This is a genomic window from Kitasatospora sp. NPDC032757 (genome assembly GCF_055579305.1).
The window spans coordinates 1-46,509 of record NZ_JBVINN010000059.1 but is presented as its reverse complement, the minus strand read 5'-3'; the positions used below and the strand labels follow the sequence as shown (position 1 = coordinate 46,509).

At 72.2% G+C, this 46,509-nt stretch carries 41 protein-coding genes and 4 pseudogenes; 17 read left to right on the top strand and 28 right to left on the bottom strand.

The genetic code is table 11. The features are described from left to right. Positions 1-122 (bottom strand): annotated as a pseudogene (locus tag ACZ5WK_RS37525) (ABC transporter); the annotation flags it as partial. 159 nt (positions 123-281) lie between these two features. Continuing rightward, positions 282-1,517, bottom strand: coding sequence for a glycosyltransferase (locus ACZ5WK_RS37520; protein ID WP_465554592.1), 1,236 nt, complete (start codon positions 1,515-1,517; stop codon positions 282-284). A gap of 504 nt (positions 1,518-2,021) precedes the next feature. Between ACZ5WK_RS37520 and ACZ5WK_RS37515 the strand changes: the two genes are divergently transcribed. Further along, positions 2,022-2,225 (top strand): cold-shock protein, encoded by a 204-nt coding sequence (locus ACZ5WK_RS37515; RefSeq protein ID WP_396320380.1) that lies wholly within the window; start codon positions 2,022-2,024, stop codon positions 2,223-2,225. Between the two features lie 144 nt (positions 2,226-2,369). Here the strand turns inward: ACZ5WK_RS37515 and ACZ5WK_RS37510 are convergent, their stop codons facing one another. Next, positions 2,370-3,254 carry an MBL fold metallo-hydrolase gene (locus ACZ5WK_RS37510; protein ID WP_465554589.1) on the bottom strand — a complete coding sequence of 295 codons (885 nt, stop codon included), beginning with the start codon at positions 3,252-3,254 and terminating at the stop codon, positions 2,370-2,372. A gap of 131 nt (positions 3,255-3,385) precedes the next feature. On the opposite strand from ACZ5WK_RS37510, the gene ACZ5WK_RS37505 reads away from it, so the two are divergent. Together ACZ5WK_RS37505 and ACZ5WK_RS37500 are read left to right on the top strand one after the other, a co-directional pair. Next, positions 3,386-3,814 (top strand): MarR family winged helix-turn-helix transcriptional regulator, encoded by a 429-nt coding sequence (locus ACZ5WK_RS37505; protein WP_465554587.1) that lies wholly within the window; start codon positions 3,386-3,388, stop codon positions 3,812-3,814. 117 nt (positions 3,815-3,931) lie between these two features. Further along, positions 3,932-4,501: a DinB family protein gene (locus tag ACZ5WK_RS37500; RefSeq protein ID WP_465554585.1), complete on the top strand. Its 570-nt coding sequence runs from the start codon at positions 3,932-3,934 to the stop codon at positions 4,499-4,501. Between the two features lie 85 nt (positions 4,502-4,586). Here the strand turns inward: ACZ5WK_RS37500 and ACZ5WK_RS37495 are convergent, their stop codons facing one another. Next, positions 4,587-5,684, bottom strand: coding sequence for an AI-2E family transporter (locus ACZ5WK_RS37495; protein WP_465554583.1), 1,098 nt, complete (start codon positions 5,682-5,684; stop codon positions 4,587-4,589). Positions 5,685-6,019: 335 nt separating this feature from the next. Then, on the bottom strand, positions 6,020-6,280 hold the full coding sequence (locus tag ACZ5WK_RS37490) for a hypothetical protein (protein ID WP_465554581.1): 261 nt from the start codon (positions 6,278-6,280) through the stop codon (positions 6,020-6,022). 193 nt (positions 6,281-6,473) lie between these two features. Here ACZ5WK_RS37490 and ACZ5WK_RS37485 point away from each other — a divergent pair, with 193 nt between their 5' ends. Then, positions 6,474-8,162: a hypothetical protein gene (locus ACZ5WK_RS37485; RefSeq protein ID WP_465554579.1), complete on the top strand. Its 1,689-nt coding sequence runs from the start codon at positions 6,474-6,476 to the stop codon at positions 8,160-8,162. A gap of 112 nt (positions 8,163-8,274) precedes the next feature. On the opposite strand, the gene ACZ5WK_RS37480 is transcribed toward ACZ5WK_RS37485, so the two are convergent. The 8 genes and pseudogenes from ACZ5WK_RS37480 to ACZ5WK_RS37445 form a co-directional block, all read right to left on the bottom strand. Next, positions 8,275-9,285, bottom strand: coding sequence for a YhjD/YihY/BrkB family envelope integrity protein (locus ACZ5WK_RS37480; protein ID WP_465554577.1), 1,011 nt, complete (start codon positions 9,283-9,285; stop codon positions 8,275-8,277). Positions 9,286-9,330: 45 nt separating this feature from the next. Beyond that, a complete protein-coding gene (locus ACZ5WK_RS37475) occupies positions 9,331-10,146 on the bottom strand; it encodes a maleylpyruvate isomerase family mycothiol-dependent enzyme (RefSeq protein WP_465554575.1) in 816 nt (271 codons plus the stop codon). 55 nt (positions 10,147-10,201) lie between these two features. Further along, complete coding sequence (locus tag ACZ5WK_RS37470) at positions 10,202-10,771, bottom strand: cysteine hydrolase family protein (RefSeq protein WP_465554573.1); 570 nt, start codon at positions 10,769-10,771, stop codon at positions 10,202-10,204. A 335-nt stretch (positions 10,772-11,106) separates the two neighbouring features. After that, positions 11,107-11,289: a 4-oxalocrotonate tautomerase DmpI gene (dmpI, locus tag ACZ5WK_RS37465; protein ID WP_396320389.1), complete on the bottom strand. Its 183-nt coding sequence runs from the start codon at positions 11,287-11,289 to the stop codon at positions 11,107-11,109. Between the two features lie 111 nt (positions 11,290-11,400). Further along, positions 11,401-12,297, bottom strand: coding sequence for a LysR family transcriptional regulator (locus tag ACZ5WK_RS37460; RefSeq protein WP_465554571.1), 897 nt, complete (start codon positions 12,295-12,297; stop codon positions 11,401-11,403). Between the two features lie 269 nt (positions 12,298-12,566). Then, on the bottom strand, positions 12,567-12,917 hold the full coding sequence (locus ACZ5WK_RS37455; RefSeq protein WP_465554569.1) for a 5-carboxymethyl-2-hydroxymuconate Delta-isomerase: 351 nt from the start codon (positions 12,915-12,917) through the stop codon (positions 12,567-12,569). A gap of 217 nt (positions 12,918-13,134) precedes the next feature. Next, positions 13,135-13,477: pseudogene (locus tag ACZ5WK_RS37450) on the bottom strand (respiratory nitrate reductase subunit gamma); the annotation flags it as partial. 94 nt (positions 13,478-13,571) lie between these two features. Next, positions 13,572-13,877 (bottom strand): annotated as a pseudogene (locus tag ACZ5WK_RS37445) (nitrate reductase molybdenum cofactor assembly chaperone); the annotation flags it as partial. Between the two features lie 118 nt (positions 13,878-13,995). On the opposite strand from ACZ5WK_RS37445, the gene ACZ5WK_RS37440 reads away from it, so the two are divergent. Continuing rightward, complete coding sequence (locus ACZ5WK_RS37440; protein ID WP_465554568.1) at positions 13,996-15,357, top strand: M14 family metallopeptidase; 1,362 nt, start codon at positions 13,996-13,998, stop codon at positions 15,355-15,357. Between the two features lie 387 nt (positions 15,358-15,744). Continuing rightward, on the top strand, positions 15,745-16,341 hold the full coding sequence (locus tag ACZ5WK_RS37435; protein WP_465554567.1) for a class I SAM-dependent methyltransferase: 597 nt from the start codon (positions 15,745-15,747) through the stop codon (positions 16,339-16,341). A 383-nt stretch (positions 16,342-16,724) separates the two neighbouring features. On the opposite strand, the gene ACZ5WK_RS37430 is transcribed toward ACZ5WK_RS37435, so the two are convergent. Beyond that, entirely contained in the window at positions 16,725-17,723 is a 999-nt protein-coding gene (locus tag ACZ5WK_RS37430) for an RNA-guided endonuclease InsQ/TnpB family protein (RefSeq protein WP_465554565.1), read from the bottom strand. Positions 17,724-17,931: 208 nt separating this feature from the next. Between ACZ5WK_RS37430 and ACZ5WK_RS37425 the strand changes: the two genes are divergently transcribed. Both ACZ5WK_RS37425 and pntB read left to right on the top strand, forming a co-directional pair. Further along, positions 17,932-19,500: a Re/Si-specific NAD(P)(+) transhydrogenase subunit alpha gene (locus ACZ5WK_RS37425; protein ID WP_465554596.1), complete on the top strand. Its 1,569-nt coding sequence runs from the start codon at positions 17,932-17,934 to the stop codon at positions 19,498-19,500. A gap of 5 nt (positions 19,501-19,505) precedes the next feature. Then, positions 19,506-20,981, top strand: coding sequence for a Re/Si-specific NAD(P)(+) transhydrogenase subunit beta (pntB, locus tag ACZ5WK_RS37420; protein ID WP_396320395.1), 1,476 nt, complete (start codon positions 19,506-19,508; stop codon positions 20,979-20,981). A gap of 237 nt (positions 20,982-21,218) precedes the next feature. On the opposite strand, the gene ACZ5WK_RS37415 is transcribed toward pntB, so the two are convergent. After that, positions 21,219-22,259 (bottom strand): NAD(P)-dependent alcohol dehydrogenase, encoded by a 1,041-nt coding sequence (locus tag ACZ5WK_RS37415; protein ID WP_465554563.1) that lies wholly within the window; start codon positions 22,257-22,259, stop codon positions 21,219-21,221. Between the two features lie 236 nt (positions 22,260-22,495). Continuing rightward, on the bottom strand, positions 22,496-22,888 hold the full coding sequence (locus tag ACZ5WK_RS37410) for a hypothetical protein (RefSeq protein ID WP_465554561.1): 393 nt from the start codon (positions 22,886-22,888) through the stop codon (positions 22,496-22,498). Between the two features lie 302 nt (positions 22,889-23,190). Between ACZ5WK_RS37410 and ACZ5WK_RS37405 the strand changes: the two genes are divergently transcribed. Beyond that, positions 23,191-24,414: an MFS transporter gene (locus tag ACZ5WK_RS37405; RefSeq protein WP_465554559.1), complete on the top strand. Its 1,224-nt coding sequence runs from the start codon at positions 23,191-23,193 to the stop codon at positions 24,412-24,414. A 95-nt stretch (positions 24,415-24,509) separates the two neighbouring features. Continuing rightward, positions 24,510-25,082 carry a MepB family protein gene (locus ACZ5WK_RS37400; protein ID WP_465554557.1) on the top strand — a complete coding sequence of 191 codons (573 nt, stop codon included), beginning with the start codon at positions 24,510-24,512 and terminating at the stop codon, positions 25,080-25,082. A 333-nt stretch (positions 25,083-25,415) separates the two neighbouring features. On the opposite strand, the gene ACZ5WK_RS37395 is transcribed toward ACZ5WK_RS37400, so the two are convergent. The 3 genes from ACZ5WK_RS37395 to ACZ5WK_RS37385 all read right to left on the bottom strand — a co-directional run bounded on the left by ACZ5WK_RS37395 (position 25,416) and on the right by ACZ5WK_RS37385 (position 27,815). After that, positions 25,416-26,807 (bottom strand): amidase, encoded by a 1,392-nt coding sequence (locus ACZ5WK_RS37395; protein ID WP_465554555.1) that lies wholly within the window; start codon positions 26,805-26,807, stop codon positions 25,416-25,418. Further along, the gene (locus ACZ5WK_RS37390) at positions 26,794-27,003 is read right to left on the bottom strand and encodes a hypothetical protein (protein ID WP_465554594.1); all 210 of its coding nucleotides are present in this window, start codon (positions 27,001-27,003) and stop codon (positions 26,794-26,796) included. Before ACZ5WK_RS37390 ends, ACZ5WK_RS37395 begins: the two co-directional genes overlap by 14 nt. A gap of 365 nt (positions 27,004-27,368) precedes the next feature. Continuing rightward, the gene (locus ACZ5WK_RS37385; protein WP_465554553.1) at positions 27,369-27,815 is read right to left on the bottom strand and encodes an anthrone oxygenase family protein; all 447 of its coding nucleotides are present in this window, start codon (positions 27,813-27,815) and stop codon (positions 27,369-27,371) included. 91 nt (positions 27,816-27,906) lie between these two features. Here ACZ5WK_RS37385 and ACZ5WK_RS37380 point away from each other — a divergent pair, with 91 nt between their 5' ends. Beyond that, positions 27,907-28,485, top strand: coding sequence for a TetR/AcrR family transcriptional regulator (locus ACZ5WK_RS37380; protein WP_465554551.1), 579 nt, complete (start codon positions 27,907-27,909; stop codon positions 28,483-28,485). A 347-nt stretch (positions 28,486-28,832) separates the two neighbouring features. Here ACZ5WK_RS37380 and ACZ5WK_RS37375 read toward each other — a convergent pair whose 3' ends face one another. Next, positions 28,833-29,468 (bottom strand): TetR family transcriptional regulator, encoded by a 636-nt coding sequence (locus ACZ5WK_RS37375; RefSeq protein WP_465554549.1) that lies wholly within the window; start codon positions 29,466-29,468, stop codon positions 28,833-28,835. A 100-nt stretch (positions 29,469-29,568) separates the two neighbouring features. Here ACZ5WK_RS37375 and ACZ5WK_RS37370 point away from each other — a divergent pair, with 100 nt between their 5' ends. Continuing rightward, on the top strand, positions 29,569-31,059 hold the full coding sequence (locus tag ACZ5WK_RS37370) for an FAD-dependent monooxygenase (protein ID WP_465554547.1): 1,491 nt from the start codon (positions 29,569-29,571) through the stop codon (positions 31,057-31,059). Between the two features lie 81 nt (positions 31,060-31,140). On the opposite strand, the pseudogene ACZ5WK_RS37365 reads toward ACZ5WK_RS37370, so the two are convergent. Beyond that, positions 31,141-31,275 (bottom strand): annotated as a pseudogene (locus ACZ5WK_RS37365) (IS5/IS1182 family transposase); the annotation flags it as partial. Between the two features lie 248 nt (positions 31,276-31,523). Here ACZ5WK_RS37365 and ACZ5WK_RS37360 point away from each other — a divergent pair. Together ACZ5WK_RS37360 and ACZ5WK_RS37355 are read left to right on the top strand one after the other, a co-directional pair. Beyond that, a complete protein-coding gene (locus ACZ5WK_RS37360) occupies positions 31,524-32,030 on the top strand; it encodes a hypothetical protein (RefSeq protein WP_465554545.1) in 507 nt (168 codons plus the stop codon). 156 nt (positions 32,031-32,186) lie between these two features. Continuing rightward, complete coding sequence (locus ACZ5WK_RS37355; RefSeq protein WP_465554543.1) at positions 32,187-33,020, top strand: ZIP family metal transporter; 834 nt, start codon at positions 32,187-32,189, stop codon at positions 33,018-33,020. 58 nt (positions 33,021-33,078) lie between these two features. On the opposite strand, the gene bfr is transcribed toward ACZ5WK_RS37355, so the two are convergent. The 3 genes from bfr to ACZ5WK_RS37340 form a co-directional block, all read right to left on the bottom strand. Then, a complete protein-coding gene (gene bfr, locus ACZ5WK_RS37350; protein ID WP_465554541.1) occupies positions 33,079-33,558 on the bottom strand; it encodes a bacterioferritin in 480 nt (159 codons plus the stop codon). A 300-nt stretch (positions 33,559-33,858) separates the two neighbouring features. Next, positions 33,859-37,719, bottom strand: coding sequence for an amino acid adenylation domain-containing protein (locus ACZ5WK_RS37345; protein WP_465554539.1), 3,861 nt, complete (start codon positions 37,717-37,719; stop codon positions 33,859-33,861). A gap of 25 nt (positions 37,720-37,744) precedes the next feature. Continuing rightward, entirely contained in the window at positions 37,745-38,650 is a 906-nt protein-coding gene (locus ACZ5WK_RS37340; RefSeq protein WP_465554537.1) for an EamA family transporter, read from the bottom strand. Between the two features lie 475 nt (positions 38,651-39,125). Here ACZ5WK_RS37340 and ACZ5WK_RS37335 point away from each other — a divergent pair, with 475 nt between their 5' ends. Next, on the top strand, positions 39,126-39,302 hold the full coding sequence (locus tag ACZ5WK_RS37335) for a hypothetical protein (protein WP_465554535.1): 177 nt from the start codon (positions 39,126-39,128) through the stop codon (positions 39,300-39,302). A gap of 72 nt (positions 39,303-39,374) precedes the next feature. Here ACZ5WK_RS37335 and ACZ5WK_RS37330 read toward each other — a convergent pair whose 3' ends face one another. From ACZ5WK_RS37330 to ACZ5WK_RS37315, 4 genes are all read right to left on the bottom strand, one after another. Next, positions 39,375-40,748 carry an MFS transporter gene (locus ACZ5WK_RS37330; protein WP_465554533.1) on the bottom strand — a complete coding sequence of 458 codons (1,374 nt, stop codon included), beginning with the start codon at positions 40,746-40,748 and terminating at the stop codon, positions 39,375-39,377. A 505-nt stretch (positions 40,749-41,253) separates the two neighbouring features. Then, positions 41,254-41,619: a hypothetical protein gene (locus tag ACZ5WK_RS37325; RefSeq protein WP_465554531.1), complete on the bottom strand. Its 366-nt coding sequence runs from the start codon at positions 41,617-41,619 to the stop codon at positions 41,254-41,256. A gap of 90 nt (positions 41,620-41,709) precedes the next feature. Then, positions 41,710-42,528: a class I SAM-dependent methyltransferase gene (locus ACZ5WK_RS37320; protein WP_465554529.1), complete on the bottom strand. Its 819-nt coding sequence runs from the start codon at positions 42,526-42,528 to the stop codon at positions 41,710-41,712. Between the two features lie 324 nt (positions 42,529-42,852). Continuing rightward, positions 42,853-44,175: a metallopeptidase domain-containing protein gene (locus ACZ5WK_RS37315; protein WP_465554527.1), complete on the bottom strand. Its 1,323-nt coding sequence runs from the start codon at positions 44,173-44,175 to the stop codon at positions 42,853-42,855. Positions 44,176-44,568: 393 nt separating this feature from the next. On the opposite strand from ACZ5WK_RS37315, the gene ACZ5WK_RS37310 reads away from it, so the two are divergent. Then, positions 44,569-44,988 (top strand): YciI family protein, encoded by a 420-nt coding sequence (locus ACZ5WK_RS37310; protein ID WP_465554525.1) that lies wholly within the window; start codon positions 44,569-44,571, stop codon positions 44,986-44,988. Continuing rightward, positions 44,961-46,292, top strand: a complete 1,332-nt coding sequence (locus ACZ5WK_RS37305) for an RNA polymerase sigma factor (protein ID WP_465554523.1) — start codon at positions 44,961-44,963, stop codon at positions 46,290-46,292. The genes ACZ5WK_RS37310 and ACZ5WK_RS37305 overlap by 28 nt, the downstream gene beginning before the upstream one ends. The last annotated feature ends 217 nt before the right edge of the window (positions 46,293-46,509 follow it).

Below are 46,509 nucleotides of genomic sequence, written 5' to 3'. Positions count from 1 at the left end.
AGGGAGAAGACGGTGCCCTCGGGGACGGCGAGGTCGATGCCGTCGAGGACGGTCTTGTCGCCGTAGGACTTGCGCAGCCCGTACGCGGCGATGGCGAGTGCGTGCGATGTCGTTGCGGTCATGCCGCAGAGGTTGCGCCTGCCCGCATTCAGCGCGGTTTCACGACGGTTTCAGCGCCCTGGAACCGGGTGGGCGACGCGATGCCTCCGCACTCCTCCCCCCGTGGTCCCGGAAAGCCGGTGCTGTCGCCCGCCGGCCCCCGAGCCGCCGATCCGGTCGGTTCACCCGGACACGGGTGGCCGCTCCCGGCCGACCGCGTCGAGCAGCATCTTCGCGGCCACCGTGGCCCCGTCCGTGCGGATCGTGCCGGCCACCGCCCTTGCACGTGCGCGGGTCTGCGGGGACAGGGCCGTGCCGAGCGCGGCCGACAGGGAGTCGAAGGTCGGGGTCGGACCGCCGTGTGCCACACCGATGCCCAGCTCGGCCACCCGGGCGGCCCAGTGCGGCTGGTCCACGATCTGCGGCACCACGAGCTGGGGTGCGCCGGCCCGGGCGGCCGTCGTCGTGGTGCCGGCGCCGCCGTGGTGCACGACGGCGGCCACCCGGCCGAACAGTGCCTGCTGGTTGACCTCGCCGACGGCGAAGCAGTCGTCCTGGTCGTCGATCAGGCCCAGGTCGGCCCAGCCGCGGGCGAGGAGCACGCGGCGGCCGTGCGCGCGGCTCGCCTCGATGGCCACCCGGGCGATGTCCTTCGGGGCGTGCGCGGCCATGCTGCCGAAGCCCACGTACACCGGTGGTGCGCCCGCGTCCAGGAACGCCTCCAGTCCCGCCGGGAGCGGGCGGTCGTCGGGCAGGATCCACGCCCCGGTCTGCACCAGGTCGAGGTCCGTCGCGTCCTGCGATGGCCACAGGGTCGCGTCCGCCGCCAGCCACGGCCGGTCGGTGAGGACGTGGTCACGGACGTCGTCCACCGGCGGCAGGCCGATCGCCGCCCGCCCGCTGTTGAGCGCCTCGCCGTAGAGCGCGTTCACCCGCTGGGCGTCCTGCTGCCACAGCACCCGGTTGTCGGTCTCGTCCGGCGAGGACTGCTTGCCCGGCCGGGCCGCCGGAGGGAAGCGCCGCGACGGCAGGCCGGCCGTGTGGAAGCAGGCGAACACGTAGGGGATGCCCAGCTTCTCGGCCACGTCCCGTGCACCGGCCGGCATCAGGCCGGTCGCCAGCAGCACGTCACAGCCCTCCGCCGCCGCGGGGAGCGTGTCGAACCGCGCGGCGACCAGCTCGGGAGCGAGCCGGAACGCGTCCTGCGCCGAGGGCGGCTTCGGGCCGGCGACCACCGAGCGCACCGTGGGGCCCAGCGGCACCAACGGCACGCCGACCCGCGCCAGCAGCGCCGCGAACTCCTCGTCCGGCGGCGCGCACACCAGCGCTTCCGCACCGAGTTCCCGCAACGCCACCGCCAGGCCCGCCAGCGGTTCCACGTCCCCGCGTGATCCCCACGTCGACAACACCACACGCATATCGGGTTCCCCATTTCCGTGAATTCCGGCTTCGGCCGACAATCCTGCGGCACAACCCGGGCCTTGCCGCAAGCCCCCCGGTGCGATATAACCTGAGAGTGGCAAGGAGAAAGAACTCCTTGCCTTTGCCTTTTCTCGCCGCCGGTGGACCGGCGGCCTCCCCGCGAAACGGTCTCCCCGCGAAACGGCGACCGGCGCGTACTTCTCCCACCGAGGGACGGCGGTGACCGGCGTTCCCCTGGGTCGGCCTGACCCGATCAGCCGCCTGGAAGCGGTGGTGTACTGCGCCCCGGCCTGCTGCCGCCACCTCGATCGGGTGACTGGCGGAGATGCGTGTACCGCGCGGCGCGTCCCGTCCCGTACCGTCCGTCGTACGGGCTCCTCGCGGTCGGCCCGGCGGCAGCGCCGCCACCCTTCAGGTAATCCGTCGGCCGCGGACCGCATCGACGACCGATTCGCCAGAACGCTCGCCCCCGGGTGAGCACGAGTCAGAGGGAGAAAACCGTGGCAACTGGCACGGTGAAGTGGTTCAACGCCGAGAAGGGCTTCGGATTCATCGCGCAGGACGGCGGCGGCGACGACGTCTTCGCCCATTTCAGCAACATCGCCGCCCAGGGCTTCCGCGAGCTCCAGGAGGGCCAGAAGGTCGAGTTCGACGTCGTCCAGGGGCAGAAAGGCCTCCAGGCCGAGAACATCGTGCCCCTCTGATCACACCGCACGGCGCGCCCCGCATCAGCTCGATGCGGGGCGCGCTGCCGTTTCCGGCCCCGGGCCGTGGGCTCGGGACGAAGCGCCTCCCGGCCTCCGTACGGGACCCGTCCCCCAGGAGCAGCCCCGGCCCTCAGCGGCCGGTCAGGCGTCCAGCGGCCGCCAGGCCGGGCCGTCCCCGTCCGGCTGGACGTGCCCGAACACCACGTCCGCGAAGTGGACGCCGAAGCCGATCGTGCCGGGCTCTGCCAGCTCGGCGACGAGGCGGCGGCGGTGCTCGGCGGTCCGGGCACCGTCGTGGTCGAAGGCCGAGGACCAGTCGGGGTGGTCGATCTGGATGGGCGAGTGCACGGCGTCGCCGAAGGCGATCAGGCGCCGTCCGCCCCCGGTGATGACGTACTCGGCGTGTCCGACGGTGTGGCCGGGGGTGATCCGCACGCGGACGCCGGGGAAGATCTCCTGCCCGTCCGCGATCGTGCGGACGCGCGGTTCGAGGGCCGCGACCTCGTCCGTCATGCCCTGGGCCTCCAGGAGGTCGCGCCGCTCCCACTCCGGCTCGGAGATCAGGTAGTCGGCGTGGGCGAACACGGGCCGGTCGCCTCCGGGGGCGGGGTGGCAGGCCCAGCCGAGGTGGTCTGAGTGGAGGTGGGTGAAGGCCACCGCCTCGATGTCCCCGGGGCCGCGGCCGAGTTCGGCCAGGCTTTGCGGGAGCGCACCTCCGTGGATCACGCCGAGGGGGCCGTCCGGAACCTGGAGCGTCCGCGGGCCGAAGCCCGCGTCGATCAGCAGCGCGCGGTCGCCGTACTCCACCAGCAGGGCGCCGACGCTGCCCACGAGGTGGCCCGTGGCGTCCAGGTACTCCGGGTGCGCGGCCCACACCTCGTCGGTGGTGTCCTGGAGCAGGTGAAGCGGCCGGAGCCGCACATCGCCGTCCGGCACGTACGACACCAGCGTGTCGCCCAGGCGTATCGAGCGGACTCCCGCCGGACGGCGCAGTCGTTCGTCCCGATCCACCGTCACGTCAGCCATGGGTTCTCTCCTGTGAGTCGTCATCAGGTCGCCGCGGTGCCTCCCGCGGCGACGACGCCCACCATAAGCATCAAGTTCGAATCATTCAAGCTGCAATTATTTGGTCTTGATGGATTTGCTAGGATGGTGGCATGACGACGTCCCCCGAGCGCCAGGCCATCGCCGAGAGACAGCTGTGCGGTCTGGTGAACGGGCTCGCCCAGCGGATCGGCGAGCACGTCCGGGAGCGCGCCGCCACCCTGGGCCTCACCGCGTCCCAGGCGACCGCGCTGCGGGAGATGAGCGGGCCGATGACCATGCGGGAGCTCGCCGAACGCATGAGCTGCGAGCCCTCCAACACCACCTTCGTCGTCGACAAGCTGGAGAAGCAGAGCCTGGTCGAGCGTCATCCGCACCCCACCGACCGCCGCGCCAAGCACCTCGTCCTCACCGCCGAGGGCACCGCGCTGCGCGCACGCCTCCTCGAACTCCTCGCCGTGGACTCCCCGCTGTCCGGCCTCACCCCCCAGGAGCAGCAGGTCCTTCACGGCCTGCTGGAGCAGGCCATCACCTCCGCGTGACCACAACGGCGCACCGTCGTCCGCGCCGCACCACCCCACCCCGGACGTCCTCGGCGGAATCCGGCAGTGATCACCGTCGAGAAATCCACTGGCGGGCCCGGGCCCTCACGAACCAGCATGGAACGCATGAGTGACCGACCCGCACGATGGAGCCAGGCAACCGTCTACCCCGACATGTGGGCCGACCCGGGCGACGACCCCCGCGCCGGCGAGGGAGCCGGTCCGGACGGCGAGCTGGCGACGCTGCAGGACTTCCTGACGAACTACCGGACGACCCTGCGGATGAAGTGCGAGGGCCTGGATCCGGAGCAACTGGCCCGTCGGTCGGTTCCGCCGTCGACGATGTCGCTGCTCGGCCTGGTGCGGCACCTCGCCGAAGTGGAACGGGACTGGCGCAACTGGATCACCGACGGTGATCCGCTCCCGAAGCTGTACGGCAGGCGTGACGCCGACTTCGACGAAGCCGTCGCCGAGCAGGCCGAGGTGGACGCTGCGTACTCCGCTCTGGCTCGCGAGCAGGCCGCGACCGATGCCGCGCTGGCCGGGCACCCGGACCCGGGCGAGCGTCTGGGCAAGGACGGCATCGCCGTGCGGGAGCTGATGGTGCACAGGGTCGAGGAGTACGCCCGTCACTGCGGGCACGCCGACCTGTTGCGCGAGTGCGTCGACGGACGGGTGGGCCAGTGAGGTTCGCCTCGCCGGCATGACGGTCGTGAAGCGGGGAGCCGCGCCGCACCCGGGCTCGGCGGCGGGAGCCGGGCCCCGGAGAGCGTCAGGCCACCGGCGGCGGCGCCGGACGGCGCAGCTGCGCGTAGACCGACCACGCCACCGAGACGGCGGGGACGGCGACCACGGCGCCGATCACTCCGGCCGCGATGCTGCCGGCGAGCACCGAGACCGCGACCACCACCGGGTGCAGACTCACCGCCCAGCTCATCACCAGCGGGTGGAGCAGGTGGCCCTCGATCTGACCGATCACCACAATCAGCAGCAGCACCACGATCGCGATCACCGGGCCGCGGGCCGCCAGCGCCACCAGGGAGGCGATCAGCATCGCGACCGGTGAGCCGACCAGGGGGACGAAGGACGCGAAGAACTCCAGCACGATCAGCGGCAGGACGAGCGGCACGCCGAGGAAGAACAGGGCGATGCCGACCATGATCGCGTTGCTCGCGGCGACGATGAAGATGCCCCGGGTGTAACCGGAGAAGGTCCGCCACGCCGCCCGGCCGCCCCGGTCGAGATGCTCTCCCGCGGCAGCCGGCAGTTGAGCAGCGGTCCACCGCCACATCCGCTCCCCGGAGTGCAGGAAGAACACCGACATGAACAGCGCGAGCGCGGCGCCCGTCGCGACCTCGATCACCCGCCCGGCCCCGCTGACAGCCGTGCTGATCAACGTCGAACGGTGCGCGGAGACGTAGTCGGAGATCTTGCGCCGGAGATCGTCGAAGTACGTCGCCGAGAGATGGAACGGCGCCCCTTCCAGCCATTTCTCCAGCCGGTCCAGACCACCCTGGAACTCCCCGACCAGGCGCGACACGTCGTCCGCCACGGTCTCGCCGATCAGCGCGAGCAGGCCGGCCGGCACCAGGATCGCCGCGGCGAGGCCGATCACCACGGCGAGCGAACGGGGAAGGACACGGGCCACCAGATCGACCACCGGCCGGACCACCGCCGTGATCACCAGGGCCAGGAAGCCGGCCAGCGTGATCAGGTGGAACCGCCCCATCACCATCAGCACCAGGTACGCCGCCGCCGCGACGACGAGCAGCCGCCACGCGTAGTCCGAAAGGCGGCGCAGCGCCGGACCCGCGCCGCCGACGGCCGCCGCAGGGCCCGGCCGGCGGGGCTTGGGCCGCCTCACCGGCATGCCACACCGTCACCCGCCGCACACCCCGCCCGGGCACACCGCACAGGGGCCGGGCCGCCGCGCCCGGCACCGTCGGAACGCGACCGACCACGCCGTTCCGAGGGACTGCCGTCGGGCCGGGGACTGCTGGGGTGCGAAAGCGACATGCATCCTGGATAGCGGGTGGAACGCCGCCCGGCCTGTTCCCGCGCCGACGGACCCACGCCGGGTCGCCCACCGCATCGATCCCACCGCACCCGCTCCCCCGCCCGCGCAGCAGGGTCGGCGGACGCCCGTGCTCGGACGTGCCCGCCTGGGACGGGCCTGTCCGGGTGCCGGGCTGCGGGGTCACCGGCTCAGGGGGCTGCCGGGCCTCGCCGGCCCCAGCGGCTGACCAGCGGGGCGGTGAGCACGTCCAGCTCGGCATCGTGGAGGTTCGTCAGGTGCCGGTCCAGGTCGGTGGACGCGAGATCGGGCCCGACCACCTGGTCGCGGACCCGGCGGACTGTCGCCGCCTCCGGCTCCCGGCAGGCCGGGGAGGTGAGGTGACTGCGTTCGCCGGTCAGGCTCCGCCGCCTCTCGGGTCGCCCGAGCCTGCCTCCGGACCCGACAGGCACTGGTGGTGATCGTAGGCGACGGGTGTGCGGCGACCGATTGCTCACCATCGGCGGAACCGCCCAGCTGGGTGACCGGCCGGGCCGGGCGGCGCGTCAGCCCGGGGCGGTCGTGGCGGCACTGACACTCTGTCGGTCGATCAAAGCGTCGGGGCCGGCCGAGCACCGGCGCCCCAACCGAGTCGAGGAGCCGCCGATGATCCGGTTGCCCGTTCTCCGGCTGACGGCCGCCGTGATGGGCCTGGTCATCGGGCTCTCCGGCTGCTCCGGCGTGGACTCCGCCGAGAGCACCCCCAGCCCGCGGGCGAGCTCCTCGCCGCCCGCCGACGAGGTGGCCGCCAACGGCCCGCTGGTCGGCGACCCCGCGCTCATCCCCGACGAGCAGGCCTGTGCCGCCGCGGAGGGAAACGCTCCGTGGTACCCGACCATCGCCGCCTTCGAGGTGCACGACTCGAACCGGACGCACCGCTACGCGTGCGCGCACTTCGAGGGCGGCCCGTCGAACAACCAGGTCTTCGCGCACAGTTCGAACCAGGTCTACACCACGCCGTACAACATCGTGGACCGCGGACCGGACGAGCTCTACGTCTACGGCGGTGGCTACGGCGACAACCCGGCCGCGTCCGGCTCGTTCGTCTCACGGGTGGAGCCCGGCACCTTCAACGAGGTCTGGCGGCGGGTGCTCATCAACACCGACGCGACCGACGAGTGGGACTACCCGGGTGTCCTCAACACCCTCGCGGACGGCAGCCTGGTCGTGATCTACGGCTATCACATCGCCAGGATCGACCCGACGACCGGGAACGTCCTGGCCCGGACCACGCTGCCCACCGGACAGTCGGCCCCGCGCGACACGGCCTACAACGGCTACGACGCGTTCCCCGACGGCACGATCGTGGCCAAGACCGTGAACCGGCAGCCCGGCTGCACCGAGCAGGGGTTCAGCGCCTTCCTCGACTGCCCCGACCCGACGGCGACGGCACCCTCGATCATGGTGGCGATCGATCCGAAGACCCTGCAGGTCGTCTCCCAGGTGACGCTGCCCGAGATGATGGGCGGCCGGCTCACCACGACGACCTTCAACGGGAGCCAGGCGATCTACCTGCCCGGCACGAGCAAGCTCTACCGGTACACCTACCAGAACGGCGCCCTCGCCCGCGACCCCGGCTGGGGGCCGGTCTCCTACCTCCAGAACGGGCAGACGGCGGCGTCGGCGATGGCGGTCATCAACGACCACGTCGTCGCCATGACCAACGGCGGGAAGCCGACCTCGACCCCCATGAGCGTCGTCGCGGTGTCCCAGGCGGACTCGACCGACGTGGCGAGCGTCCAGCCGTTCGCGAGCAGCGGCGCCAAGCAGAGCTTCATTCCGTCGATGGTCTCGGTCGACCCGGAGAACAACCGCGTCTACGCGATGGACGCGGGAGCGGGGAAGCTGGCCGGGCTCGACCTGTCGAACGGCACCCTGTCGGTGACATGGACCCAGGACCAGACGACGCTCAGCTTCACGACCCTGCTCGGCCCGAAGGACCAGCGGGTCCTGATCGGGACCGACATCCCGGTGAAGTTCTTCCAGGGCCTCAAGGCGTACGACACGGAACAGGTGGTGTGGCGCGATGCCCGCACCGGCACCGAGCTGGCCCGGTCGAGCCAGCTGCCGAAGATGACCCAGGGGATCCTGGTGACACCGGGCTACGCCGGACTCCAGTACTTCCTCACCGCCGACGGGCACGTCATCGGCCTCCAGGTCGCACCGAAACCCGCTTCGGCCTCCACCTCCGCCTCTCCCACGGCCTCTCCCACGGCCTCGACGCCGACCGGGCCGTCCGGGTCCTCGTCCGCCCCCGCACCGGCCACGCCCGGCTCGGCCACCGCGTCGCCGTGACGCCCGGGCCCGCTCCCGAGAGGTGACCCGGTGAAAGGCGGCCGGACCGAACCGAACCGGTGGTCCCTCGTGTGAGAGTCGTGAGGGCCTAGTGAGGGCCCGGTGAGGGCCGTCAGGGTCGGCCGGGTCCTCTGCGCCGCCTGTGCCGCCGGCGGCGGGAGATCTGCTGGCGGGTGGTGCGCCACCGCAGTCTCATCTGGCCGAGAACGTGGTCCCACTCCCGGCGGACCTCGTCGTCCGGCGGTCGCTCGCCCCGGCCGATGCGGTCGAGTTCATCGCACACCTCCCGCCCGAGCGCCGCGGACCCGACCACGACGACCATGGCGCAGAACAGGCAGGAGAGAATCGCGAAGACGGCACCCACCGCGCCGTACCGCGTGGCGTAGGAGCTGAAGAGGCGCGGCAGGTAGAAGGTCGCCCCCACCGAACAGGCCGCCAGGAGGAGGGCGGCGATGACACCGAACGGGAGGAGGTCCTTCGGGGCGATCCGCCCGGCGGAGAGCACCCGGCCGCTCCAGACGGCGAAGGCCGCCGTGAGCGGCACCTCGGCCAGGGATGCCACCAGCTCCAGACGTCCGTGGCCGAGAACGGCGTGCAGCCACGAAACGGCCGCGGCGTACACCGGCAGGGTCAGCGCCCACCGCAGGCCGTTCGGTGTGTTGCGCACGCTGAGGGGCCGCAACTCCCAGGTCTGCTCGAACATCCGCTGCATCGCCCGTGTGAAGCTCAGGACCGAGACCACCAGGAACGCCGTCCCCAAAATACTCGCGCTCGCGCTCGCGCCGGTGGCGGAGGCGAAGACCTCGTCGACCGCCTCGGCCCCGCCTCCGGTGAGGCCGTAGCGGTCGATGATGCGGTTCGCGACGTCCTTGTCGCTCAGACGGGTCAGGACGGAGCTGCAGAGGATCGCCAGCGGGATGAGTGCCGTCAGGGCGCTGGAGGCCAGCGCCATCGACCGGTCGAAGCCCACGACCTTCTGGAAGCGGTTGACGACGCGCAGCGCGAAGGCCGGGCGCAGCCAGAACGTCAGCGTTCTGATGAGTCGCTCGCGGTTGATCGGTGCCGTCTCCCCTCGCGACCGGCCGGTTGGTGACAGGGCGAGAGTAGCCCGGCGCCGCGGCATCCCACGGCTCCGACGCGGACGGGGCTCCCCCGTCCGCGGGAGGCTTCAGGGGGCCTTGAACAGCAGCGGGAACCGCAGGGCGAGCCAGGGCTTGCGGCCCCAGGCGAGGACCTTGCCGCGGGCCAGAACGGCGAACGGGTCGCACCGGCCGAGGGCGAGCAGCAGGAAGGTCACCGGCTCGGTGAGGATCGTGCAGTCGGGCCGGGCCGCGGGCCCGGGAGAGACCTCGGCGGCGCCGTCGAGGAAGGTCACCGTGAAGCGGGCGCCGCCCCGTATCCGCAGGTCGTAGCAGGCGGTGTGACCGGCGGCGGATCGGCCGTCGACGACCCGGGGCATGGCGGTCATCAGGAACGGCACGGTCAGTGCCACCCGGTGGCGGTCGACCATGTGCGGGCGGCGCAGCGCGACGGCCAGGTCGTACCCGTGGCCGAGCATGTGCGTGAGCAGGTACGAGGCCAGCGTGGCGAGGTCCATCGGTCCGAGCGGGGTGAGGACCGGGGCCGACGCCGGCCGGTCCGCGCAGGCCTCGGTGAAGGCGCGGGCGTGCCGGACGATCTCCTCGGCGAGGACCGTGGCGTCACGCTCGGGGAAGGCGGTCAGGGAGGCCTCGTTGGCCGCGGCCAGGCTGTCCGGTGTCCCATCCCCGTAGGTCCGCTGCTCGCCGGCGGCCAGAGCGGCCATCAGCTCGTTGGCGAGGGCGAGATGGGCCGCCGCCTCGCCCACGGTCCACTGCGCGCCGGGGATCGGGCGGTCGGTGTCGGGGCGGTGGCGGAGCAGCGCCGCGATGTCCTCGGCCGCGCCGAGGACGGCGTCGAGGAGCGCGGTGCGCACGGAGTCCCGCGGGACCGGGGCAGGGATCATGGTGGTGAATCGTGGACCACCCCCGCCCCGCTGTCCAGAGATCCGGCGGAACTGATTACCGGCGGGTAGGCCCGGTGGCCCCGCCCGTGACCCCGCCGGCGAGGAGGGCATCGGCGCCGGTGACAGTGACGCCCAGGGCGCGGAACGCCTGCAGGGCGGCGGCGTGGCCGGCGGCGGAGAGGGCGGTGACGGCGTCCTCGACGACGGTGGTGGGGTGGCCGAGGGCCGCGGCGGTGCGGACGGTCTCGCCGACGCCGTACTCGGTGGCGATGCCCGCGACAACGAGGGACGTGGCACCGAGGCGGCGCAGCCGGTCGGCGAGGTCGGTGCCGGCGAAGGCGTCGATGCCGTACTTGGTGACCACCTCGTTGCCGGGGCGGGTGTCCACCTCGGAGGCGAAGCGGTTGAAGTGGGAGTCAGGGCCGCCGTCGCTGCCGTCCGTCCGGGCGTGACGGACCAGGATCACCGGCAGTCCGGCGGCTTCGAAGGCCGCCTTCAGCCGGGCGGCGGAGCGGACCACGGCCGCGCCGGCCAGCGGCGTGGAGGGGCGGTTGACGATCCACTGCTGGAGGTCCACCAGCACCAGGACGGTGCCGGGGGCGGGGCTGGTCGGGGTGTCGGTCATCGAGACTCCTCGGAATGGGGCGGCGGGTGGTCACTCCGCGGCAGCGGCTGGCCACTTCGCGGCGGCGGTGGTCACTCCGCAGCGGTGGGGGGCCACTTCGCGACGGCGGGCATCATTACGGGCGTCGAAGGGCCGTGGCGTCCCACCGGCGGTGTGGGCGAAGGGGCGGGGTACGGGGGGCGGGTCGTGCAGCGGCGGCCGCCCCTCTCCCCTGCGCCTGCTCAAGGCGCGCCCCCTCCCCTGCGCCTGCTCAGGGGAGGAGGAGAGGTCGCACCCCCGGGGCGGACGGCGACCCGGGAAAGGCGCGGCGGCGCGGCGCCGAAGCGCCGCCGCGCCTACTTGTCGGCGGTGAGCTTGCCGGCGTGGGCCCAGTCCTCGCCCTGGTATTCCTGGATCCAGACGTAGACGCTCTCCGCCGGGACCTCCAGGGCCTCCACGAACGCCTCGGTGATCTTCTTGACCAGCTCGCGCTTCTGCTCGACCTTGCGCGGGCCCTGCTGGATGGTGACGACGGGCATCTTCGGCTCCTCGGTCCTCGGTTGGGACTTCTCCTGCGGGATTCCTCCCGCTGTGAACCAGTCCACCGGATCGCGGGCCGCGCACCCAGACCCGATTTCGGCTGGCAGCGATCACGAATCCTGATCGTCCCAGCTCACGGGCTCGGTCCGGCAGGCGTCCAGGAGCAGCCGCGGGACCGGGTCGGCGCGGCGCACGGCGAGCGCCGTCGGCAGCGCCAGCGGTCTGCGGGGCGAACGGAAGACGATCCGGCGGGTGCTCGCCGTCCGCGCGTTCGCGGCGTAGACCACCGTCCACATCGGCGCCCCCGTGCCGATGGCGGCCAGGGTGTCCTGGAGGGAGCCGGTGGACGGACCGAGGACGGGGCGGAAGCCGGCCTCCTGGCAGGCGGACATGACGAGGTCGACCAGGGCGGGATGGTTCGACCGCTCGGTGAGCCGCAGTGGCAGCTCGGCGAGCTCGGACAGATCGATCACGGGGTGCACGGCCTGCGGGTGCCGCGCGGGCAGGGCGAGGACCAACTCGTCCTGCCAGACCGGCAGGAAGCGCAGAGCGGGGTCGGAATCCGGGATCGCGCCCCGGACGAAGGCGGCGTCCAGCCGCCCGTCCGCGAGCCGGGCGAGCCGGTCCCCGACCGGGGCGGAGTGCAGCTCGACGCGGGTGCCGGGGGCGTGCTGCTGGTACGCGTCCAGGATGGCGTCGAGGCGTTCGCCGAGGCCGGTGACGGTTCCGATCCGGAGCGTGCCGGGCGAGGCAAGGCCGGCGGCGACGGCCCGGGCGGCGTCCTCGGCCGCCAGCACGTTCCTGGCCGCCGGAAGGAAGCGCTCGCCGGCGGGCGTCAGCCGCACGTACCGGGGCGACCGGTCGAACAGTTCGACCTTCAACTCCCGCTCCAGGCGCCGCACCTGCTGGCTCACCGCGGGCTGGCCCAGCAGCAGCCGCTCGGCCGCCCGGCCGAAGTGCAGCTCCTCGGCGACGGCGACGAAGCAGCGCAGCTGTCGTAGCTCCATGGGACCCCCGCTCGGTATGTCGACGGCCCATCGTCGCAGGGCCCCGCAGGCGGGCCGCGCGCACCCGTGCCCCGGCCGGCGAGGGTGCGGACGAGGACGGCCTGATCTGGCTGGAGGTCGCCGCCGGCCCGCCGCTGCGCATCGCGCTCGCCGCGCGCTCCCGCGTGCGCGGTGCCGAAGGGCCCGTGCCGGAAGGGCCGGCACCGCCGTAGGGCCCTGGGTCACGCCCCGCGCGACGGCCCGGCCACCGGTGGAGGCGTCAGGGCCGGTTACCGGCCAAGGTGGTGGACGAAGCGGTAGGTGTCGCGGTCGAGTTCGGCGACCTCGACACAGATCGCCGCCGGAACGGCGATGCGGGCCTGGAGGACCGTGAGCACCCGGGCGGTCAGTTCGGCCCGCTGCTCGGTGGTGCGGCCGGCCAGGATCTTGATCTGCGCCAGCACCAGGGCCTCACCGGTGCTCCCGTCGCCGACCGCGTACCGCGCGGCCGGGCGGAACAGGGTCTTGCAGTCCGCCACCTTGGTGTCGATCACCTCGGTGATGAGCTGGTGGACCTCCGCGGCGAGGCCCGCCTGGTCGAAGTCGAGTTCCGGCGAGTGGTCGATCAGGATCTGCGGCACGGGGGCCTCCTACAGGACGGGACGGGACAGCCGGTCCGGACCGGACGGACAGCCGGACGGGACCGGCCGAACGGCACGGACAGCCGGCCCCGACGGCACGGACGACATCCGCGACGCTATCGCGCACCGCCGTGCGCCCGGCCGCCGGCACCCCCGCGGGCCGGTCACGCTCGCCTGATTCTCCACCTTCGCCACCGTCCGCCCGGCCGTCATCGGCCGCGTTGGTGCGGCGGCGGTACAGCAGCACCAGGATCCCGGCCACCGCCAGGAACCCGGCCGCGCAGTCGGCGAAGAGCGAGAGCAGGTGGCACGCGTGCTCGTCGAGTCCGATCGCGTCGGTCCACGACGCGGGGACGAACAGGCCCATGAGATGGCCCGCGAGGACGAAGAGGATGCCGTAGTGGAACATCGGCGAGGCGATGTTCAGCAGCCGGGACTCGTACACCTCGGACGAGCGCGTTGGTCCACCCGAACCTGTCGTAGCGGTAACGCCAGACCAGGCCAAACACCAGAAGCGCGCCCGCGGGGTACGGCAGGGCGCCCCAGAGGAAGGTGCTCATCGGCGGTCTCCGGTCGCGACGGGCGGAACACACCCCACGGGCGGGACAGACCCCACGGGCGGAAGGTACCCATGGGCCGGACGGACTCCACTACCAGGACGGGGAGCAGGCCCAAGTGGCCGTAGGGCGGCTGGGTGTCCAGACCGACCTGCTCACGCGGCGGGCCGCCACGGGCGAGGGCCTGGGCAGCAGCCCGGTCCTTCGGGGACGGTCCGGGCAGCGTGGCGCACACGGCCTCCAGCACCCGGGCGTACGGGGTGCCGTGCTCGGTGAGGGCGAGCCGCAGGAGCCCCAGGGCGGGTCGGTGCTCGCGCAGCAGCGCATCCGAGCCGGTGGCGGCCGTGAACTCCAGCACGGCGGGCAGGAAGTCGGGCAGCTCCTCGCCGGTGAACTCCAGGCCGTGCCGGACGGACACCGCCGTCTTGACGAACTCATGACACTGACGGACCATCATGCTGGCGCGCGCCGCAGTTCCTCCCCTGCTCCGTCCCTACGGACCCCCCCACAGGAGGACAGTCATGCGACTGCCCCGCCGAGGGAAGCCCGCCGCGGTCACCGCCGTGCTGCTGGCCCTCGCACTCGCCTCGCCGCTCACCACGCGGGTCGCCGCCCAGCCGGTCGCCGGCGACACCGTCGCCGCGGCCGAAGCCGCGGGCGACACCGCCCGTCAGTACCTCCTCGACGGCCCCCGCACGGTCGCCGAACGCAGCGCCGTCGCCGCCACCGGCGCCTCCGTCGACGCCGTCCGGCCCGACTCGGTGGTGGTCACCGCCACGCCCGCCGAACTCGCCCGCCTGCGCGCGCTCGGCTGGTCCCCCACCGCGCTGCCGGGGCCCCGGTACGGCGTCGAGGACAGCCGGGAGAGCACGGCCGCAGGCCTGTACGACTTCCCGCCCGCCGACTCCGGGTACCACAACTACGCCGAGGCCGCCGCCGACATCGACGCCGTCGTCGCCGCGCACCCCGACATCATGAGCAAGCGCGTGATCGGCACCTCCTACGAGGGCCGCCCGATCGTCGCCGTCAAGATCAGCGACAACGTCGGCACCGACGAGAACGAGCCCGAGGTGCTGTTCACCGCCCACCAGCACGCGCGCGAGCACCTCACCGTCGAGATGGCGCTCTACCTGCTGCACGAGTTCGGCGACAAGTTCGCCACCGACAGCCGGATCGCCGACGCCGTCAACAGCCGCGAGATCTGGGTGATCCCCGACCTCAACCCGGACGGCGGCGAGTACGACATCGCCACCGGCCGCTACCGCAGCTGGCGCAAGGACCGCCAGCCCAACGCCGGCAGCCGCAACGTCGGCACCGACCTGAACCGCAACTGGGACTACAAGTGGGGCTGCTGCGGCGGCTCCTCCGGCTCCACCTCCAGCGAGACCTACCGGGGCGCCGCGCCCGAGTCCGCCAAGGAGACCAAGGTGGTCGCCGACTTCGTCCGCTCCCGGGTGGTGGGCGGCAAGCAGCAGATCACCGCGGCCATCGACTTCCACACCTACAGCGAGCTGGTGCTCTGGCCGTTCGGCTGGACCACCGCGGACACGGCCACCGGGATGACCGCCGACGAGGCCAACACCTTCGCCACCCTCGGCCGGAGCATGGCCGGCACCAACGGCTACACGCCCGAACAGTCCAGCGACCTCTACATCACCGACGGCGCGATCGACGATTGGCTGTGGGGCGCGCAGCGGATCTTCGCCTACACCTTCGAGATGTATCCGGGCCCGAACGGCAGCAGCGGCTTCTACCCGCCGGACGAGGTGATCGGACGGGAGACCAGCCGCAACCGCGAGGCCGTGCTGCGGCTGGTGGAGACCGCCGACTGCATGTTCCGGGTGATCGGCAAGCAGCAGCAGTACTGCGGCATCACCACCTGAGCTCCCGGCCCCCCGACAGCCCGGCCTCGCCCGTCCGGCGCGCCGCCGCACCCCACGCGGCGGCGTCGCCGACGGGGTCCGCCCGGTCCGCGACACGCGGGCAGGAACGTCCCTGCGCTCCGTACCCGCCGGTTCCCGGTGCAATGGACCGGACGCGGCGCACCGTCGAAAGGGGTTTCCGGATGGAGGCAGGGACTGCGGAGCCGGGGCCCGTCCGGGTGCTGGACGTCTCCGGCGCCGCCTACCGTCGTGCCTTCGAGCTGTTCCTCGCCGGCACCGGCGAGAAGCTCCGTACCCACGCCCGGCTGGACCAGGTCGTCGCCGGGCTGGAGCACCGCCGGGTGTTGCTGGACGTGGGCGCGGGCGAGGGCCGGACCACCGCACACCTTGGGGCGGTTCTTCGAACGGACGGTGGCCGTCGAGCCCAGTGCCGCGATGCGCGAAAGGCTGCGCCTGGCCTGTCCCGACGCCCTGGTCCTGCCGGAGCCGATCGACGAGGCGCAGCCGCCCGGGCCGGCGGACCTGGTCCACCTTTCGCACGTGCTCTACTACGTGCCGGAGGAGGACTGGCTGCGCACGGTCGGCACGGTCCTCGGTTGGACGGTGCCCGGCGGCACCCTGGTGGTGATGCTCCAGAACCCGGACAGCCCGTGCATGCGGATGGCCGAGCACTTCACCGGAGTCCGTTACGACCTGCGGCCGCTGGCCGACCGCCTGCGCGAGCGGGAGCCGGCCCACGAGTACACGCTGGAGACGCTCGACCTCCGCTACCGGGCCGACCGCCCGGAGGAGGCGGTGGACGTCGCCGAGTTCATGGTGAACGTGGCCGACTTGGCCGCCATGGAGCCGCGGCCGGACCGCACCGAGCTGACCGCCTACGTCCGGCGTCACTTCGCCCGGCCGGACGGCTCGTTCGTCATCGGCCACACCCAGGACATGCTGACCGTCCGGCGGGCTCGGCCGGCCGGCCGGCCGGCCGGGTGAGGCTCGCGTGGTGAGGCGGTCGGTCGGCTGAAGTCCCGGCCCCCGCCTGACCTTTGCCCTCCTGGCGACAGTCGTCCGCCGGGAGCCGTGCTCGCTCCCCCACGGCGTGCGCCCCCGAGTGGTCCCTGGCAGGTCAATCCGCGGCCGCTGCAACGCCCGGCACGTGACCCGGCTCTTCCGACAGGCCGCGAACAGGTGAAGCATGTCACGGCCTCGCCCCGTCCCCCCCACCGGGTCGGGGCAGGTAGGTTCCTGCGTCCAAGGGGAGGACACTCCCCCTTGGACGCAGATCCCACCGTCAACAACTCCTCCGACGAGAGAGGCACGATTGACATCCTCCCGGCGCTGAAGCGCGGGGATTCCTGGCTCACTTCGCCTGGCACCTAGCAGGTGGCAGGGCTTACAAGATCAGCACCAGCCGGGTTGAGACCAGCCCGGACGAGCATCACGCGGGCGGAGTTCTTGTCCCGTGGGGACGAGACTCCGCACGCGGTGCACGTGTAGGTCCTTTCGGAAAGGGGAAGTGCGTGCTTGGCTCTCGCTCCGCAGGGCGCGCAGTCCATCGTGGTGTGCGCGGTGTGGACAAGGTGCACGGTGCGCCCGTGCTTACGGGCCATCTCGATCAGCGCGGCCTTGGTCGCACCGATCGCCGCATCGGCCGCCTTGCGGGCCATCGTGGTCCCGGCAAGGAACGTCGGCCGGAAGTCCTCCACCGCGATGTGGTCGTGGTCCCGCACCACGGACTTCGCCCACTTGCGGCCGGTGTCCTGCCGCTGCCGGGCGATCTTCCTGGACACCCTCGCGGCCTGTTCGCGGGCCTTCCTGTACCCCTTGGTGTCCGGCTTGTTCTTCGGGGTCCGTCGACGCGCCATCATCCGCTGGTAGCGGGCAAGACGCTGCGCCGCGATCCTGCCGTGCTCTGCGTGGGGGAGGTCGTGGGCGTCACTGGTGGTGGTCGCGGTCTCCTTCACACCCCAGTCGACACCAATCACGCGGCCGGTGACCGGAAGCGGCTGCGTCTCGGCGACGACGACGAACGAGCAGTACCAGTGACCGAGGCCGTCCCGGTACACCCGCACCGACGACGGAGCGGGCGGCAGGTCACGCGACCACACCACCGTCAGCACGATGCCGCCGGCCAGGTGCAGACGGCCGTCCTTCAGCCGGAACCCGCGCGTGGTGTGGTTCAGCGTGGGCAGTGCCTCACGCTCTCGCTTGACGCGGGGCATCCCGGCCCGCCGGCGCACCGGAACCTTCGCCTTGATGTCCTTGAGCGCCTTCGCACGGGACTTGGCGAAGTCCCGGATGACCTGCTGCTGCGGCACCGAAGCGCCCTCGCGGAGCCACGCCATCGACTGGCGGGCCGTAGGTGTACCGGGCATGCCCGGTGTCCTCCACAACCTGTCGCACCGTCATGTCGGGCAACCTACAGCCACCCACTGACAATGGAAGAAAGCACAGGTCACAGCAGATGAGCAAAGCGCTCCGCCGCTACGCGGCCCCGAGCCAAGGACCCTCCCCCACCCTCCGGGCGGGGGGACCCACATCTCCCCGGCCTGAAGGCCGGAGCCTCCTGGGAGAAGTCAGGTGATATCTGCACAGGACACCGCGCACCACCCCCCGCGGCGCATCGGTGTGGTCGCCGAGTCGGCCACCGGGGAGACCCGCGTCGCCGCGACACCGTCGACGGTGCGCGCGCTGCTCGCGCTCGGCTACGAGGTCGTCGTCGAGTCCGAGGCGGGCGCGGCCTCCGGCTTCACCGACGAGGCCTACGCCGAGTCGGGCGCGCACATCGGGGACGCCTGGGCGGCCGACATCGTCCTGAAGGTCAACGCCCCGTCGACCGGGGAGATCGCCCGGTTGCGTGACGGCTCGACCCTGGTCGGTCTGCTCGCTCCGGCGCAGCGGCCCGAACTGCTGGAGGCGCTCGCGTCGCGCCCGGTCACCGCCCTGGCGCTGGACGCGGTGCCACGGATCTCGCGTGCGCAGTCGATGGACGTGCTCAGTTCGATGGCGAACATCGCCGGGTACCGTGCCGTGATCGAGGCGGCGCACGTGTTCGGCCGCTTCTTCACCGGGCAGGTGACGGCCGCGGGCAAGGTCCCTCCGGCGAAGGTGCTCGTGGCCGGTGCCGGCGTGGCCGGGCTCGCCGCCATCGGCGCCGCCTCCAGCCTGGGGGCGATCGTCCGGGCGACCGACCCCCGGCCTGAAGTCGCCGACCAGGTACGGTCGTTGCGCGGTGAGTACCTCGCCGTGAACGTCGCCCAGGAGGCCGGCACCGACGGCTACGCCAAGGCGACGTCCGCCGACTACGACCGTGCCGCGGCCGAGCTCTACCACGAGCAGGCCAAGGACGTGGACATCATCGTCACCACCGCGCTGATCCCCGGGCGGCCCGCCCCGCGCCTGCTCACCGCTGCGGACGTGGCGGCGATGAAGCCCGGCAGCGTCATCGTCGACATGGCGGCCGTCCAGGGCGGCAACGTCGAGGGCACCGTCGCGGGCCGCACGGTGGTCACCGGCAACGGCGTCACCATCATCGGCTTCACCGATCTCGCGTCCCGCCTGCCCGCGCAGGCGTCACAGCTGTTCGGCACCAACCTGGTCAACCTGCTCAAGCTGCTGACGCCCGGCAAGGACGGGCAGCTGGTCGTCGACTTCGACGACGTCGTCCAGCGCGCGGTGACCGTGGTCCGGGACGGCGAGATCACCTGGCCGCCGCCGCCGGTCGCCGTCTCGGCCGCTCCCGCCGCGCAGCCCGCCGCCGCTCCCGCGGTCGTCGAGCCGAAGCCGCCCCGGCTCACCACGGCGGCCCGCTTCGGCCTGATCGGCGTCGGCATGCTGGCGCTGTTCGCGCTGGTCGCCTTCGCCCCCGCACAACTCGCCCAGAACTTCACGGTGTTCGCGCTCGCAGTGGTCATCGGCTACTACGTCATCGGCAAGGTCCACCACGCCCTGCACACCCCGCTGATGTCGGTGACCAATGCGATCTCAGGGATCGTGGTGATCGGCGCCCTGCTGCAGATCGGGCACCGGAGCACGCTCGTCACCGTGCTCTCCTTCGTGGCGATCCTGCTGACGAGCGTGAACATCTTCGGCGGCTTCGCCGTCACCCGTCGCATGCTGAGCATGTTCTCGACGTCCCCCGAAAGGCGCTGAGCCCGATGACTTCCACGACGGCCGCCCACGCCGCGGACCTGGTCGCCGCCCTGCTGTTCATCCTCAGTCTGGCGGGGCTGTCCCAGCACCGCACCTCCCGCGCCGGCGTCGCCTACGGCATCGCCGGCATGGCCCTCGCCCTGGTCGCCACCGTCGTGGTGGCGTCCCGGAGCATCACCGCGGGCGCGGTCGCCCTGATCGTCGTCGCGATGGTGCTGGGCGGCGCGATCGGCCTGTGGCGGGCACGACAGGTCGAGATGACGCAGATGCCGGAGCTCATCGCCGTCCTGCACAGCTTCGTCGGCCTGGCCGCGGTGCTGGTCGGCTGGAACAGCTACCTGGAGGTCGAGTCGCAGGGCTCGGCACAGGACGCCGTCCCGGCCGACCTGCTGGGCATCCACCACGCCGAGGTGTTCATCGGCATCTTCATCGGAGCGGTCACCTTCACCGGCTCGATCGTCGCCTTCCTCAAGCTGTCCGCCCGGATCGCCTCGCGTCCGCTGGTGCTGCCCGGCAAGAACGGGCTGAACCTGGGCGCGCTCGCCGCGTTCGTGGCGCTGACGGTCTGGTTCACCGTCAGCCCCGGCCTCGGCCTGATGATCGCGGTCACCGTGCTCGCCCTCGCGCTGGGCTGGCACCTGGTCGCCTCGATCGGCGGCGGCGACATGCCCGTCGTCGTCTCCATGCTCAACAGCTACTCCGGCTGGGCCGCGGCGGCCGCCGGGTTCCTGCTCGACAACAACCTGCTCATCGTCACCGGCGCATTGGTCGGCTCCTCGGGTGCTTACCTGTCCTTCATCATGTGCAAGGCGATGAACCGCTCGTTCCTCTCCGTCATCGCCGGCGGCTTCGGCATCGAAGCCCCCTCCGGCGGGGAGGAGGAGCAGGGTGAGCACCGCGAGATCCGCGCCGAGGAGGCGGCACGTCAGCTCGCACAGGCCCGGTCCGTCGTCATCACCCCCGGCTACGGCATGGCGGTGGCGCAGGCGCAGCACCCGGTCGCCGAGCTCACCCGACGGCTGCGCGAGCGCGGCGTCGACGTCCGCTTCGGCATCCACCCCGTCGCCGGACGCCTGCCCGGTCACATGAACGTGCTGCTCGCCGAGGCGAAGGTGCCCTACGACATCGTCCTGGAGATGGACGAGATCAACGACGACTTCGCCGACACCTCCGTCGTTCTCGTCATCGGTGCCAACGACACCGTCAACCCGGCCGCCACCGACGACCCTTCCAGCCCCATCGCCGGCATGCCGGTGCTGCGGGTGTGGGAGGCGGAGCAGGTGATCGTGTTCAAGCGGTCCATGGCCTCCGGTTACGCGGGGGTCCAGAACCCGCTGTTCTTCCGCGAGAACAGCGGGATGCTCTTCGGGGACGCCAAGCAGAGCGTCGATGAGATCCTGCACTTCCTCGACGCCGACGACCGGGGCCGGCAGGCACCGGCCGCCCGGCCGACCACGGCGGGCGACCGGGCCTCCGTGTAGGGCCGCAGGCGTGGGAGTCGGCCGGGTCCCGCACCCGGCCGACCGCCCGGCGTGCCGGGGCTGGGAGGTTCCGGCGCCCCGCACCCCACCGATCCGACCTTCCGATCCGCCCCATCCGATCCGCTCCGGCCCGGCCGGGGCGGATCGTCGGCTGTCGGCGTCTCCGCCGCCGCCCGTACCGGGTCGCTGCGGCCGGCGGGCTCCCCAACTCCCGGTGACGTGCCCTCGGGCTCGCCGTCAGATGGTGGCCGTGTCGATGACGAAGCGGTAGCGCACGTCGCTCGCGCGAACCCGCTCGTAGGCGCCGTTGATCTCGTCCGCACGGATCAGCTCGATCTCGGCGCCCACCCCGTGCTCGGCGCAGAAGTCCAGCATCTCCTGGGTCTCGGCGATGCCGCCGATGCCCGAGCTGCTCATGCTGCGGCGGTTGCCGGACATCGCCTGGAGCTCGATCTGCACCGGCTCCTCCGGGAGTCCGAGGTTCACCATGGTCCCGTCCGTGCCCAGCAACGACATGTAGGCGGCGAAGTCGAGCGGGGCGGAGACGGTGTTGAGGATGATGTCGAACCTGCCTGCCAGCTCCTCGAAGGTCTTCGGGTCACTGGTGGCGTGGTAGTGGTCGGCGCCCAGCCTCAGGCCGTCGTCCTTCTTGCGCAGGGACTGCGACAGGACGGTGACCTCGGCACCGAGCGCGTGGGCGATCTTCACCCCGACGTGGCCGAGACCGCCGAGGCCGACGATCGCGACCTTCTTACCGGGGCCGGCCTTCCAGTGCCGCAGCGGCGAGTAGGTGGTGATGCCGGCGCACATCAGCGGGGCGGCCACGTCCAGGGAGAGGCCGTCCGGGATGTGCACGACGTAGTTCTCGTCGACGACGACCTTCTGCGAGTAGCCGCCGTAGGTGGGCCGCCCGTCCTTGCCGACGGCGTTGTACGTCCAGACCGGGCCCTTGGCGCAGTACTGCTCCAGGCCCGCCCTGCAGTTGTCGCACTCGCGGCAGGTCTCGACCATGCAGCCGACGCCCACCCGGTCGCCGGCCCTGAACTTCGTCACGCCGGGGCCGGCCTCGGAGACGACGCCCGCGATCTCGTGGCCGGGCACCATCGGGAAGATGGCCTCGCCCCAGCCCGCGCGGGCCTGGTGGATGTCGGAGTGGCAGATGCCGACGAACGCGATGTCGATCAGTACGTCGTGCTCCCCGACCGCGCGACGCTCGATGGTCGTCCGCTCCAGCGGGGCCTTCGCGGCGGGCGCGGCGTAGGCGGCAACGGTGGTCATGGCAGGGGTCCTCCTCGAGACGGGCGACGAACGCACTGAGGTGGGAGGCGACCCGGTCGGGCACCTCCCGTGGCAGGGGGCGGCCGGTGCCGCCGGGACCGGTGCGGGTGCGGCGGGGCTCCGGGGATGCAGGTGCCGGCCCGGGAGCCGGGGCGGGCCCGCCGGCGGCGGCCGGAGGCCCGCACCGTCCGGGCGCCGCGGCGGAGCGCCGTCACCCCGCCGCGGCGGCCCGTGTCTCAGGCCGCGCTCGGACGCAGCGCGTCGGTGGTCATCGCCGCCGTGCCGGAGGCGCCGTTGTAGGAGCCGACGGTGGCGTCGTTTCCGGCGTTGATGATGTCGTCCCCGGCGACCTGGTTGCCGTCGCCGACGATGACCGTGCCGTAGTTGCCTCCCGCGGCCTGGGCGGCATCCAAGGCGCCGCCCGCCACGGCCCCCGAACCGTTGTAGGAGCCGACGGTGGCATCGTTTCCGGCGTTGATGACGTCGTAGCCGGCGACCTGATTGTCGTTGCCGACGATCACCGTCCCGTGGTTGCCGCCGGAGACGACGTCTGCGCTGGCGACGGTCGGCACGACGGCGATTCCGACGGCGGCGAGCAGGACCGGCAACCACGTGGTGCGACGCTTCATGGAGGTTCTCCGCTTCTGTCAGCAAATATCCCTGGATGGGCGAGGGCGACAGTAGGCGCGCCCCCGGAGTGTCGGGCCGTGTTCCGCCGGTCGGCGGCGTGTCGGGTGCACCACCGACCGCTCCCCGCCCGGACCCACGCCGTCCGGTGCCCGGCGCACGTTGCCGGCCGGCCGCCGGCGGTGCTCGTGCCGTGGTGCCGCGCCGGCTGGGAGCGCTCCTCAGGTGGCGGATGACGGCCATCCGGCGCAGCACGACCCTGCCGGGCCCCGGCCCGGCGGCGCCGGGCGCCTACCGTGGGCGGATGACTGATCGTCGGGCCGGTCGGACTGCCGCCGGCCGGTCGGGCTACCTCGGAGCCGCCGCCGCCTTCGCCGTCTGCATGGCGGGCACCACCCTGCCCACCCCGCTGTACGGGCTCTACCAGCAGGAGATCGGCTTCTCCGAGCTCATGGTGACGGTCGTGTTCGCCGTCTACGCCTTCGGAGTCATCGGCGTCCTGCTGCTCGTCGGCAACGTCTCCGACTCCGTCGGACGCCGGCCCGTCCTGCTCTGCGGGCTGGCACTCGCGGCCTGCAGCGCCGTCGCCTTCCTCGCCGAGGGGGGCCTGCCGCTGCTCTGCCTGGGCCGGCTGTTGTCCGGCCTGTCGGCAGGCCTGTTCACCGGCACCGCCACCGCGTACGTACTGGAGCTCGCCCCGCCCGCGCGCCGGGCCCGCGCCGGCTTCGTCGCGACCGCCGCCAACATGGGCGGCCTGGGCTGCGGGCCGCTGATGTCGGGGCTGCTCTCCGAGTACGCTCCCGATCCCCTCGTCCTGCCGTTCGTCGTCCACCTCGTGCTGGTCGCCGCGTCGTTCACGGTGACCTGGTTCCTGCCGGAGACGGTCGCCGGGGCCCGCCCGCTGCGCACCGCCCGTCCGCAGCGGCCCTCCCTGCCGGCGGAGGTCCGCGGGGTGTTCGTCCCGGCGGGGATCGCCGCCTTCGCCGGCTTCGCCCTGCTGGGTCTGTTCACCTCGGTCAGCCCCGCCTTCCTGGCCCAGAGCCTGGGCATCCACAACCGCGCGGTCGTCGGCCTCATCGTCTTCGCGGCCTTCTTCGCCTCCACCCTCGGCCAGCTCCTGGTGCCCCGGCTGGGCACCGCGCGGGCGATCCCGCTGGGCTGCCTGGTGCTGATCGCCGGACTGGCCCTGCTGGCCGCCTCGCTCGCGTGGACCACCCTGCCGCCGCTGGTGCTCAGCGCCCTGGTGGGCGGCGCGGGCCAGGGCATGGGCCTGCGCGGAGCCGTGGGCGAGGTCGCGGCCGTCGCTCCCGCCGAGCGCCGCGGCGGCGCCCTCTCGATGCTCTTCGTGGTCGCCTACTTCGGCATCTCCATCCCGGTCATCGGGGTCGGCCTGCTCAGCGAAGCGCTCGGCCTGGCAGACGCCGGCCTGGTGTTCACGGCCTGCATGGCCGTCCTCGCCGCCGCCTCCGGGATCTACCTGCTGCACCGGGCCGCGCCGGCGCCCGAACCGACCCGTCCCGGTGCGTGACCGTCTCCGGTGGGCGGGCCCTCGGAACGCCTCGACGGAGCCACGGCCCGGGTGGCGGCCGACGATCCTCCGAGCACCCGTGACAGGGTGGACGGATGACGACCGACCGCGACCACTCACCCGCTCTCCGACCCGACGGCTTCACCCCGTGGTCGGACACCACCGCGGCCCACAGCGATCTCCTGGCGGCGAAGACGCTGGTCTACGACCCCTGCGGGTTCATCTGCTCGCAGCCGGTGCCCGAAGCCGAGAGCGCGGAGTACGCCGCCCACGAGTTCACCCTCGACGGCCGCTCCGTCCGGTTCCGCGCGGCGAAGACGACCCCCACCAAGGCCGGACAGTTCGTCACCGTGTGGAAGAGGTCCCCCGGCGGGCCCATCCAGCCCTACGACGCCGCGGACCCCGTCGACCTCTTCGTCGTCAGCAGCCGCGACGGTCACCACTTCGGCCAGTTCGTCCTTCCCATGGACGCGCTCCGCCGGCACGGTGTCGTGTCGGCGGACGGTGCCGGCGGGAAACGCGCCTTCCGCGTCTACCCGCCCTGGGTGACCACCACCAACCGCCAGGCCGGCAGCGCACAGGCCTGGCAGCTGGAGCACTTCCTGTCCCTGGACGAGGACGGGCCCCTCGACTCCGCCCGCGCCCGTGGGCTCTACCACCCCGAGTAACGCAACCGCATCTGTCGTTACCGATGGCGCTCGGCGTCGCTGGTATGAGTGCGCGGCGATGAGCTGACTGTCGATCAGACGGAAGATTTCCAGATCGGCACGAGCGGATCTACGACTGGGCCCCTGTCGCGATCCGACCGGTGCGGGAGGACGGTTTCGGGCACTGGGTCCTGGCCCGCCGCTCCCACGACAAGCGCCGAGGCCACAACCCCCAGATGCGACTGCAGCATTAAAGCATCATCGTTGCGTTTAGGGGTCCGCGTCGGAGGCGGACGGCCCATGGTCCGGGCCGGCGGGTTCCACCCGGCCCGCACGCCCGCCCGCGCACCGTGCTCAGGCCACCGGGGCGAGTTCCCGAACCGGCTGTGACTGCTCGTAGGCATGACCGACCCGCAGCAGCGTGCGCTCACCGAAGGGTCGGCCGAGCAGCTGCATCCCGATCGGCAGGCCCGCCGAGTCGTGGCCGACCGGGAGGGACAGCGCGGGAACCCCGGTGATGTTGGCCGGGGCGGACAGCCGCACGAGGGCATCCGAGACCCCTTCGACCGTGCCGTCGGGCCAGGTGATCGTCGTCTGGTCGGCCGCTGCCGCCGTCATCGGGACCGTCGGGGCGGCGATCACGTCGACCGTCTTCAGGATGCCCGCCCACTCCTGACGCATCAGGGTCCGGGAGCGCTGGGCGCGAAGGTAGTCCCCGGCGGCCATCAGCTCGCCGGCCTCGAGGAGGACGCGGACGTCCGCCTGGTACAGCTCGGGCACCGTGCGCAGGGTGCGCTCGTGGTAGGCGGTGGCCTCCGGCACCATCAGTCCCCACTGGGTGGGCTGGATGTAGCGGGTCATCGGGATGTCGATCTCGACGAGCCGCGCGCCGAGCTCTTCCAACTGCCCGATGGCACGCCGCACGGCGGCCTCCACCTGCGCGTCGAGGTGGTCGAAGTAGTAGTTGCGAGGCAGGCCTACCCGCAGCCCCGTCAGATCCGTACCCGGGCCCGGCCCGTAGTCCACGACCGGGGTGACCACTGAAGCGGGGTCGCGCGCGTCGTGCCCGGTCAGTGCGGTCAGGACCAGAGCCGCATCCTCGACGGTGCGGGTGATCGGGCCGACGTGGTCCAAGGACCAGGACAGGGAAGTGACGCCGTGACGAGGAACGAGACCGTAGGTGGGCTTGAGGCCGACGACCCCGTTGAGCGCGGCGGGCACCCGGATCGAGCCGCCGGTGTCGGTGCCCAGGGAGAAGGCCGCCGCACCCGCGGCGACGGCGACGGCGGACCCGCCGCTCGATCCGCCGGCGATCCGGCCGCGGTCCCAGGCGTTCCTGGTCTGCGGGGTGGTCAGGCCGAAGGCGAACTCGTGGGTGTGCGTCTTGCCGAGCAGGACCGCGCCGGCCGCCGACAGGCGTGCGGCGACCGTGCTGTCGGCCTCCGCGCGGTGACCGGAGCGCACCCGGGAACTGGCCGTGGTGGCCCAGCCGGCGACATCGATCAGATCCTTGAGGCCCATCGGGATACCGTGCAAGGGCCCCCGGTGGCGGCCGTGCGCCTGATCTCGCTCGGCCTGAGCCGCCGCCTCGCGCGCCTGCTCCGCGCCGACCGCCACGTAGGCGTCGAGGAGCGGCTCCACCTTCGCGATACGGCCGAGGACCGAGTCCACCAGCTCGACCGGGGACAACTGCCGGGCGTGGATCGCATCCGCCGCGGCGGCCACGGAAAGCTCATACGGCTGCATCGTGCGCCCCCTCCCCCGCACGGAAGGCGCCGGCGGGCGCGGTGTCCCCGAAGTCCAGCTCCCGCAGAATCCCGACGACGGCGTGGATGTGGTTCGCGGTTGCCGCGATCGCGGCATGACGGTCGGCGGGCAGCTCAAGCCCGGTCCGGGCGGCCCAGCGGGCCGCCTCCGGCGGCGTGAGTTCGACCGCGGTCAGAGGCGTTGACATGGGTGTCCTTCCCGACAGGAGGTGAGCAGCGGAGCGCGCCCCACCAAAAGCCAACGGTTTGCTTTAGGCGACCATAGGCCCTTCGGCGCACTAAAGCAAAGACGTTGCGTTTGCTGCCGATGGGTGGCTCCAGGCCGCCCCAGCCTTCGACTCCATCCCAACGCCGGTAGCTCGAGGGCGTGGTCCGGCGGCTCAGGGCCGGCGGGCAGTAGCGGGGGGCCGCAGGCTTGGCCGGGATCGCAGGTGCGGGCTCTCGGCGGCGGCTGCAGTCCCCGATGCCGGGATGTCGGTGACCCGCTGCCGCCCGGGGAGCGGGGATCGTGCGCCACCGGGCCCGGTGTCGGCCTGCGGGCTCAGGCGAGGGCGGCGACCAGCACGGCGAAGGCGGCGATGAGGACGGCGACGCGGGCGTAGTGGAAGCGGTCCCAGCGCTTCGACTGCTGCTTCCAGTCGGCGGGCCGGTTCTCAGCGGTCCACGTCTTGCTCCGGTTGTTGATCGGGACGAGCAGCACGACCGACATGATCACGCTGACGGCCAGCAGTGCGCCGGCGGTGACGGCGAGGCCGGTGCCGTGGTGGTGCCGTCCGGCGACGGCACAGACCGCGACGAGGACGAGCGAGGTGATGTACCAGACCGGCATCACGGCGCCGAGCATCCGCCCCCCGTGGGCACGGGCGCTCAGGCAGCTGTCGTCCGGGAGGCCGTAGAGGATCGGGTTGATGACGAAGGCGACGGAGAACTCCACCCCCACCATCACGCCGACGACCACGGTGGTGAAGACCTCGAGTGCGTTGAGCATGATGATCCCTCCTGGGATCTAGCGCTGCTAGATGACAAGGCAACGTTAGTACTGCTGCCGCTTGATTGTCTAGCGGTGCTAGAATCGAACCATGTCAGTACAGGAACGCAAGGAACGCGAACGGGCGGAGCGTGAACGCCTCATCGTGGCGACGGCCCGCGAACTCGCCGAGCAGCAGGGCTGGGACGCGGTCACCACCCGTCGGCTCGCCGAGCGCATCGAATACAGTCAGCCCGTCCTCTACAGCCACTTCCGCGGAAAACGCGAGATCATCGGCGCCGTCGCCCTCGACGGCGCCGCCGAGATGGCCGCGGCGCTGCGGGCCGCGGCCTCCGCCGCGGACGGCCCTCGCGACCGGGTCACCGCCCTCGCCCGCACCTACCTCGACTTCGCCGGACGCAACCCGGCGGTCTACGACGCGATGTTCCAGCTCGACGGCGGCCTGGCGTTCGCACAGGAGGACACCCCCGAACCGCTGAAGGACGCCTTCGCCGCCCTGCTGGAAAGCCTCGGCGAGGTCGCCGGGGACGGCGTCCACCCGGGACTGTTCACCGAGGTGTTCTGGGCGGCCCTGCACGGACTGGCGACCCTGACCCGGGCGCGACGGCTCCCGCCGGAGGACACCGAGCGCAGGGTGGAGCTGCTGGTGGACCGGCTCGCCATGGTCTGACACACCACCCCGGCGGGCACGCAGCCGGGATCCCCGGGCCCCGGCTGCGTGCCTCCGGCATCGCCTCCGGTCACTCGCGCCCGCACGGCGCAGCCGCGGACCGCCGGGCCCCGCACCCCGGACGGCCGCCCGCCCCGCAAGCTGCGATGCTCATTGATCACGACCCGATACGCACGCTGGGGCGACCGCCCCGCCGGCCGGCCTCCCCGCACCCCCGCTCCCAGGACGACGCGCCGCAACGGCCCGGGGCAGGGCCGGCCGGGGCCGGGGCGCGGGCAGGGCCGCAACGACCCGGGGTCGGGGCCGGCGCGCGGGCGGGCCACAACGACCCGGGGCCGGCAGCCGGCTCAGAATCCGTGGCCGGCGGCGCCGTCGCGCAGCAGGGCGAACGCCTCGGCCGTCTCCGCGACGGCCTTCGGCGCGACGTCGCCGATGTCCTGCCCTTCGGCGAGCCTGGTCCAGGTGGACCGGGCGAGGACCTGGCGCACCGCCGAGTACTGGGCGGCGACCAGCCGGGCGGCCACGTTCCCGTCCGGGTCCAGCGCCTCGGTGAGCGCGCGGGCGTCGGCGTCGAGATAGTCGAGCAGGTGGAACGAGAGGCTGGGGGTTTCGTAGACCAGCCGGAGGAAGGCCAGCACCTCGGGGTCATCGGTCAGCCCGGTGTTGGGGTCGCGGGCCGCCAGACGATCAAGGTGGTGGCGTTCCAGGGCGTCCAGCGGGGTGAGACCGGCCTCGCGGTCGCGCACGACCCGCGCGGCCTCGCCGAGGTGGTCGGCGAATCGGTGCAGGACCAGCTCCTCCTTGCTCCCGAAGTAGCGGAAGAGGGTGGGCTTGGAAACCTCGGCGGCGGCGGCGATCTCGGCCACCGAGACCTGGTCGAACCCCCGGTCGAGGAACAGGGCGATGGCCACGCCGGCGATGGTCTGCCGGGTGCGCTGCTTCTTGAGGGTCCGCAGACCCGTGTCTGGCTCACTCGGACTCATGCCCAGATCATAACCCGGAGACATTTGTTACTCGGTTGCATTTCTTACTCGGTTGCTGTTCCATGGTGTGTACCGACAAGCCGGAAGGGCGGACACACACATGACGACCGTGGTGATCGTGGGGGCGGGGCCGACCGGACTGACCCTGGCGTGCGGACTGGCGCGGCAGGGCGTCGCGGTCCGTGTCATCGAGAGGGCAGCCGCATTCCACACCGGCTCGCGCGGCAAGACGCTCAACCCGCGCAGCCTGGAGGTCCTCGCCGACCTGGGCCTCGGCGAGGGGCTGGCGGCCGCGGGCCGCACCCACCTGCCGTTCCGCAAGTACTTCGCCGGCGAGTTCGTCAACGAGACCGAACCGTTCGCCGGCGCCCGCCCCAGCGCCGCCGTCCCGTACCCGGCGAGCCTGTGGCTGCCGCAGACGCGGGTGGAGCGCCTGCTCCGCGAGCGGCTCGCCGAGTACGGGGTGACGGTCGAACTCGCCACCGAACTGGTGGACTTCACGCAGAACGGCGAAGGGGTGGAGGTGCGTCTCGCCGACGGCGGGCGGATCACCGCCGAGTACCTCGTCGCCTGCGACGGCGGCCGCTCCACGGTGCGCAAGCTGCTGGGCATACCGTTCGTCGGGGAAGGCGACCCGGAGTCGGTGATGGTCTGCGGCGACGTCGAGGTCGAGGGGCTGGATCCGGGCGCCTGGCACCAGTGGTTCGGGCCGCAGGGCGTGTTCATGCTCTGCCCGTTCGAGGGCAGCCGCCGCTGGCAGCTGCAGGCGAGCCCGGAGACGGACGCCGACGGCCGGGCGCTCGCCCCGTCGCTGGAGAGCTTCCAGCGGCTGGCCGCCCTGCACACCGGCCGGCAGGACCTCAGGCTCACCAACGCCACCTGGCTCTCCACCTGGCGGGTCAACGTCCGGATGGCCGAACAGTACCGCCGGGGGCGGGTCTTCCTGGCCGGCGACTGCGCGCACGTCCACCCCACCGCGGGCGGGCTCGGCATGAACACCGGCATCCAGGACGCCTGGAACCTCGCGTGGAAGCTCGGGTACGTACTGCGCGGTCTCGCCGCTCCGGCCCTGCTGGACACCTACCAGGAGGAACGCCTGCCGATCGCCGCCTGGACCCTCGACGTCACCAGCGCCGGCATGACCGCCGTCATCGACGGCATCAGCACCCCCGGCATCGGCGTGGAAGCCGGCCGGGTCGGCGACCTCACCGGCCTCTCGCTCGGCTACCGGTGGGGCCGGCTCGCCACCGGACGCGCCGCCGGCCCGCTCCAGGCCGGCGACCGGGCACCGGACGCCCCCTGCCCCGGCCCGGACCCCGACCCCGACGGCGAGCCGGCCCGGCTCTTCGAGCACTTCTCCGGCGACCACTTCACACTGCTCGGCTTCGGTCCGGGCGCCCGCCCCGCACTCACCGAACTGCCCGGCCACGTCCGGCCGGTAGCGCTCGACGACCCCGACGGCGAAGCCCGCCGGGCCTACGGAATCACCGGCGACGCCCTCGTCCTCGTCCGGCCGGACAACCACGTCGCCCTCGTCGCCCCGGCAGCTGCCCGCGAGGAGGTGCTCACGTACCTGGCAGCCCTGACGTAGCCGCGGCGGACGGCTCAGGGCCGTCCCGCAATTGATCTTCGACGGCGGCAGGCGGGTCTCGCCCAGCGGTGGCAGACCGGACTACGCAGCCTGGAGGAGGTTGCAGAGGTGGGCGATGCCGAGCATGGCGTGGTGGACGCCATCGCTCTTGAGGCGGCAGTCGCGCAGGATCTTCCAGGTCTTCATCCGGGCCAAGACGTGCTCGACGCGGGCGCGTTCGACCTGCTCGGTGACCTGCTCCATGAACCAGCGCATGATCTTGTAGGGGATGACGCGCTCGTCATGGCTGTGGATGTGGACGTTCGGCTCCAGAGTCGGATCCTCGTCGGGGACGAACGCCGCCAGGAAGGCAACTCCGGGCAGGTGACTCATGGCGATCGGGATCCCGGCCCACGCGGCCGGCAGGGGTACGGCCTCGCTCAGTTCCACGGCCCAGGCGTTGTCGGGCAAGGCGTAGTGACGGCTTGCATGTTCTCGGAGCTCTGGCATGTCCGCAGGCTCCCACCCTGACGGCGTGCACGTGGATCGCGGCGCACATCAACGTCGACCCGGCTCTGCACACGGCGGCTCTCTTCGTCCACCTGGCCTCACTCGTCCTCGGCTTCGGCGCCGTCCTCGTTGCCGACTACTACGGGCTGCTCTGGATGACCCGACGGTGCAGCCTGCACGAGACCCTCGGCGCCACCTCGCGCCTGCACCTGCCGATCTGGGCCGGGCTCGGCGGGCTCATCGTCAGCGGCGTGATGCTGGAGCCCGACCTGTCCTCCCCCATCACCTGCGTCAAGCTCGCCCTGGTCCTCCTCCTCACCGTCAACGGCCTCCAGGCCGGGCTCCTGAACAGACGCATGGCCCAGCACGGACCCACCCCGCTCACCCCGCGCCTGCTGGCCTGGGGCGCCACCACCGGGCTCGTCTCCCAGACCTGCTGGTGGGGCGCCGTCGTGATCGGCTTCCTCAACAGCCAGCACTGACAGGACGGCGCCGGCACCGGCACGACCGCGCCGCCCACCGCCTGCCGGCCCACCCGGGATGCGGCCGGGATGCGGCCGGGATCGGATCGGGCAAGGCTTGTTAGGTAAGCCTTATCAGCAACCCGGCCCCGCCGCCGCGCTTCCTCGGAGCCCGCCATGTCCGGTCCGCAGATCGCCCTCCTCGGTGCCATCGCAGGCTTCACCATCTACCTCGGCCTCCCGATCGGGCGCCTGCGCCGCCCCGCCCCGCGCTTGCGAGCCGGTCTCAACGCGGTCGCCGTCGGCATCCTGCTCTTCCTGCTCTGGGACGTCCTCACCGCCGCCTGGGAGCCGACCGACGCCGCGCTCAGTGACCATCACTGGCTCACCGCCGCCAAGGGCGGCCTGGTGTTCGCCGCCGGTCTCGCCGTCGGACTGCTCGGCCTCGTGTACTACGACCGGTGGATGGCCCGCCGCCGAGCGCCGCCCACCCGGCTGTCCAAGGGACCGGGGGCGTCGGCCGTGACCGAGGAGCTGGGCCCGCAGGCCCGCTCCCGAGCCGCGAACCTCGCCCTGATGATCGCCACCGGCATCGGACTGCACAACATCGCCGAGGGCCTGGCCATCGGCAACTCCGCCGCCGAGGGCGAAATCTCCCTCGCCCTCCTGCTGGTCATCGGCTTCGGGCTGCACAACGCGACCGAGGGCTTCGGCATCGTCGCCCCACTCGCCGCCGAGGGCGAACGCCCCTCCTGGGGCTTCCTCGCGCTGCTCGGCCTGATCGGCGGCGGCCCCACCTTCGTCGGCACTCTCATCGGCCAGCAGGTGGTCAACGAAACCCTCGGCATAGCCTTCCTCGGACTCGCCGCGGGGTCCATCCTCTACGTGATCATCGAGCTCCTCGCCGTGGCCCGGCGCGCCGGCATGAAGGAGCTGATCACCTGGATGATCCTGGCAGGCCTGCTGATCGGCTTCGCCACCGACGCCGTGGTCATCGCCGCCGGCGTGTGACGCCCGGCCCGAACCGCCCCGGCCCGAACCGCCCCGGCCCGCAGCCCGGGAACCGCGATCAGCTCTGCGGCTGCTCGATCAGCTGCGCCAGGTAGAGCGGCTCCCCGAGCTTCTCCAGCAGTTCGAGCTGGGTGTCGAGGTAGTCGATGTGCCCCTCCTCATCGGCCAGGATGGCCTCGAAGATGTTCGCCGAGGTGACGTCGTTCTTGGCGCGCATCGCCACGATGCCGCGCCGCAGCCGGTCGATCGCCTCGGCCTCCACCTGGCGGTCCGCCTCGAACATCTCCTTGACGCTCTGGCCGATCCGGACGTGGAAGAGCCGCTGGTAGTTCGGCAGCCCGTCCAGGAAGAGGATCCGGTCGGTGAGTGTCTCGGCGTGCTTCATCTCCTCGAAGGACTCGTGCCGAGTGTGCTCGGCGAGCGTCACCCAGCCGTAGCTCTCCTGCATCTTGGCGTGCAGGAAGTACTGGTTGATCGCAGTCAACTCCGCGGTCAGCTGCTCGTTGAGGAACTCGACAACCTCCTGGTCACCCCGCATGGCGTCCTCTCCTCCTGCTCGCAGGGACGGCCTGCCCTCCTTCCAGGAAACGGCCCGCACGGTGCGGGTGCAAACGCCGCACGGCATGACGGTCTCGAAGCGGCCGGCACCGCCGCGGCCGCGGCCCCGCGGACCCCGGCCGCGCCGTGAGCCGATGACAGCCCGGCCGGGCTCCGCCTACTCCCTGCCGACGAAGCGTGCTCTCCAATTCACTCGTTGCGATGGCTCGGCACCTTGATCAGCTGCGCCCCCGGCCCGCACCTGCCGCGCTGGGTTCCGACGTCAGCAGGCGGCGAGGGCTCAGACGCCGGGGCGGGTGTGGATCGCCGCCGCGAGTTCGGCGATGCCGTGCTCCCTCAGCACGCTGTAGTGGTCCCCGTGGAGTTCGACCACGGTCGGGGGTGCGGCCGAGTAGCCGGAGCTGCCCTCGATGAACGAGTAGTCGTCCCCCGCTGCCTTGAAGATGGTCACCGGAGCACTCAGGTGCCGCTCGGCCAGCTCGCGGAAGCTGTACTCGAACTCGTACGTCTCCCCCACAATCCGGGTGATCCGCCGGATCAACTCCTCGTCCAGTGAGGGGAGCAGGCCGTTCACGACGGCGACGAAGCCGTCCTCGTCCGCCACCGCCCGCAGGCACTGCTCCAGTTCGGGCCCGCTGATGGACCCGGTGAAGACGGAGAACAGGATCGTCACGTACGCCGGGTTGCGGTACGACGCCTCCCGGCCGTGGCGCTCCCCGTCGGCCTGGCGGACCTTCGGGTTGCCAGGGCAGATCAGCAGCAGGTCCGCCACCGTCTCCCCGGACTGCTCCAGCTGCCAGGCCGCCTCGAACGCGACCCGGGCGCCGAAGGAGTAGCCCCAGAGCGTGTACGGCCCCGTCGGCTGCACCCGCCGGATCTCGGCGATGTCGGCCGCGGCCATCTCCCGGATCGTCGGGTACGGCCGCTCGCCGGCGTTGATCCCGTGCGCCTGCACCCCGTAGAAGGGCTTGCCGGCGCCCGCCTCACGCCCCAGCAGGCGCAGGTTCATCGGATAACCGCCGAGCCCCGGCCAGCAGAACACCGGGCCGCCGGAGTCCGCGTTCCGGCCGGAGTCCGCGTGCTGGAGGGGCACCAGCCGGGAGGACGGCTCCCCGGTGTCCCGGCCGATCCGTGCCGCCAGATCGACCAGCTTCGGGCACTCGAACACGACCTGGAGCGGCAGCCTGGTCCCGAACTCCCGGTTGATCCGGTTGACCAGGGCGACGGCGGTCAGCGAGTTCCCGCCGGACGCGAAGAACTCGTCCTCGACCGACACCTCGTCGTACTTCAGCGCCTTGCCCCACGCCTCGGCCAGCCACCGCTCGTGCCGCGTCACGGGGGCGACGAACGGGCCGCCGGTGTCCGCGGACCGCACCTGCTCCGAGGCGGCGAGGGCCTTGCCGTCGACCTTGCCGTTCGCGGTCAGTGGCAGCTCGTCCAGGACGAGCACCCGGTTCGGGATCATGTAGTCGGGCAGCAGCGCGGCCAGCTCGTCCTTGACGATCTCGGCCGGGCCCTTCATGTGGACCGTGTCCTCGTACATGCCCTCGCTGCGGATCTGCTCCTCGCTGACCCTGCCGCCGAGGCAGAAATACGACGCGCCCGATCCGATCCCGCACGCGGCCAGGACGGCGTCGATGCGCCGCGCCGCCGGCAGCGGGTGGCCGGTCTTCGAGCTGTAGCCCGAGGACATGAACCCCAGGCCGAGGCCGTTGCGCTGCAGGTGGTGCAGGGTCGCCCCCAGGCTGATGTACTCCAACCACGGCTCGTCCGCCCGGCTGACGGCGGTGATGCCGAAACTCGCCCGCTCGTACACCTTCTGGTTGATGGCGATGACGTCCTTGCACAGCACCAGCTCGTCCGAGATCCGCTCCAACTCGCCGTCCACGTAGCGGTACTGACCGGCGGGGAGGCCAGTCACCCGCCCCGGGTGCGCCTGGACGTAGATCTCGGTGGAGGCGGCTCGCGGCGTGCCGTCACCCGGGTGGATCCCGAAGGTCCCCAGGTAGTGGTCCTCGTCGGCGACGTCCAGGCTGTTCCGGACGGACCGGAGGTGGGCCAGGGGGCGGATGCCGAGCCCGTACTCGGGCAGCACCTCCTCGAACAGGCCCACCATGTGGCCGGCTTCGAACTCCAGGACCTCCTGGATGTTGTTGGCGTACACCGGCTCGATCGCCCGCCGCTTGCCGACGAAGTGCACCGACAGGTGCGCGCCGACGTGCAACCCGGCCGGGCCGGTACGCACCAGGGTGTGATCGGCGGGGTGGTAGTAGTACACGCCCGCGGCCAGGCCGGCCACGCCGGCGGTCTCCAGGTACAGCTGCGTCGCGTACAGCGCGCCGGGCGAGGCGTACGCGTACTTCGGCAGCAGCCGCTCGTCGCTGTGGTACTGGCCGAACCACCGCAGGATCTCGCCGAGTTCGGCGAACGTTAGGTCGTCGAGGGCGCGGGAGGGTCCGCCTGCCGGGCGCGGGGCGAGCAGCTCGATGATGTCGTCCCGGCCGACCTCCCCGCCCTCGTAGAAGCGGTAGGTCTTGCGGGCGAAGGTCTCCCGCCGCTGGCGCTGCGTCTCCTCCCGGCCGGGCAGCTCCACCACCGGCCGGCCGTCGAGCTCCTCGGGGTCGCGCAGGCCCGGGTTGGAGAGCTGCGCCTTCACCTGGAGCTTGCTCGCCTTGGACTGGTGGTGTCCGCCGTGGTTGCCCTGGTCCATCAGGGCCGCTTCCTTCGGGTTCAGCTCGATGCACGCCACCAGGTTCTGGAAGCCGGTCCGCTGGTCGTCGGTGACGATCACCGCGGCCCGCCTGACCCAGGCGTGCTCCTCGATCGCGAGGGCGATCTCGTCCAGCTCGACCCGGTAGCCGCGCAGCTTCACCTGGTTGTCCGTCCGGCCGGAGAACTGGATCGTCCCGTCCGGGTTCCAGTACGCCAAGTCCCCTGTCCGGTACAACCGTTCCGTCGGGACGAACGGCGAGGGGACGAACCGCTCCCGGGTCTGGTCGGGCCGGTGGAGGTAGCCGCGGGCCAACTGGACGCCGCCGATGTACAGTTCGCCGGTTTCCCCGATGTCCACCGGCGCCAGGTCGGCGTCGAGGATGTAGCACTGGGTGTTGTCGACGGGCACTCCGATCGGGATCGAACCGGCGCCCTCCCCGATCTCCTCCGGGTCGACCAGGTACGCGGTCGCGTTGATGGTGCACTCGGTCGGCCCGTACAGGTTGACCAGCGACGCCCACGGGAGCTCGTCGCAGAAGGACCGGGCGAGCTGTCGCGAGAGCGCCTCTCCCCCGGAGAACACCCGCGCGAGGCTGGTGCAGCGGTGCAGGTCCTCCGTGTCCAGCAGTGCCTGGAGCAGCGTGGGCACGCACTGCAGCGTGCTCACCCCGTGCTCGACGATGGTGGCGATCAGCGCCTCGGGATCCCGGTAGACGCCCGGCGCGCCCATCACGACCCTGGCCCCCACGGCCGGGGCCAGGATCTCCCACTGCGCGGCGTCGAAGCTCATCGGCGTCTTCTGCAGCACCGTGGTGCCCTTGCCCAGGTGCCCGCAGGCGTGCATCCAGCGCAGCTGGGAGACGACGCTGCGGTGCTCGATCATCACACCTTTCGGCCGGCCGGTGCTGCCCGAGGTGTAGATGACGTAGGCGAGACCGTCCGGGCGCAGCGCAGTCGGACCCGTCGGGCCCTCGTCGGGCATGGACTCCGCGTCCGCCGGGGTGATGACCGTCGTCCCTCGCGGCGCCAGCCGGGAGAGGCGTTCCCGCAGGTGGGGCTGGGTGACGATGATGCAGGTACGGCTGTCGTCGATCATGTAGCGCAGCCGGTCGTCGGGGTACTCCGGGGAAAGCGGCAGATAGGCCGCACCGGCGTAGAGGATTCCCCAGGCCCCCGTCACCAGCTCCACGGAGGGCTCGATGTACAGGCCCACGCAGTCATCCGCACCCACGCCCAGGTGGCGCAGGTAGCGGGCCAGTTCACCGCTGCGCCGGTCGAGTTCGCGGTAGCTGAGGCGCTGGTCGCCGCTGACGACCGCGACGGCCTCGGGCCGGGCCTCCGCCTGCTCAGCCAGCAGGTCGGGCAGGCAGCCGCCCAGCTGAGTGCCGTGTCTGCGACTGCCCGTCCGAATGGACTGGGTGGTTTTCATGGTTCCCCCTGGTGTTGCTGTATGACTAAAGCGTTTGTACGACAGGGTCTTCGGCCGGCGCCTGGATCTCCGGCTTCCGCCTGGGCTGGGCCAGGACGACCGCAGCGACGACGGCCACGGCTCCGGCTAGCTGCGGTGCTGACAGGGCCTGGCCCAGGACGGCGTAGCCGAGGATCGTGGCGGCCAGCGGGCTGCCGAAGCCCAGGATCGACACCCCGAGCGCCGGCAGCCGCTCGATGCCGCGGAACCAGAGCGCGTAGGCGATCAGGGCTCCGATGACGCTCAGGTAGGTGAACCCGGCGATGTTGGTGCCGGTGATCGCGGCGGGAAGGCCTTCGGCGATCAGCGTGGCCGGCAGCAGGACGAGGCCACCGACGGTCAACTGCCAGCCGGTGAAGGTCAGTACGCTCACGCCTGCCGGACGGCCCCAGCGCTTGGTGAGCACGATGCCGGACGCCATGCAGACCGCGCCGCCCAGTCCGGCCAGGACACCGACGGTGTCGAGCCCCGCCTGCGGTCGCAGGACCAGGAGCGCCACGCCCAGCACGCCGAGCACGCAGGCCGCGACCTGCACCGGCTGGATCCGGTCCTTCAGCAGCATCGCCGCCAGCAGCAGGACCAGCATCGGCTGGACCGCCACCACCAGTGCCGCCACACCGCCGGGCAGGTGGTAGGCGGCGACGAACAGGAGGTAGAAGAAAGCGCCGATGTTCAGCACACCCAGCACCAGGGCGCGCCACCACCACACCCCGCGCGGCATGACCCGGCCGATCGCGAGCAGCACCAGCCCGGCAGGCAGCGCCCGCACCGTGGAGGCCAGGAGCGGCCGGTCGGGAGGCAGCAGTTCGGTGGTCACCAGGTAGGTGCTGCCCCAGACCGCCGGGGCCAGCGCGGTCAGTCCCGAGTCGAGGATCAGCCGGTTGCCCTTCACCTGACGACCGGGTCCAGGACCGGTATGCGAGCTGTGACGGGCGGGACGAGAGCAGCGGTAACGGATTGCCTGGGTCCGGGCACAGTGAGTTCTCCCATGAGGGCATGGTTATGCGAGGAAGCCAGGCGACCCCCGGCCCAGCAGACCATAGGACAGGAAAGGCTCACCTAACAAGACGTGTCCGAACCCGGGGTCTCGAAGGGGATGCCGATCGCACCCAACTCCTGATGCTCACTCACAAGATGGGCCTGGCCTGGCCGTTTGATCGGCCCGCGACCGGTTCTGATGCGAACCACAAACCCCTGCCAGCCAGGGGAGCCTTCCCTAACGTATGGCTCCGCCGCTTCCCCCGCCATCAAAGGAGTCTGTACATGCCAGCCATCGACGAGTACCTTGATCACGCGAAGCCCTACGCACTGGGCCTCTTCCGGATCGTCATCGGCCTGCTCTTCGCTCAAGCGCGGGCGGCACGACCATGCTGTCGTGGCCCGACGCGCTCTGCGAGTCGCTCGCGCGCGGCGGACGTCACGTCGTGCGCTACGACCTGCGCGACCCCGGCGCGTCGACAACCGTCGGCCCCGAGGCGCCCGCGTACACGCTCCGGGATCTCGCCGCCGACGCGGCCGCGGTCCATTTGCCAGCAGTCGCCTGAGCCGGGCGGCGGGCGCCGTGGAGGCACGGCCGGGCCGGCCGTGCCTCCACGGGCTTCGCGGAGCGCCCGCCGTCAGCTCACCGGCTCGGGCGTGCGCCGGGCCGGCGCGGCCGACGGGGAGCCGGAGGCCGCCGCCCCCAGGGCGGTCCCACGCGTCTCCTCGGCCCACAGGACGCAGACCAGCAGGCCGACGGCCGTGGTGCCGGCCGCGATCAGCATGGTCGGCCCGGTGCCGAGCCCGCTGAGCGACAGGGGCAGCAGATACGTACCGACCGCCGCGCCGATCCGGCTCACCGAGGTCGCGACACCGACCGCCGTCGCCCGGATCTCGGTCGGGAAGAGCTCGTTCGGGTAGGTCCAGTCGAGCACGTTGGGCCCACCGCACAGGAACGCGTAGGCGCACAGCGCGATGACGGCGACCGCGGCGGGGGCGGCGGGCCAGACGCCCAGCAGCGCGAGCGGAACGATCATCAGGGCGAACGACCAGATGATCACCGGCCGACGGCCCCAGGTGTCGATCAGCCGCAGCGCCGGGAAGCAGCCCAGGAGGAAGACCAGGCTCACCAGACCGGTGCCGAGCGTGTCCAGCACGGTGCCGCCCGGCATGCCGAAGGACGAGAGGATCTGCGGACCGAACGTCAGCATCGCGAAGAGCGGGCCGACCTGGCAGAGGAAGAACAGGCCGCAGAACAGCGTGCGGCGCCGGTAGGGCTGGGTCATCAGCAGCCGCAGACCGCCGGGGCGGCCGGCCTCGGCGGGATCGGGCATCAACTCCCGGCCGTCCACCCGGACACCGAGGTGCTTCTCGACCACGCGCACCGCGTCACCGACCCGCCCGTGGGCGGCGAGCCAGCGCGGCGACTCGGGCGAGCCGCGCCGGATCACCAGGAACACCACGCACAGGACGGTGGAGCTGGCCAGCATCCAGCGCCAGCTGCCCTGCCCGCCGAACCGCAGGAACAGATAGCCCGTCAGGTAGGCGAGGACGGAACCGGCGTACCAGGCGACGATCTGCTGACCGAGCAGTCGGCCGCGGTGGCGGGACGGCAGCCACTCGGCGAGGAGCGAGGTCGCGATCGGGTAGTCGGCGGCCACCGCCATGCCGAGCACGAAGCGCAGCAGGGCGATCGCCCACACCGTGTCGACCCAGAAGGAGAGCACGGAGCAGACGACCATCACCAACAGGTCCGCGGTGTACATCACCTCCCGGCCGATCTTGTCGGTCAGCACGCCGAAGAGCGCGCCACCGACGAACATGCCGACCAGGGCGGCGGCGCCGATCAGGCTGACCTCGGCGGTGGAGAGGCCGAGGTCGGGACGCATCCCGATCAGGGCCACGCCGACGATGCTCAGGATGTAGCCGTCCAGCAAGGGCCCACCGGAGCAGGCCAGGGCCAGTCTCCGATGGAAGCCGGTATACGGGGCGTTGTCGATGGTTCGGGACATGGAATTCGGGTCCTCCGGGGCGTACGGCGGTGCTCCCGCACACCGTGCGCCTGGTAGACGGCAGAAGTCGGGGCCGCCCGGGCGGGCGGCCCCGTCACCCGGACACACCGGGCGACCGTCCACGGTTGCCCGCTCCGGAGCGGTCCCCACGAGGACGAAGGTCGACCGGATTGGGGTCCTTGGTCCCGAACCGGACGGGCCTTGGGACCCGTGCGGCAACCGCGCGGGCCGTCTATACCGGGGCCGGGCCGGGGCAGCCCCGCTCCTGCCGAGGCGGCCCCGCGAAACAAGTGACACTTCTCACCCGGACATACCGAATCGTCCCTTTTGTCTGGTATGCGGTGATTTCAAGTCAGGGCCCGGCGCTGGAGCCGGACACACGACAGCCGGACGGCCGGCCGGACCTCCTGCCCCCACTACGGCCGCGGCCCCGGCGCCGAAGCGCCGGGGCCGTCGTCAGCTGCCGGCACACGGGCCCGCGAGGGCGGGCCCGGCCGGGTGGTACTCAGCGGGGGTCGACGATCTCCGGTGCGAAGACCGTCCCCAGCGGCTCGGGGCCGACGTACCGTTGGCAGTTGCACTGCCGGGGCTCGAACTGCAGGGGCTTGCGGTCGGCGTCCCACGCCGTGGGTGCCTCGACCGCCTCATGGCACTTGCCCTGCTTGTCGTGCTTCGCCAGGTGGTGGGTGCATCCGCAGACGGGCTCCGGGGCCCGCTTCGCCGCGTCGAGTGCGAGCTGCCGCCGTTCAGCGGCCTGCTGAAGCTCCACCTTCCGCTCGTGGCGCGTCTTCAGCGCGCCCCGGACGTTGTCGCCGATCCAACCCCCGCCGATCATCACCGCAGGTATCAGCGCCCAGATCCAGCCAGCCATGCCACCACTCCCCTGTTCGACCGGCCCACAGCTTACGGCCCGTCCGCAACGGCCCGGCCACCCCGCGCACCCGTCCGACGACCGGCCGCCTCAGGACCGGCGTCCCCAGGCGGTGACCAGGCCGGGAGAGAGGTCGGCGGCGGTGCCCGAGGCCAGTGACTCGCGGGCCTCGTCGAGGAGTTCGGCATCGATGAGCCCGGTGGCGAGCATGGCCTCGCGGGAGCGGTCCCAGGTGTCCAGCCAGAACGCGGCGATCGGGGCGTCCGCGACCAGGGCCGGGACGTACACCTCCGCGCCGACCTCGGACAGCCCGAGCTCGCGCAGCAGCCGCGGATAGCCGGGCGTCCAGGCGACATCGGTACCGATGGACGTCCTCAGGGCCCGCCACATCGCGCGCATCGCGAGCCGGTACGGGGTGTCGGGCGGGCCGGCCGTGGTGAGGTCGACGGCGTCCCCGAGGACCAGGTACCCGCCCGGTGCGAGGAGGTCCCGCAGGCGGGCCATGACACGCTGCCGCTCCGGCAGGTGCATCAGCACGAAGCGCGCGTGCACCAGGTCGAACCGCCCGGGGTGGAAGTCGGGTGAGGAGACGTCGGCCGTGAGCGTCCGCAGCGCCCCGCCCGCGAACGGCTCGATGAAGCGCACGTCCCGGTCGACGGCGAGGACCTCGCCGGCCCCGGCGGCCGTGGCCAGCCAGCGCGCGATGGTGCCGGTACCGGCCCCCACGTCGCAGCAGCGCACTCCGGGGCCGACCCCGAGGGCACGCAGCCGGGCCCGGGTGACGTGGTCGTAGGCGAGGGAGCCGAGATCGATGCGCTCGCCCTCGCCGGGCTGCCACGGCTCGAAGAGGGACTCGCCGTATCCGCCGTCGGCTCCGGCCGGGCCCGGCGCGACCGGGTCAGTGGACATCGGCTGTCCTCCCGTCGTCCTGCCGTCCGCCCGCGGGAGGCCAGGCCTTCGGCTGCCGGAGGTCACCGCGCTGCGGACACTGACGAGCCTATCGGAGGCCGGTGGACACCGCCGTTCCGGGCAGGGGCCGCCGGTCCGGACGGGGGGCCGGGGGCTACCGCTCGCGCGGATACGGCTTCGGCGGAGAGCTTCACGCACCCCTCGGCCGGCGTCCCCGCGCCCGCCGGGTCCGGGCCGCGCTCACCGCACCGGCGACGTGGCCGGCGGGCACCGCACGGCCCCCGGCGCCCACACAGGGGACGCCGGGGGCCGGTCCTCGGCGGATCAGGGATGCAGGACGCGCGACGGCGTCGCCGCATTGTCGGCCGACGCCTGGGAGCGGACGCCGGGAGTCACACAGACGTCGTCACCCGGCCAGGCCTCCCGCCAGACATAACCGGAGACGCAGGTGTGCGGTCCGTAGGGGCCGGACACCCACCGGCTGTAGCGGGCCGCGTTGTCGACGGTGGTCTGGCTGCGGGTCGCCGGGGTCACGCAGGCGTAGTCGCGGTAGTCGCCGTCGCGCCAGACGTACCCCGGGGTGCAGGTGTTCGGCCCGTAGATCGCGACCGAGGTGGCCGAGTAGACGGTGACGCTCGCGGTGCCGTCGCTGACCGAGGTCGCGATCGAGTCCCCGTTGGCGTTCAGCGAGGTGACGGGGAGCCGGGCGCCGCCGTCCAGGGTGCGCTGCAGGTACGGCGTCCCGTTGACGATCTCGTGGATCAGCACCACGTCGTTCGGGATGCCCCCGGAGTAGCCGAGCTTCCGGGTGAACTCCACCGTGTAGTAGTGGAACGGGTCCGATCCGATCGGCACCCGGAGCAACTGCGGGTGGTAGCCGTCATCGCTCTGGAACGAGGTGAGGGTGTAGCTGCTCCAGCCGGCCGGCGCGACGGCCACCCGGCTGTGGTCCACCCAGCCGAGCTTGTCGAGCTGGAAACCGGCCAGGCCGACCGGTTGCGCGTTGCCGTAGGTGCCGCCGGTGCCCGAGCCGTAGACGTTGGCGGCGCTCATCTCGTCCCACGGGTCGTCGTACTCCCCCGGCGCGGACCACGGGGCGTTGCGGTAGCTGGTGTCGTTGGAGAAGGAGTGCCCGAGCCCGTAGCCGTGCAGCATCTCGTGGGCGACCGAGACCGAGCCGAGGCCGGTGCCGTCCAGGTAGATCGCACCGCCCGCACCCCACCAGTCGATGCCGACGTTGGTGACGACGATCGTGCGGTGCCCGGCGGGGACGGTGTACCCGCCGGCGCTCGCGGCGTTGACGCAGTCCTGGAAGCGGGTCCACCTGTCCCGGCCCTGTTCCTGGGCGAGGGTGTAGGGCATCGTGTACCAGCCGGCGGCGTTGGAGTTGCGGATCTGCACCGCGCCGGCCGAGACGCTGTTGAAGTAGTCGTACATGCCGCCGGTGCCGGCACCGGAGTCGGTGAAGAAGTTCCTCAGCCAGGCGGCGCTGTGCGGTTCGGACGCGTTGTCCGACACCTTGCACATGAGGATCGACCAGCCCGTGTAGCCCCGGACGGGCACGGCCTGGGCCCCCTGCGGAACCCCCCAGAGCACCATGACGACGGCGGCCAGGAGCACCGCCGCCCCGGCGCGGAGCCGGCGCATGCGCCGCATTCGGTTCCCACGCATTCGGTTCCCGCGCATACGGGAGACCTCCCCTTCCCCAATGCTTCCGGGGCCTGTCCCCGGACGGGCGACGGCACCCGTACCCACGGATCGATGAGCGGTAAACCCCGTACATATAAGGATAGTTGAGTGAGTGTCAGGAATTCGCCGCGCCGACCCGGACTCCCCCGGCCCCAGGGCTGCGACCTCGCCCTCGACCTCGCACGCCGGCGCCCCGCCGCCCTGCCGCACTCTCGCTCCCACCACCGGGGGCGCCGGGGACGGGAAAGAAAGGTGATTCGGTTTTCTCCGTCGTGTCGATCCGCGACGGCCCCGTTCGACCTGAGATAGAGAGAGGGTCGGACAGCGGCCCCGCTACGAAGGAGACCAGCCATGGCGAAGTACATGTTGATCATGCGAGGCAACGAGGACTCGGTCGCGAAGATGATGGAGACGCCCTTCGACGAGATGCTCGCGACGATGGGCCGCTACAACGAGGAGCTGATCCGGGCGGGCGTGCTCGTCGCGGCCGAGGGCCTGGACGACGCCTCGCAGGGCGTGGTGGTCGATCTCAGCGGGGAGACCCCCGTTGTCACCGACGGCCCCTACGGTGAGACCAAGGAACTGTTCGGCGGCTACTACATCCTCGACGTGGCCTCGAAGGAGGAGGCCGTCGAATGGGCCAAGCGCCTCCCGGCGTTCCCGGGCACGAAGGTGGAGATCCGCCGGGTGCCGGGGATCGACGAGTTCCCGCAGGACAACGAGTGGATCGTCAAGGAGCGGGCATGGCGCGAGCGGACCGGCCAGCTCTGACACCCGCACGCTCCGACGGCCCGCCGGACACCGAATCGGCCCGGCGGGCCGTCGAGGCCCTCTGGCGCATCGAGTCCGCGCGGATCGTCGGCGCACTCACCCGCTACACCGGGGACTTCGACCTCGCCGAGGACGTCGCCCAGGAGGCCCTGGCCCAGGCACTCGTCGTCTGGGCGCGCGACGGCGAGCCGGCCAGCCCCGTGGGCTGGCTACTGGCCACCGCCCGGCGGCGCGCCATCGACCAGTTCCGCCGCCGCTCCGCCCTCGACGACCGCTACGCCGCGCTCGCCGCCCGGCTCGGCGAGGGCGAGGCGAGCTCCGGCGCGGAGCCCGCTGCGGACCGGTCGGACGACCCGCCGTGGGACCCGGACCGGATCGAGGACGACGTCCTCGCGTTGATGTTCGTGGCCTGCCACCCGGTGCTCTCGCCGGAGGCCCGCGCCGCGCTGACCCTGCGCGTGGTCGCCGGCCTGTCCAGTGAGGAGATCGCCCGCGCGTTTCTCGTGCCCGTGCCGACCGTCCAGGCACGGATCACCCGGGCGAAGAAGACGATCGCCGCGGCCGCGGTGCCGTTCGAGCTCCCGCCGCCCGCGGAGCGGCGCGAACGGCTCGGCGGCGTCCTGAGCGTGCTGTACGTGATCTTCACCGAGGGCTCGACGGCGACGACCGGCGACGACCTGCTGCGCCCCGGTCTCGCCTTCGAAGCGATCCGGCTGGCCCGGACGCTGGCCGCGCTGCTGCCCGACGAAGGGGAGGTGTTCGGGCTGCTCGCGCTGTTCGAGCTCACCGCCGCACGGTTCCCCGCGCGCACCGGGCCCGACGGCGAGCCCGTCCTGCTGGAGGACCAGGACCGCCGCCGGTGGGACCGCTCCGCCGTCCGCCGCGGCCTCGCGGCGCTCGACCGGGCGACGGCCACCGGACGCGGCCTGGGGCCCTACGGCCTGCAGGCGGCGATCGCCGCCTGCCATGCCAAGGCCCCGTCCGTCCCGGAAACCGACTGGGAGCGGATCGTGCTCCTCTACGAGGCGCTCGGCCGGGTCGCGCCCTCCCCCGTCGTGGAACTCAACCGGGCGGTGGCCGTGGCCATGGCGACCGGGCCGCAGGACGCGCTGGCGCTCGTCGACGGGCTCGTCGCCTCCGGCCGCCTCTCCGGCTCCCACCTGCTCCCGAGCGTGCGCGGCGAGCTGCTCTCGCGGCTCGGCCGCACCGCCGAGGCGCGGGCGGAGCTGGAGCTCGCCGCACGCCTGTGCCGCAACAGCCGCGAACGGTCCGTGCTGCTGCGCAAGGCGGCTGCGCTCGCCTGACACCGGCCGTCCCGCCTCCGCCCCGGTCCCCGCCGGGGCGGAGGCGTCGTACGTGTGAGGCCGCGGATCGCCGCCGTCGGGCACCGCGCCGGGCCGCGATTCGTCACAGAGCGTGGACGGCCGGCGGGCCGGGCGTGAGGGCTGTGGTGCGGGCCACCCCCGACCCGGTCACCACCCCACCACTTCGGCACGCGCGGCCGAGGGCCCGTCACCCACC

What these genes read in the sequence shown, in the direction of transcription:
- ACZ5WK_RS37520 (WP_465554592.1), bottom strand. Translation starts at nt 1,517, where the DNA reads ATGCGTGTGGTGTTGTCGACGTGGGGATCACGCGGGGACGTGGAACCG.
- ACZ5WK_RS37510 (WP_465554589.1), bottom strand. Translation starts at nt 3,254, where the DNA reads ATGGCTGACGTGACGGTGGATCGGGACGAACGACTGCGCCGTCCGGCG.
- ACZ5WK_RS37505 (WP_465554587.1), top strand. Translation starts at nt 3,386, where the DNA reads ATGACGACGTCCCCCGAGCGCCAGGCCATCGCCGAGAGACAGCTGTGC.
- ACZ5WK_RS37500 (WP_465554585.1), top strand. Translation starts at nt 3,932, where the DNA reads ATGGAACGCATGAGTGACCGACCCGCACGATGGAGCCAGGCAACCGTC.
- ACZ5WK_RS37495 (WP_465554583.1), bottom strand. Translation starts at nt 5,684, where the DNA reads ATGCCGGTGAGGCGGCCCAAGCCCCGCCGGCCGGGCCCTGCGGCGGCC.
- ACZ5WK_RS37485 (WP_465554579.1), top strand. Translation starts at nt 6,474, where the DNA reads ATGATCCGGTTGCCCGTTCTCCGGCTGACGGCCGCCGTGATGGGCCTG.
- ACZ5WK_RS37480 (WP_465554577.1), bottom strand. Translation starts at nt 9,285, where the DNA reads ATGCCGCGGCGCCGGGCTACTCTCGCCCTGTCACCAACCGGCCGGTCG.
- ACZ5WK_RS37475 (WP_465554575.1), bottom strand. Translation starts at nt 10,146, where the DNA reads ATGATCCCTGCCCCGGTCCCGCGGGACTCCGTGCGCACCGCGCTCCTC.
- ACZ5WK_RS37470 (WP_465554573.1), bottom strand. Translation starts at nt 10,771, where the DNA reads ATGACCGACACCCCGACCAGCCCCGCCCCCGGCACCGTCCTGGTGCTG.
- dmpI (WP_396320389.1), bottom strand. Translation starts at nt 11,289, where the DNA reads ATGCCCGTCGTCACCATCCAGCAGGGCCCGCGCAAGGTCGAGCAGAAG.
- ACZ5WK_RS37460 (WP_465554571.1), bottom strand. Translation starts at nt 12,297, where the DNA reads ATGGAGCTACGACAGCTGCGCTGCTTCGTCGCCGTCGCCGAGGAGCTG.
- ACZ5WK_RS37440 (WP_465554568.1), top strand. Translation starts at nt 13,996, where the DNA reads ATGCGACTGCCCCGCCGAGGGAAGCCCGCCGCGGTCACCGCCGTGCTG.
- ACZ5WK_RS37430 (WP_465554565.1), bottom strand. Translation starts at nt 17,723, where the DNA reads ATGCCCGGTACACCTACGGCCCGCCAGTCGATGGCGTGGCTCCGCGAG.
- pntB (WP_396320395.1), top strand. Translation starts at nt 19,506, where the DNA reads ATGACTTCCACGACGGCCGCCCACGCCGCGGACCTGGTCGCCGCCCTG.
- ACZ5WK_RS37415 (WP_465554563.1), bottom strand. Translation starts at nt 22,259, where the DNA reads ATGACCACCGTTGCCGCCTACGCCGCGCCCGCCGCGAAGGCCCCGCTG.
- ACZ5WK_RS37410 (WP_465554561.1), bottom strand. Translation starts at nt 22,888, where the DNA reads ATGAAGCGTCGCACCACGTGGTTGCCGGTCCTGCTCGCCGCCGTCGGA.
- ACZ5WK_RS37405 (WP_465554559.1), top strand. Translation starts at nt 23,191, where the DNA reads ATGACTGATCGTCGGGCCGGTCGGACTGCCGCCGGCCGGTCGGGCTAC.
- ACZ5WK_RS37400 (WP_465554557.1), top strand. Translation starts at nt 24,510, where the DNA reads ATGACGACCGACCGCGACCACTCACCCGCTCTCCGACCCGACGGCTTC.
- ACZ5WK_RS37395 (WP_465554555.1), bottom strand. Translation starts at nt 26,807, where the DNA reads ATGCAGCCGTATGAGCTTTCCGTGGCCGCCGCGGCGGATGCGATCCAC.
- ACZ5WK_RS37385 (WP_465554553.1), bottom strand. Translation starts at nt 27,815, where the DNA reads ATGCTCAACGCACTCGAGGTCTTCACCACCGTGGTCGTCGGCGTGATG.
- ACZ5WK_RS37380 (WP_465554551.1), top strand. Translation starts at nt 27,907, where the DNA reads ATGTCAGTACAGGAACGCAAGGAACGCGAACGGGCGGAGCGTGAACGC.
- ACZ5WK_RS37375 (WP_465554549.1), bottom strand. Translation starts at nt 29,468, where the DNA reads ATGAGTCCGAGTGAGCCAGACACGGGTCTGCGGACCCTCAAGAAGCAG.
- ACZ5WK_RS37370 (WP_465554547.1), top strand. Translation starts at nt 29,569, where the DNA reads ATGACGACCGTGGTGATCGTGGGGGCGGGGCCGACCGGACTGACCCTG.
- ACZ5WK_RS37355 (WP_465554543.1), top strand. Translation starts at nt 32,187, where the DNA reads ATGTCCGGTCCGCAGATCGCCCTCCTCGGTGCCATCGCAGGCTTCACC.
- bfr (WP_465554541.1), bottom strand. Translation starts at nt 33,558, where the DNA reads ATGCGGGGTGACCAGGAGGTTGTCGAGTTCCTCAACGAGCAGCTGACC.
- ACZ5WK_RS37345 (WP_465554539.1), bottom strand. Translation starts at nt 37,719, where the DNA reads ATGAAAACCACCCAGTCCATTCGGACGGGCAGTCGCAGACACGGCACT.
- ACZ5WK_RS37335 (WP_465554535.1), top strand. Translation starts at nt 39,126, where the DNA reads ATGCTGTCGTGGCCCGACGCGCTCTGCGAGTCGCTCGCGCGCGGCGGA.
- ACZ5WK_RS37330 (WP_465554533.1), bottom strand. Translation starts at nt 40,748, where the DNA reads ATGTCCCGAACCATCGACAACGCCCCGTATACCGGCTTCCATCGGAGA.
- ACZ5WK_RS37325 (WP_465554531.1), bottom strand. Translation starts at nt 41,619, where the DNA reads ATGGCTGGCTGGATCTGGGCGCTGATACCTGCGGTGATGATCGGCGGG.
- ACZ5WK_RS37320 (WP_465554529.1), bottom strand. Translation starts at nt 42,528, where the DNA reads ATGTCCACTGACCCGGTCGCGCCGGGCCCGGCCGGAGCCGACGGCGGA.
- ACZ5WK_RS37315 (WP_465554527.1), bottom strand. Translation starts at nt 44,175, where the DNA reads ATGCGCCGGCTCCGCGCCGGGGCGGCGGTGCTCCTGGCCGCCGTCGTC.
- ACZ5WK_RS37310 (WP_465554525.1), top strand. Translation starts at nt 44,569, where the DNA reads ATGGCGAAGTACATGTTGATCATGCGAGGCAACGAGGACTCGGTCGCG.
- ACZ5WK_RS37305 (WP_465554523.1), top strand. Translation starts at nt 44,961, where the DNA reads ATGGCGCGAGCGGACCGGCCAGCTCTGACACCCGCACGCTCCGACGGC.